This is a genomic window from uncultured Pseudoramibacter sp., assembly GCF_903789625.1.
Lineage (GTDB): Bacteria > Bacillota > Clostridia > Eubacteriales > Eubacteriaceae > Pseudoramibacter > Pseudoramibacter fermentans.
Genome location: NZ_CAIFFF010000005.1, coordinates 57,672 through 113,211, shown reverse-complemented (window position 1 = coordinate 113,211; position 55,540 = coordinate 57,672). Strand labels below are relative to the sequence as shown.

Below are 55,540 nucleotides of genomic sequence, written 5' to 3'. Positions count from 1 at the left end.
CCAATTTTGTTCGACCGCTTCTTTTTCATACCATTCGCGGGCATCTGAATCATCTACCTGAAGGAGAATACGGTAATGGCTCCAGGAGAGAATACGAGATTGTTGCCACACTGTGGCAACAATCTCTGGATACATCTCGAAGAAACGGATATATCTATAGATTGATCCACGATCAAAACCTTTTCCATATAGTTTTGTCAGCTCCTTTGACAAGTCCGCGACAATCTGTTTTCCATATCGCTCCTGCCCATCACCAGTCATAAACTCTTCAGAAATTCTCTTTCCAAGCAGCCAGTTACGTTCTACCAAAAGAACGTTGACAGCCTGATATGCTCTCTTTTGAGCTGCATCAATAATTTGTCTGGAATCTTTCAGCAGATCATCGGTTTTGGTATATGATAAGAGATCTAATTTTTCCATCTAACCACTCCATGTCTTTAGCGCTGCTTCATATCTGTTTTCAATCTGTTTCACAGCACCAGAATATTTTGTTCAATTCGCTCTCGTTAGTAAAGCCACCGTCTCGACGTGCGGCGTCTGGGGAAACATATCGACGCACTGCACGGTCTCGACGGTGTACCCGGCGCGTCTTTATCGTTCAAGCAAAAAACGGTACAATGGCATCACTTCAATCTTCACGCCATGGTGTTGAATCATTTTTTCTTCGCCAAGTGTAACGATACATAAGCGCTTCGCTTCAGGAAAAGCATCTGCGAGTTTCAGAAGATTGTTGACCTCCCTGTCGTATGCTGCAGTTTCCAAAATGCTGTATGCCACTTGAATAGCGGTGGCCTCTTCCGGCACATAAAAATCAATATCAATACTTGTCTTCTCAGATTTCAGATAATAAAATGCTTCTCTGCATGACCGTTTTAAGGCTACCGCCACAATATTTTCCAGGAGCGCTGTATCTTTATTAATCAGAAAAAGATTCAACAGCCCATTGTCCTCAAAATAATACTTGGGTGTGCTTTCTCTCTCAGTAAACTTTGCAAAATAATTTCCCAATGAAAAAAGTAAATACGCCTGCTTTGCATATTCGATGTAGGAAATAATAGAATCCTTGCTGATCTTGACACCTATTCCATTGACCACGCGATAAAGCTTCGAATAAGATATTTCGCTGCAGACCGTTTCAGCAATTTTTTTCATAAGAATGCGAAGACCGGTAACTTTCCGAATGTCGTTCCTAAGCGCAATATCGCCGAGCAATACCTTCTGATAAACATTTTCGACATACACTCTCTTGTCAATAAAATCAAGAGATTCGGGAAAACCGCCGTCATGCATCAATTCCTCGGAGGCCTTCTTCAATCTTCCAATTCCTTTTGACGTATACAATGCCTCATCGTTGTACGGGATCCGTCTCGCTGTCAGGTATTCTTTAAAGTTATAGGGCATAATCACCTTTGATAAATAGCGTCCGCCCAAGCGCGCTTCCATCTCAGAGCTCAACATTTTCGAATTGCTGCCCGTGATATAAACGTGTTCCTTTGCATCCGCCATCCTTCTAGCAAAACGCTCCCAGCCATCGACATTCTGCACCTCGTCCAAGAAAAAATAAGGTGTCTTATCGCTTAACTCACTGGACACTTCGACCAGGTCAGAAAAATCCGCCAGCCCAAATTCGACCAAACGCTCATCCTCAAAGTTGACATAGACGATCTGATTCCAATCTGCACCATCCGCAATAAGCTTTTGCACAATGGAAAAAAGCAGTGTAGACTTGCCCGAACGGCGCAATCCAGTGAGAATATAATTGGCATTCGGTTCGAACGTGTACGCGCGCTCGTTGATCACAGCGCTGCGTATAATCGCATGCTGCTCATATATCACCTGTTTTATAACCTCGTGATTCACTTTATCCCTCCGTCGATTATATTATACGAATATTCTCTATTTTTGTCGATTATAATCGACAAGACTCCGGAATTTAGCCAGTATCCTTACCATTCAGTAAAATTCATGCATCATCTATCCTTTAATATTGACAAAAAGCGATTCCTGAGCATCAGAAATGGCCTAAAGCTTTAAACCCGCGACATCAATACCACCGTCTCAACGTGCGGTGTCTGCGGGAACATATCGACGCACTGCACAGTCTCAACGGTGTACCCGGCGCGGACGAAAAAGGGCAGATCCCGGGCGAGGGAGCTGGCCTTGCAGGAGACGTAGACGAAGACCGGCGGTGCAAAGGAGAGCACATCCCCCATGGCCTTCGGCTGAATGCCTTCCCGGGGCGGATCGAGGACGATGACGTCCGGCTTTTCCTCGAGCTTGCCCACCTCGGTCTTGACGTCCCCGGCGATAAACTGGCAGTTGGTCAGGCCGTTGGCCGCGGCGTTGGCCTTGGCTGCCTCGACCGCTTCAGGAATCAGCTCGATGCCGACAACTTGTTCGGCGAGAGGCGAGAGAATCTGGCCGATGGTCCCGACGCCACAGTACAGGTCGAATAGCACGGGCTTTTGCGCTGTACCGGCCGTTCCCTTCCGGACGGCGTCGCGCACCGCGGTGTAGAGCACCTCGGCGCCCCGGGTGTTGGTCTGGAGAAAGGAGAAGGGTGTGATCTCGAAATCGACGTCGAGAATCCGGTCGTGGATGATGCCGCCGCCGTAAAGCAGGCGCATCGATTCCGCCTTGGCCACGTCGGCGACGCTGTCGTCAAGGCTGTGGATCACCGTCACGATCTGGCCTTCCAGCTGTAAACCCAAAAGGGTCTGCAGATAACCGGCCTCGTCGATGTCACCCTGGGTCGAGGTGATCAGGTTGACCATGATCTCGCCGGTGGCCGTCCCCCGGCGCACGACGAGATAGCGCAGAATCCCCTCGTGGCTGCGCTTGTGATAATAGGACGTGTCCGCAAAGAAATCCCGGGTTGCCGCGACGATGCCCCCGAAATCCGGGTGGGCCAGCGCGCAGGCGTCGGCATTTAAAATATTGTAAAAATGCCCCTTCTGGTGAAAGCCCAGGGTCAGCGGACCGCCAGGCTCGCTGTCGCCGAAGGAGAATTCCATTTTGTTCCGATACCCGAAAACGTCGGGGCTTTCGACGGGCGGCAGGTGTTCAAAGCCGTCGATCCCGGCCTGGGCGAGCAGATTCATCACCCAGCCGTCCTTGACGGCGAGCTGAGCCTCCGCCGGCATCGTCTGGTAGCTGCACCCGCCGCATCGGCCGAACACCGGGCATCTCGGCGCGAGGCTGTCCGGCGCCTCCGAGACCACCTCCAGCGTCTGGCCCTCCGCCTTGCCGTGGCGCTTCTTTTTGATCCTGACCTTCAGCACCTGGCCGGTCACCGCACCCTTGACCGCGCACGGGATCATATCGTCGCCGTTGGGAATGTCCCCGACGCCTTTTCCCGGATACACCATCCGATCGATTTTCAATTCGACGATGTCGCCTTTTTTCATCGCATATCTCCTTTAATTTCGCATCATTTTACCTGTCATTATATCAGGAATGCCACGTCAATTAACATCCAAATCGGCGGAATTGTGATAAAATGTAAATATAACTTTTGTTTATCCACATTTTATTGACGCGAGGTCACTATGCACGCTTATACACCCGACTACAGCCAGGACGACGCCTGGCTTTTAAAACCGAATCAGCCCGTATCCGCCGTCGACGTATTTTACATCATCCCGACGGAATTTCACCACGGCGGCGAGCCGCCGGTCTGCGAAATGGATCATCCCCAGGTCCGCGCCTGCGCCATGCGCCATCTCCAGCACAAGGCCTCGGCCTTTTTCCCGGTGGGCAACGTCTACGCGCCGATGTACCGCCAGGCCAACGTCGACTGTCTAGTGGGCGCCGCGAAGAGCCCGCAGCTGCGTCAGACGATGGTCAACGGTCCCATCGCCTCGATTGTCGCCGCCTTTGACTACTACATGACCCACCTCAACGGCGGCCGCCCGTTCATCCTCGCCGGCCATTCTCAGGGGGCGCTGATGGCGAAAATACTCCTCGGCTCGGTATTCGTCCGCCATCCCGAATACCACGACCAGCTGATCGCCGCCTACCTGATCGGCTTCAGCATCAGTAACGACGAGCTCGCCCGGGATCCCCACCTCAAATTGGCGGAGGGCCCCGACGACACCGACGTGATCCTCTCTTACAACACCGAGGCGCCGGGCGTCACGGCCCGGAACATCACGCTGATCCCCGGCAGCCCCTGCATCAACCCGATCACCTGGCGCCGGGACAGCGCGCCCGCTTCGGCCGAACAGAGCCGCGGCGGCCATTTCGCCCTTTGGGATAAAGACGGGCGACTCTGCGGCGTTGAAGACCGCCCGCACTACGCCGACGCGGCTGTCGATCCCGAGCGCGGGGTCATCGTCTGCCGCACGGCCGACCCTGACGAATTCCGCGTTGTCGGCGACGAGGCCGGCTATTTTCCGGAGGGCGTGCTGCACACCGGCGATATCCCGCTGTACTACTACGACCTGCGGGCCAACGCGCTGAATCGGGCCGCGGCGTGGATGGGCGCTCACCGCTTGTCGGCCCAGTGACGCGGCGATTGACCGCCTAAGCGCTGTAAAATTGCGTTGATGGGCAAATTATTGCCTTTATTCCGCAATGAAATCGTGTTATATTCTTAATAGATTATTCCGCGCGAAAATCCATCTATGAAACGAGGCAGATTCATGGCTGATATTAATCAAATTACACAAAACCACGACAGCGACGCGTTGAAAACCAACGACGGGAAGCTGAGAATCATTCAGGAAACCGTCCCTGGCAAACAGGTCACGCTGGCACACATCATCGCCGGTCCGGAAGCGATCGTTTACCAGAAGCTGGGGCTCAACCCGGCCGTCGACTACTCTCAGGCCGCCATCGGCATTTTGAGTATGACGCCCTACGAAATCGCGATCATCGCGGGGGACCTCGCCTGCAAGACCGCCCACGTCGACATCGGCTTCATCGACCGTTTCAGCGGCACGCTGATTTTCACCGGCCGCATTTCCGACGTCACTTCTGCGGTCAAAGCGATCCTCAATTACCTGAAGACAAAGCTTGGCTTCACGATCTGCGACATCACGAAGACCTGATTTCAGACAATAAAAAAACTTCCCGCATTTGGGAAGTTTTTTTGTGCTTAAAAATCTTTCGATTATTCAGCTGGAGCAATGGCGCCCATCGGGCACTGATCTGCGCAAGAACCGCAATCGATGCAGGTATCTTCGTCGATCACATACGGTGTGCCTTCAGAAATTGCTTCAACCGGGCACTGATCTGCGCATGCGCCGCAGCCAATGCAGTCATCAGAAATATGATATGCCATGATACGTCTCCTTTCAGCTCTTTCTTTGATACAATTTTATTATACTCTTTGGGCGTTTTAAATCAAGTTCTTTTCGATTTTTTTATCATACAAAAAATCAGTTTTCACTTTGGCCGCCGCCCTCGCGTTTCGGCGCGCTCTGGGATTCGCGGCTCTTGTCGCCGCCCTTGGCCCTGCTGCCCTGGCGGTTGTTGTGCTTGCGGCCGGCGCGGTGGCGGCGCTTCCGATGGCGGGGCTCCTTGCTGCCGTCGCCCTTGGATGCGGTCTTGTCTTCGCCGCCGCGGCTCTGGGCCTTCCCGTTTTTGGACGTTTTGCTCTTGGTGTGCTTTCTGTGGGATTTACCGCGGGACGACGCGTTCCCTTCGCCCTTCGCCTCGCCTGAGGCTTCGCCGTTTTCGCCCTTCTGGTGTTCCTTGCGGCGTTCTTCCTTTTCCTGCTGCTGGCGGCGGTTGTTGGCCAGCACGTGCTTATCGCCGGATTTCACCACCTCGTCGATGCCAAAGGACTTGATTTCCGTTTCATCGTCGTCGGTCTGCATTTTGACGATGACCTTTTCCTCGAGGACGTTGAGCCGGTAGACCTGGCCCTCTCCTTCCGGCGTCGTCACCCAATTGCCCACTCTCGGCATTTTGCGGGTCACCTCGTGGTAGAACGGATCTTCGTAGGTCAGGCAGCAGAGCAGCCGCCCGCAGACGCCGGAGATTTTCGTCGAATTTAACGACAAGCCCTGTTCCTTGGCCATCTTGATCGAGACCGGGCGGAACTCGCTCATCCAGCTCGAGCAGCAGGTGGTCCGGCCGCAGATGCCCAGGGTGTGGAACATCTTGGTTTCGTCCCGGACCCCGATCTGCCGCAGCTCGATGCGCAGGTGGAAGGTCGAGGCCAGATCCCGGACGAGCTGTCTGAAATCCAGACGGCCGTCCGCCGTGAAGTAGAAAATCGCCTTCCGGTGGTCAAAGGTGAATTCCACGTCAACCAGATGCATGTCCAGATGGTGGGCGTGGGCCCGTTCCTCAAAGACCTGGCACGCCTGTTTTTCCTTATCCAGCAGCTGGGCGTGGGTCCGCTCGTCCTTTTCGGTCGCCAGGCGCTTCACCGGCTTGAGGGCACGCTTGAAGGTCGCCTCGTCGATGTCCCGGGGGCCGATGACCACTTCGCCGTACTCGATGCCCTGGGCGGTCTCGACGACGACGTGATCGTGGAGGGCAATGTCCAGCTCGCCGACCTTAAAGTAATAAATCTTTGCAGCGGGGCGGAACCGCACCCCGACTATCTTAATTTTCATTGGCATTCTCCTGTATTTCAGCAATCCGAAGCAGCGCCGCCTCCCATTGGAGGCGCGGGTTCGCGTTGGTGTCCAGCCGCCTGCGCAGCTCCGCGGCGGCCCCGGCCATCGCGGTCAGCGCGGCGGCGTCCGACTGGGCCGCGATCTGTGACGCGGCGCCGCCCGAGGGCTGGCCGGCCTTCTGCGCGGCCGCGTCCACAAGGGTTCGGGTGAGCCAATCGGCGGCTTCGAGACTTTTGTGTTTATCCTTGCCAGCTTTTTCGGCAAAGTCGAAAATCGGCATGGGGTTGTGTCTCAGTATATCATAAATCACCGGGAGCAATGCGGTTTTTATCGACTCGCCCTCGTCAGACAGCGTCACGGCCAAGGCCTGTCCCGGCAGGCCGCCCGCGGCGGGCAGCACGTCCTCCTGCTGCTCCGGCGTCAGGTCGATGTCGTGGGCCGCCAGCACCTCGAGGATTTCCCGGTCGGTCAGCGGCTCCAGCGGCAGCTGCTGACAGCGGGAGCGGATCGTCGGCAGGAGCTTTCGCGGGTTGTCCGCGGTCAAAATAAAGACGTTGCCCGGCTCCGGCTCCTCTAAGGATTTGAGCAGGGCGTTCTGCGCGTCCGGCGTCATCCGCTCCGCATCCTCGATCAGGCAGACCCGGCCGCCCCCCTCGAGGGGGCGGTTGCCCATCGCCGAAATCAGCGTGCGGACCTGATCGATCTTGATGGCGCCGTTCTCCGGCGGGGTGATGACCAGGTAATCGGGATGGGTGCCCGATTCGAAATGCCGGCAGGACGGGCAGAAACCGCAGGGCCGGTTGTCCGGCGCCGCGGTGCAGAGCACGGCCTTGGCGAAGCCCCGGGCAAGGCTGCCCTTGCCGATGCCCGCGGGCCCGGTGAACAAATAGGCGTGGCTGACCTGTTCGGTGGCCACGGCCCGGCTCAACAGCTGCCGCGCCCGGCTTTGTCCGACAATTCCTTCAAACATCCTGCTCTCCTTTACTGGTTGTGATTTAACGGGGTTGCGTTAACACCTGAATCTGATCGTTCTCGACGCCGAGCACCGGCACGCCCTGGCGGACCAGCGTCTCGAGGGCCGACACCATGTCCGGGCTCAGCGCGTCCCCAGGCAGCACCGCCGGCACGCCCGGCGGGTAGGGAATCAGCATCTGGCCGGCGATCTGCCCAGCCGCCTGCGTCATCGGGCAGGGCTTTTTCGGCAGATCCGACGCGCGCCAGAAGGGCACGCGCTGGTTAAACCGCCCGGCAGACAGAGCGGCAAGCTGAACCGGCGGTTTGGCACGCACCGGCGCCGGCCCGTCGACCCGGGCCATCGCCTCAACCAAATTGCCCAGGTCCTCGGCGGTGGTGCCGATGCCGGTCATCGCCAGCAGCATCTCCGGCGTTTCGATCTCGAAATACAGGCCGTAGCGCTGCCGCAGGGTTTCGGCGATTTCGAGGCCCGACCCGTCCCGAACGGCGAAGACCCACTTGCTCTTGTCGTAGACTTCGGCCGGGCCGTCGTAGAGCAAAAGGTTGCGCCCCGGGTCGGCAAAGCGCGCGGCCGCCCAGTCGTGGGCCTCGGCGACGGCGTCGAACACCGCGCCGCTTTTTTCCGCGCCCTCGGCCACCGCGGCCTCGATGCCGGCCATCAGCAAATAGCTCGGGCTCGAGGACTCGATCTGGCTCAGCCAGTCGGAAATGCGCCGGCTGTCAATCCGGCCGCTGCCGATCAGCAGCACCGAGCCCATCGTCGGCGCGCCGAGAATCTTATGGGTGCTCGAGACGACGACGTCGGCGCCGCAGTCGATGGCGGAACGGGGCCCGCCGTTCCAAAAGGCCAGATGGGCGCCATGGGCCTCGTCGACAATCAGCCATTTGCCCCGGCGGTGCAGGGCCTCGGCGATGGCCGCCGTATCGCTGACCGTGCCGTAATAGGTCGGGCTCGTCAAAATCATCCCGCAGATTTCCGGGTCCCTGGCGAGGGCGGTTTCGACCGCTGCGGCGCTGACCGATTTCGGAAACCACGGCAGGCGCTCGAAATCCGGATCGATGAAATGGCCGGAAAGCCGGCCGATGTGCATCGCCGCAAACACCGAGCGGTGGGCGTTGGTCGGAATCAGCACCTTCCCCTCAGGGCCCGCGCCGGCCAGCAGCGCAGCGAGAATGCCCGCCGTCGTGCCGCCGACGAGTAGCCGGCTGTCTCTGGCGCGGTAAAGGGACGCGATCACCCGCTGGCTCTCGGCGATGACGCCCTGGGGATCGTGGAGGTTGTCGGCGCCGGGAATCTCGGTGATGTCCGCGGCGAAAACCTTCTGCCCCCGGCCCTTGTGACCGGGCATGTGGAAGCGCAGCCGGTCCCGGCCGGCGTTGTCCCGGAGCATGTCTCCAATCGGCGTGCGGCTCATGCGTCCGCCTCCGATTTCGATTTCAAGGCGTCGAGCACCGCCGCTGTGATTTCGTCCCCGATGTCGTCAACCGCGCGCAGCTGTCCGTCCCCATCCAGGCAGTTCACGATCCGCCAATGGCGGGCCTTGGCGAGGGCCCGGGCGCAGGCCGCCGAACGCTTCAGATAATCGGTATCCCGCTCGTGAATGTCCTTTTCGGCTTCTCCGGTGATCTTGTTGGCCCGGTCCGCCATCAGCTGCTCGCTGACGGCCTCCGGCATATCGAGAAAGAACACAAGGTCGGGCCGCGGCAGGCCGAGGAGCCGGTATTCGTAATCCTCGAGCCAATGGACGAAGGCGTCCCGTTCGGCCGCGTCCGCGATCTTCCCGGCCTGATGCACGAGGTTCGACGTGGTGTAGCGGTCGGCGATGACGACGCCGCCCTTGGCGAGGAAGGGGCCGGTTTCCTCCTGATAAGAGGCGTAGCGGTCCGCCGCAAAAAACGTCGACGCGACGTAGGGGCTGACGGCGTCGGGATCCTCTCCGAAATCCCCGGCCAAATAATGCCGGGCCATCGCCGACGAGTCCTTGTCGTACCTCGGGTAGGACACCCGAAGCACCGGCACCTGCCGCGCGGTGAGGGTCCGGGCCAGCCGCTCGGACTGGGTCTGTTTGCCTGTGCCGTCGATGCCCTCTATCACGATCAGCCTGCCGTTTCGTTCTGTTTTCATGGTGCCGCCCTTCCTCCTGCAATTTTCTCTATTATAACAAAAAAGACAGCAGGGTTGGTGCTGTCTGTGCAAAACCGTTAAAAACTGAAGTGATGGGATTCGATGATGTCCAGCTGGTGGACCAGCTGCTTTTCCATGAGCTCCTCGGTCGTGCCTTTAACGAAAATCTCGACAATGTCCGGGTCAAAAAACGTCCCGGAATAACGCTTCAGCGCGTCGAGGCTTTCCTTGATGGTGCGCTGGTACATCAGGCCGCCGGCGTTTTCCCTGAGCCGCGTGTAGACATTGGCCACCGCGCACACCCGAGCCAGCAGCGGAATGTCGCAGCCTGACAGGCCGTCGGGGTAGCCGCTTCCATCGAAGCATTCGTGATGGTAGAGCACGATTTCCTCGGCCGCGGTGCAGAACATCCGCGCGTCGGGCTCGATATCGGCGATCTGCTGAAACACGCCCGTCCCGTAATCGACATGGGCCATCATCAAAAGATCCTGATCCTTCGTGTACAGCGTGTGTCCTTCTGTCAGATCCGGATCGAGAAAGGCCTTGCCGATGTCGTGGTAGTCAAAGGGAGACAGGTGGTGCCACATCAGCTTAGGCTCTAAGTCCTCCCTGCCCATCAGCCTGAGAATGACGCGCATGTACTGCCCCGTCGCCATGTTGTGATAGGCCTCTCTGCGGGGCAGCCGCATCATCACTTTTTTCAACATGAGCTCGCCCTTTGATGCCGTCATGCGGGTTCCCCCTTTCTTTTTATTTCTATTCCTTATGTGTGCCTTATGTAGGCATCTCTTGACTATATTATATTATACAATACCGGCTCTAAAACCGACGTAGAAAATTTTACACAATATGAATAAATCTGTGATATAATGGCCATCAAAAATGACGAGGAGGCAAAAATGGCAAAGAAAAAGCACAAAAAAGACCCACAAAAAACCAATGTCATGCGGATCCTCGAACAGGCGCATCTGACCTACGATCCCAAATACTACGACACGTCGGACGGCCAGCTCGACGGGGTGTCCGTGGCTGAAAAAATGGGCGAAAACCCGGACGAAGTCTTCAAGACGCTGGTCTGCCGCGGGCATTCCGGCGACTTCAAGGTGTTCGTCGTGCCCGTCGCCGAGGAGCTGGACCTGAAAAAGGCCGCCCGGGCCGCCGGCGAAAAATCCGTCGAAATGATCCACCAGAAAGAGCTTCTGCCCAACACCGGCTACATCCACGGGGGCTGTTCACCAGTCGGCATGAAGAAGCTTTACGCCACGGTGATCGACGCGTCCGCCGAAGCGCTGGACCGCATCTACGTGTCCGGCGGCAAAATCGGCACCCAGGTCGGCGTCAACCCGAAGGCGCTGGCTGAATTCATCGGCGCGGCCTTCGCCGACATTACCCGCTGATCCCCTCAATTCTGTCAATAAAGGAGATTCCATGAGCAAACCTTCCCTTTCCTCCGGCCGTCCCCACACCGACGCGTATTACAGCACGCTGGACGCGATCATCCGGGACATCAACCACAAACTGCCCGACGAAGACATTCACGACGGCGAAACCCTCGAGCGGCTCCTCGACGACGTGCTGATGCACTTCAAGTACGAGAGCTTTTAACCGCCGATTCGCACCCATTAAAAAACGCATTCCCGAAGCATTTTCGAGAATGCGTTTTTTTATTTCTGCTCGTCGTCGCAGAGGGTGTAGCTGTCCGCCTCGATCGGCGGGATTTGGGTCAAATCGTAAGGGGTTTCCTGGTACATGAAGTTCAGCCAGTTGGTGTAGAGGCAATTGGACGTCGCGCGCCACAGCAGCATCGGCTCCTTCGTCGGATCGTCGTCGGGGTAGTAGTTCACTGGCAGGTCCGGGTGTTCCCCGCGGGACACGTCCCGCTTGTACTCGGCGTCCAGCTCCATTCGGTCGTATTCCGAATGCCCGGTGATGAAAATCTGCCGGGACGAGTAGGCGAGGATCACCGTCGGCCCGACCTCGTCACCCTCGGCACAGACGTAGAGCTCCGGATTGTCGGCCACGGCCTTTTCGTCGATGCCGGTGTAGCGGGAATGGGGCATGTAAAAATAGTCGTCCATGCCGCGCATCAGCATCTTCTTCCGGTGCACCACCCGGTGGCGGTAGACCCCCGAGAGCTTCTTCGGCAGCATGTATTTGTTGATCCCATGGTGGTAGTACAGCCCAGCCTGGGCCCCCCAGCACAAATGCATCGTCGTGAACACGTGGGTCTTGGACCATTCGAAGATGGCTTCCATTTCCGGCCAGTATTGGACCTCTTCAAAATCCATTTTTTCAATCGGGGCCCCGGTGATGATCAGCCCGTCGAAATACTGATCCTTCAAATCCGAAAAGGTTTCGTAGAATTTATTGAGATGGGAGGCCTTCGTGTGCTTCGCTTCCCAGGTTTCGGTCTTCATCAGCGTGATCTGCGTCTGGATCGGAAAGTTGGACAGCACCCGCAGCAGGTCCAGCTCGGTTGCTTCCTTCAGCGGCATCAGATTCAGGATACAGATGCTTAAGGGCCGAATCTCCTGGGTGTGCGCCCGGCGTTCGTCCATCACAAAAATGTTTTCCCCTTCGAGAATCTTTTTCGCCGGCAAATCATTTTGAACTAAAATCGGCAAATGCGCTCCCTCCTTTTCTTGTATTTTTCGCCGTTTGCGTCATGTCTTTATCCTACCACAAATTTAAAGGCGGTGGCGATTATTTTAAGTTTAAGCATTCACGATTAGAATAAGAATCGTTCCGGGACAGCTCGGAATCCAGAATGAGAGGTTCAATTTGAAATTATTTCAGCCGAAACAAAAAACAAAACGCAAACGAAAGCCGCTGACGAAGCGGGGCCGGCGCATCCGCGCCGGACTCATCGTCCTCGCGGTGATCGTCGGGCTTGTGGCCTTCTGGCAGTTCGGCTCGCTGGAATACATCCTCGACAACAGCGCCCTTCAGGGCAAGCGCACCACGCGCCACGTCCGCCAGTACCGCGCGACGATCCATAAATTCACGACGCGCAGCGGCATCGCCGATTTCGACCCGGTCATCGAGGCGATCATGATGCAGGAAACCAAGGGCTACGGCACCGACCCGATGCAGGCCAGCGAGTCGCCGATGAACACCTATTACAGCAACGCCCCCAACGCCATCCAGGACCCGAAATACTCGATCAAGGTCGGCGTCGAGCACTTTGCCGACTGCCTGAAGGCGGCGGACTGCTCCTCCCCGTCCCAGCGGTCGAAGCTGAAGCTGGCCCTCCAGGGTTACAACTTCGGCAACAACTACATCCAATGGGCGCAGAAAAATTACGGCGGCTACTCTGAGGCCAACGCCAAAATCTTCAGCGCGCGGATGAAAGCCAAGCTCGGGTGGAACGCCTACGGCGACCCGGCCTACGCCAAGAAGGTCATGGCCTATTACGACTACAACCGCACGGCGGCCTCCGCTAAATTTTTCCAAAAAATAGAGGACCTCGGCTTGTAAAAGCTGAGATCCTCTATTTTTTTATTTGTTTATTTTCTAAATTCTTCTAAATTCTTCTAAATTCTTGACCGCGTTTATTCCGCAGGCGAGGCGAGGCCGGCTTCGTCGGTGAGCTCCCCTTCGTTTTGGTATTTCGCGAGGAAGTTCATGAATTCGTCGCCGGTGATGGTTTCCTTGTCGTACAAATACATCGCCAGCTCGTCGAGGACCTTGCGGTTGGCCTGGAGCAGGTCGACGGCCTTCTTGTGGGACGCCTTGACCAGATCGACGACCTTTTCGTCGATGACCTTCTGGGTATCCGCCGAGCAGGCCAGCGAGGTGTCGCCGCCGAGGTAGGCGTTTTCGACGGTTTCCAGTGCCACCATGTCGAAGGTGTCGCTCATCCCGTAGCGGGTGATCATCGCCCGGGCCATCCGGGTCGCCTGTTCGATGTCGTTGGAGGCGCCGGTCGAAACCGAGCCGATGGCCACTTCTTCCGCGGCGCGCCCGCCGGTGAGGGTGACGATCTTTTCGGTGAGCTCTTCCTTGGACATCAGGTTCTTTTCCCCTTCTTCCACCTGCATGGTGTAGCCGAGAGCCCCCGAAGTTCTCGGGATGATCGTGATTTTCTGAACCGGTGCCGACTGGGTCTGGAGCGCCGCCACCAGGGCGTGGCCCGTTTCGTGGTAGGCGACGATCTTCTTTTCCTTCGGCGAGAGGATCGCGTTCTTCTTCTGGTAGCCGGCGATAACCACTTCGACGCTTTCTTCAAGGTCGGCCTGGTTCACCGCCTGGCGGTGTCCGCGGACTGCGCGCAGCGCCGCTTCGTTGATGATGTTGGCCAGCTCTGCCCCGGAGGCGCCGACGGCCATCCGCGCGATGGCGTTGTAGTCGATGCCCGGCATCGTGCGGATCTTCTTCGCGTGGACCTGGAGAATGGCTTCCCGGCCCTTGAGGTCCGGCAGGTTGACCGGCACGCGGCGGTCGAAACGGCCCGGACGGGTCAGCGCCGGATCCAGGGATTCCGGACGGTTCGTCGCCGCCAGAATGACGACGCCGTTGTTTTCTTCGAAGCCGTCCATTTCGGTGAGCAGCTGGTTCAGAGTCTGTTCCCGTTCGTCGTTGGAGCCGGAGAACTTGCCGCCGGCACGCTTCTGGCCGATGGCGTCAATTTCGTCGATAAAGACGATACACGGCGCCTTTTCCTTGGCCTGGCGGAACAGGTCGCGGACCTTCGAGGCCCCCATCCCGACGAACATTTCGACGAATTCCGACCCGGAGATCGAGAAGAACGGGACGTTGGCTTCGCCGGCGACCGCCTTGGCGAGCATCGTTTTCCCGGTGCCCGGAGGGCCCACGAGGAGCACGCCCTTGGGCATCGTCGCGCCGATGGCCGCGTATTTCTTCGAATTGTGCAGGTAGTCGACGATTTCGGACAGGTTTTCCTTGGCTTCGTCTTCGCCGGCCACGTCGGAGAAGTGAATCCCCGCTTCAGACGGCACGTAGACCTTGGCGTTGCTCTTGCCGAGGCCGAAGCTCATCGAATTGGAGCCGCCGCCCATCTGGTTGATCATTCGGCGGTTGAGCCAGCGGCCCAGCAGGATGAAGATCACGATCGGCACGACCCAGTTGAGCAAGAAGGACACGATCGGGTTGCTGGTCGAGCTGACGTTCTGTCTGAAGTTGGCGCCGGCCTTGTAGAGCCGTTCCGTCAACTGCGGATCGTCCACCTTGGTGGTCTTATAGGTCTGGGTCTTGTCCTTATTGGTGAAAATAATCTGTTGATCTTGAATTTCGACATCGCCGATGTTTTTCTTCTCTGTCATCGACATGAATGTATTGTAATTGACAGTCTTCGTCTGCCGCTGATTGAGCAGCGGCGCTGCCAGCACGTTGAACGCGATGATCGCGATCAGCACGAGCAGGTAGTAGAAGATCATCGGGCGTCTGGGTGATTTGACCTCTTTCATTTGATACCCCTTTTTTTCCTTTCTTGATGTTGAACTGTGTTTTGTCGTATTGACGCGCCTATTATAGCAATTCCCATCTTGGGTTATGCTTAAAAAAGGTAAACAAGTTGCGCCATTTTCCACCAATTGATAAAATTATTACAGTACAAACGATATCTATTACGAAAAGAGGGACATTTATGGCGAAACAGCTTTACTTTGAATGCAGCTCCGGCATTTCCGGAGACATGACCGTCGGCGCGATGCTCGATCTCGGCGCCGACCGCGCCGTGCTGATGCAGGCGCTGGACAGCCTGCCGCTTTCCGGCTACACCATCGAAATCGGCCGCCGAGCCGTCTCCGGCATCGACGCCTGCGATTTCGACGTGGTGCTCGACGCGCCGCTGGACAATCACGATCACGATATGGCCTATCTCTACGGCAGCGGTCATCACGACCACGGCCATCATCATCATGATCATGACCACGATCACAGCCATGACCACGGCGATCACGATCACCATCACGGCCACGTGCACCGCACCCTGGCTGAGGTCAAACAGATTCTGGCCGGCGGCACCATGACCGACGGCGCCCGGGCGCTGGCTGAAACCATCTTCGACCACCTGGCCGCGGCCGAAGCCAAGGCCCACGGCTCCGACATCGACCACGTCCACTTTCACGAAGTCGGCGCCGTCGATTCCATCGTCGACATCACCGCGGCGGCGGTCTGCTTCGACAATTTGAAGACCCAGCTCGGCTTTACCGACGTCGTCATCCCATTCATCAACGAGGGCGGCGGCCACGTGCGCTGCGCCCACGGCCGGATGCCGGTGCCGGTGCCGGCGGTGGTCAACCTCGCCGAAGCCCACGGCCTGCCGCTGCGCCTGGCCGGACTCCAGGGCGAACGCATCACCCCGACGGGTGCGGCCATCGCCGCCACGGTGATGACGACCAAGACCCTGCCCCAGCCCTTCACGATCCTGAAAACCGGGGTCGGCGCCGGCAAGCGCGCCTACACCGACGCGGCCAATCTCCTGCGCCTCTTCCTGATCGAACCGGAAGGCGGTGCCCGCCCTTTTGATTCGGCCTCCGATGCGCAACACGTCGTCCAGCTCGAAGCCAACCTCGACGACTGCACCGGAGAGATTCTCGGCCGAATCGTCACGAAGCTGATAAACGCCGGCGCCCTCGACGCCACGGTCACGCCGGTGGTCATGAAGAAGAACCGCCCGGGGGCGGTGCTCACCGTGCTCTGCCGACAGACAGATCAGCCGCCCCTTGAAGCGCTGATTTTCGCCGAAACGACGACCATCGGCATCCGGTCCTTCCCGGTGTCCCGCTCGGTGCTCCCCCGCACCATCGAAACCGTCGACACGCCCTGGGGCTTGGCGAAGGTCAAGGTGACGACCCGCGGCGGCAAACGCCGGGGCGTCCCGGAATTTGACACGGTGGACCAGCTGGCTCAGGCCGCCGGCGTGCCCTTCCCCGACGCCTACGCCGCGGTGCTGTCGGCCTGGCAGGCACAGTCATGAGCGGCGCCTACAGCCGGGTCTTCATCACCGGCGACATTCACGGCTCCATCGACATCCAGAAAATCGAGCTGCTGATCGACCAGCAGGGCGGCGCCCTGTCCGCCGACCCGGGCAAAAAGCTGATGCTCGTCTGCGGCGATTTCGGCGCGGTATTCGAGACCAAGCCCGACGACTGGGAGCGCTCGGTCCGGGCGATGTACCGGGCCCTCTACGAGCAGTACGGCCTGCAGTTCGCGACCTGCCTCGGCAACCACGAAAATTACGACCGCATCTACCACGAGCTGGGCACATTCGACTGGTGCGGCGACAAGGTCTACACGATGGACGGGCGGCACGGGCCCCTCTACCTGCAGAACGGCGGCTACTACACGATTCCCGCTTCCCAGGGGGATTTCACGGTGCTGGCCATGGGCGGCGCGCCCAGCGCGGACCGCAAGACGCGGCTTCCCGGCAAGAGCTGGTGGCCCGAGGAGATCCCCGACAAGGCGATGCTGAAGCGGGCCCTGAGCAATCTGGACGCCCACGACCGCCACGCCGACTACATCGTCACCCACACCCTGCCCTACAAGCTGCAGAAGGCCATTTTCGTCAAGCCCTTCTCGCCCCGGGGCGTCCGCAAACCGACCGTCGCGAAGATGCTCCAGAAAATCGCCGACCGGGCCACCTGGCGTCAGTGGTTCGCCGGCCACCACCACAAGGACCTGACCCTGAAGCCTTACAAAACGACCCTGTTGTACAACACGATTCTAGAGCTCAAGGTCTAAATCATTGCCAACAAAAAAGAGCGGCGCTTCTCTCAAGCCTAAAAAAATTTGAGAGAAAGCGGTCCGCTCTTTTTAGTTTCTCGGAATCTTGCCCTCGGCCATACGGTGGCTGATATGCTGGAGGGCTTCCTGGAAGATGTCGAGGACGTGCTTGTCGTCGAGGGAGTAGTAGATGTTGCGGCCGTCCCGGCGGGTGCGCACCTGGCCGTTGTCCCGGAGGATACGCAGCTGGTGGGACACCGAGGACTGGCTCATACCCAGGATGTCGACCAAATCGGTCACGCACCGCTCCTGCTGGGACAGGGCGTACAAAATTCTCAGCCGGGTTTCGTCCCCGAGCACCTTGTAGAATTTCGCCATTTCCCGAACGTAGACCTCCGCCATCTGCGCCGTTTCGCCTGTTTGGGTCTTGTCTGTCATGTAATCACCTGATTGTTCTTAAATTTTTATGTGTTTTTACGTGTGTTTTCTGTTTTGTTCTGTACATTTTCCTGTTTTTTGGGTACAATAAAGAAATGCTAAAGGTTTATACCGAATCACCCGATGTAAAGGAGACGCTGAATGAAACTGAAGATCGTGATTATCGTACTCGTCGCAGTGATGCTGATCTCCGGATGTTTTCTGGCCTGGTCGCTGGGCAGCCACAACCCGTCCGCTTACACAACCGATTCCAATAATCCCGTCGCTCAGTTCGAATGGTTCACCCATTCTGTGAACCACAGCGGCAATGTGCAGCACCAGCAACGCACCGTCATCGAAAAATAATTGGACCCTTTATTTAATCCCGGATCAATGTGATCCGGGGTTTTTCTTTATATTGGCCGCAGAGCCACGCCGCGTACCGCCGGCTGTCGAAGCCGGGAATCGCGAACAGGGCGAGGTCGTCGGGCAGGTCCGGGCCGGAGGGCCGTTCGCCGTCGATCTGGATCTCGACCATCGGCAGATTGAAGCCGCGGCCGGTCCACTTCATCACGGCCTCCCGCTTGGCCCACGCCTCGGCGAAGACGCGGCTGCGCCGCCGAATCGGCATCTGCTCCAGAGCGGCCGCCTCAACGTCGCCAAACATCCGTCTGGCCACACTGAGGACCCGTCTATCGGTGCGGACCCGCTCGAGGTCGACGCCGATGGGCCGGTCCGCAAAGGCGCAGATCACCCAATCCCCGGAGTCGGCGCCGTTGAAATACAGCGGCGCGCCGCCGGTCTGGGCGATTTCCGGCTTGCCAAATTGTCCAATTTCAATGGGCGCGCTGCACTTGTACACGGTCTCCAGCAGGTAGGCCGCGTAAGCCCGCACGCCGTGACGCATGCGTTTTCTTTCTGTCCTGTATACTTGAATGTCCATTTTTGTTTTACGCTTTTTTCTTCACGCTCCGTGACACACCGCCCGTCCCGGGCAGCCGGCACAGCCGCCCGCCGCACAGCCGCAGCTGCGGGGCAGCGCGTCAAAATCAATCCACTGCCGCCATTCTTCCGCGCTCGGGTGACGCCCGGCGCATTTCACCTCGCCGTCGATGACCAGCGCCGGCACTGCCTCAACCGTCAGCCCCTCGGGGACACTCAGCGCGTCCCAGCGGGCGACGTCGATGCCGGCCCTGCCGAGGCGCTCGAGCAGCAGCGTCAGCCGGGCCTCTTCAATTGGATCAAGCGCTTCGTCTAAGGCGTCGATCCAGACGATAGTCCGGATCATGCCTTGGCGTCCGGCCGGTGGTACACCTGGATGCCTTCGAGGCCCCAGACCTTTTCAGAGAAGCCGCCGGGTTTGGTGTTGGCCTGAATCTTTTCCATCGTGTTCATCCGGGCGTCGATGACGTCCAGATAGTGCAGCATTTCCGCTTCGGCGAACATCGGCTTCGTCGGCGAGCCGAATTCGGGTTCGTAGTGGTGGGACAGCACCATGTGCTTGAGCTGGAGCACCAGCTCGGGATCGGTGCCGAGCTTCTTGCCATATTCGTCGATGGCGACGACGCCGGTGATGATGTGGCCGAGCAGTTTGCCCTCTTTAGAGTAATCCGACACCGACCCGTTCGCATCCGAAAGCATCTCGACGGATTTCCCGAGGTCGTGGAGCATGACGCCGGCGTAGAGCAGCTCGGCGTCGAGGAAGGGGTAGAGCGGCGCCAGAGCCTTGGCGTCCCGGAGCATCGACCAGGTGTGGTAGAGCAGCCCGCCCTTGTAGGCGTGGTGCATCCGCTTGGCCGCCGGGAAGTACATCAGCGCGTCCCGCTTGTCCTGGATCATCGTCCCGACCAGCAGCTTCATGTCCTTGTTTTGAAAGCTGTTGATCGTGTCGATCAAGTCGTTGTACATCCCCTGGATGTCGGCCGGGGCGGATTCGACAAAGTCGTTGATGTCGACGTCGTCCCCTTCGTTGGTCAGCCGCATCCGGTTGACGATGATCTGCAAATTGTTGTTGTATTCCTGAACCTTGGCCTTGACCTTGACCAAATTGCCTTCGGTAAACTCGTCCTCGTCGACGGGCTTGACGTCCCACATTTTGGCGTTCATGCCGTTGAAGTCGCGGTCGGTCAGCGTCATGTTGAAGTAGCGGCTCCCGTTGGCCGAGGTTTTAACGGTTTGGGATTTGATGAACAAATACCCCAGCAGGCTGTCGCCCTTTTTCACTTTAGATAAATCGATATTCTGCATAGTCTCTCTTTCTAATCAATCAGCCTTCGATGACCTTGATCCAGACCTGTCGGGTCCGCGGGCCGTCGAATTCCGTGAAGTACACGTCCTGCCACGTGCCCAGCACCAGCGCGCCGTCTTCGACGAGAATCGTCTGGGAGACGCCGAACAGCGACGATTTGAGGTGGGCCGCCGAGTTGCCTTCCAGATGGCGGTAGCCGTCCTCCCAGGGCACGATTTTGTTTATTTCCCGGGAAATATCCAGGCACACGTTGGGGTCGGTGTTTTCGTTGACCGTCACCGCCGCGGTGGTGTGGGGAATCCAGACGACGGCGATCCCGTCGGTCACGCCCGAGTCTCTGACGGCCTCAGCGACGGTGTTGGTGATGTCGAGCATCTGGGTGTGGGCCGTCGTGCGGACGGTTTTCTTTACGATTTTCATTTTTTATCTCCTCTCGCTTTGCGGATGACCGCCCGGCTGCCGTGGCTGTCGTCGACGATGTCGACGGGGCGGATGTGCTGGACGAATTTCGAGAATTTGGAATAGCCCTTGTCCTTCCAGCTGAATCCCGGGAAGTTGGTATGGACGAGGTTGCCGAGGTAGCCCAGCTCGATGCCGTTTCGGCCGGCGCTCTTCACCTTCCCGACGATGTAGGCCGTCACCTGACGCTCTGAGACGCCCCCTTCGGCGAGGGCGACGGTCTGGGAGCGGCCGGTCTTGTTCACGGTGAACCGGCTGGATTCCTCTAAAAATTTAGACAGCAGCGAGTAGCCGTAGTCCCGGACGTCGAAATCCGGGTATTTGTTGTTGAGCCGGCTGCCCACCTCGCCGAGGCCGGTGGCCTTGCCCTTATTGGCGTTCTCGGTGATGATGTTGGCGATGGTGTTCTCGACGGCCTTCCGCGCGGTGTGGGGCTCGGCCTTGTCGGCGCTGTGGCCCGACCTCGCCGCCGGCTCGTCGATTTCCTGTTCGTAGGTGTCCAGGATGTTTTCGAGGCTGATGAATTTGGTGCAGGCGTTTCTAAAGGAGCGGGGGGTTTTGTCCTCGCCCATGCCGATGACCCGCATTCCCGATTCCCGGAGGCGGCTGGCCAGCCGGGTGAAGTCGGAATCGCTGGACACGATGCAGAACCCGTCGACCATACCGCCGTACAGGATGTCCATCGCGTCGATGATCAGGGCGGAGTCGGTGGCGTTCTTCCCGGTGACGTTGGCGAACTGCTGAATCGGCGTGATGGATTTGGAGAGGAGCTCGTCGCGCCATTTGGCCGCGCCCGGGCTCGTCCAGTCGCCGTAGATCCGCTTGTAGGTCGCGACACCGTAATTGGCCATTTCGTTCAAAATGCCTTCGATGTATTTGGCTGAAATGTTGTCGCCGTCGATGAGGATCGCGAAGCGCAGATCCTCGGCGCCCATTTCTTCGTAATGCCTGATGTCCATGGGTCTCCTTTCTGTTTTTTCTTTTTAGTCATGGTTTTTCTGAATTTTAAAGATGTTTCTATTTTACCATATCTTTTTAAATTTTCCGCAATTTCTGTTATAGCTGTTTATTAAGGATTCTTTTTTATAATGAGATCAAAAAACAGGAGGGTTTTACGATGAAACTTTATCCAGCTGCGATTTCGCAAATTGTGAAGGAAACCTCAGACACCTACAGTTTTATCCTCGAGATTCCGGACGGCTACACCTGGACGGCGGGCCAGCACGCGCTGTGGCGCTTTCAGGATTACACCGTTAGTCCCGACGAAAAGCCCGGACGGGTGTTCACGATCGCGTCCGCGCCGACAGACGGCTTTTTGATGTTCACGACGCGCATCGCTGAACCCCATTCCGACTTCAAGGATATTCTGCTCAACCGCGTCAAGCCCGGGGACGTGATGCTCGTCGCCAATCCCCTTGGCAGCTACACCTTCCACGACACGACAGACCGCGCCCTGGTCATCGCCGGGGGCATCGGCATCACGCCGATCCGCTCCCTCTTGAAAGACATGGCTGCCCGCCATGACACGTCCAAAAAAGTGACGGTGCTCTACTCCGACGACCGCGGCGAATTCGCCTACGGCCCGTTCTGGGACGAAGTCCGAAGCACGCTGCCCAACGTTGACCTGCAGCTGATCTCGAACCGGGACGATTTCACCGGCGGGGTCGACACCTACGCGAAGGCCAACGGCAGCGACGCCGAATACCTGATCGCCGGCTCGCCGGGCATGAACAAGGCCTTTGCCGACACGCTGACGGGCCTCGGTGTCGCGGCGGACCGCATCGTCACCGACGATTTCAGAGGGTATTGATACCGGCCAACAGCACAGGGATGAGGGGGCAGCCGCCCCCTCGTTTGCGTTTATTCGGTGTTTTATATACAATACAAGGACAAGGCCCGTTCGGGGCCATAACCTAAAATTGATCCACATTTAAGGAGAACGGTATGAAAAAGAATCCAGTAAAAGTGATTGGCGGCATTGCCCTCGGCGCCGGCGCGGCGATTGGCGCGGGCGTTGGGTTTTTCAAGGGCATGCACAAGGCGATCCAAAGCGACGCCAAAACGATGCCGCTGTTCGGGCTGATCTGCCCGATGGAAGAGGAAATGGCGCCCTTCCGCGAAGCGATGGACATCCGCGAGACCTCGGTCATCTCGGGCTTGACCTTCACCGAGGGCACCCTCTGCGGCCAGTCGGTGGTCCTCGTGCAGTGCGGGGTCGGGAAGGTGAACGCCGCGGTCTGTGCCCAGGCGCTGTGCTCCCATTTCCCGATTGACGCGCTGATCAACGTCGGCGTCGCCGGGACGACGGCTGAAGATATCCACCAGGGGGATCTGGTGGTCTCTACCGACGCGGTGCAGCACGATTTCGACGTGACGGTCCGCGGGTTTGCCCCGGGGGAAATTCCGGATCTGCCGGAGTGGGATTTCAAGGCGGCGACGTCGCTGATCGATTTGGCGTCGCGGGCTTACGAAGCCTGCCGGGACGAAATGGACGGCGCGGGATTCAGCGTCGGGCGCATTGCCAGCGGCGACCAGTTTATCGCCGGCGGTCCCCGGGCGGACGCGATCCAGAATACCTTTAAGCCGGCCGCGGTGGAAATGGAAGGGGCGGCCATTGCGCAGGCGGCCGCGCTGAACGATGTACCTTTTGTCATCATCCGCGCGATTTCCGACAACGCCGACAAGGATGCGCCGACGCTGACCTACGACGAATTCCTGCCGATGGCCATCCGCCACAGTTTTGTGCTGGTATGCCAGATGCTCGCGATGGCGGAGTAATAATCTGAACAATCAAACACAAAAATATGACACCCTTATTTGACAATAAAGGTGTCATTTTTTGTTTAAAATACAATTATTCACAGGTATTTTCTGTAAAATTTCTTCAACTCTTCCCACAAAAAAACATTTAAGCCGCACTCTAAAAAATGACACTGCCGAAATCTGTGGAAAAGTGGACATCAATGGGGATAAATCCGGCGGCGCTTCCGGCTTTTGGCTGAACGTTTTTTCTGTGCGGCGCCCTTAGCCTGATTAGACTTCGCACCCTTGGCCTTTCTGCCGCTGCTTTTGCGATGATGGCGGGACGGTCGGCCTTGATCTTTGGCGGCAGCCGTTTTGCGCGCCTTGCCCTTTTTAGCCTGAGCCTTGGGCTTCCGCACCGAGTAGCCGAAGCGGCCGAGGCAGTCGCCGAGGACGAAATAGCCGCCGTGGGAATAGGCGATCAGATGGGCCCGGTCCAGATCGAAGCGGCCGCGCTCATCCAGATACTGCGGGTCCACGTCGGTGGACACCACCTCGGCGACAAACATATCGTGGGAGCCAAGCTCCAGCACCTGGGTCACCCTGCACTCGAGACACACCGGGCTCTCAGCGACGCCCGGCGCCGCAACTTTCCGCGACGGGCTGGGATGGATGTGCATCGCCGCGAACTTGTCCACATCCCGGCCCGATTTCACGCCGCAGTAATCCGCCGCCCGGGCCAGGCGCTCTGTCGTCAGCGAAATGACGAACTCGCCGGAGCGGCTGATCAGCGCGTGGGTGTAGCGCGACTTCCGTATGGACACCGACACCATCACCGGGTCCGAGCACACGGTTCCCGCCCAGGCGGCGGTCATCACGTTGGGCCGGCCCTCTGCGTCCACCGCGCTCACCAACACCGCCGGAATCGGGTAAAGCAGATTCGCCGGCTTCCAATATTCCCTTGCCATCGTCAGGCCTCCTTCAGCATATTTTTCGTTTACAGATTGATTTTGTCCTATCATAACGAAAAAAAAGGACGGCTGCAAGCCGTCCCAATACAATAAACCGTGGTCTCTCTCTGATTTTCCTTACAGGGCCCGATGGGCATTTCTGGCGATGACGTCCAGCTGTTGTTCGCGGGTCAGGTCGATGAATTTGACCGCGTAGCCGCTGACGCGGATCGTAAAGTTCGCGTATTCCGGTTTTTCCGGATGTGCCATCGCGTCCTTAAGCTTGTCAAGTCCGAAGACGTTGACGTTCAAATGATGGGCGCCCTGGCTGAAGTAGCCGTCGAGCACGTTGACCATCTTGCCGTTGCGTTCGCCGTCGTCGTGGCCCAAAGCGTCCGGATGGATGGTCTGGGTGTTGGAGATGCCGTCGAGGGCGTACTTGTACGGCACCTTGGCAACCGAGTTCAGCGACGCCAGCAGGCCGTTTTCTTCAGCGCCGTAAGCCGGGTTGGCCCCAGGTGCGAAGGGGGTGAAGGCGGGGCGGCCGTCCGGCAGCGCGCCAGTGGCCTTGCCGTACACGACGTTGGAGGTGATGGTCAGAATCGATGTCGTCGGTTCGGAGTTGCGGTAGGTGTGATGCTTCTTGATCTTGTCTAAGAAGGCGTGGAGGAGCTTGACCGCGATGTCGTCCGCTCTCGGGTCGTCGTTGCCGTAGCGCGGGAAGTCCCCTTCGATCTTGAAGTCCTTGGTGACGCCGTAGTCGTCGCGGATCGCGGTGACCTTCGCGTATTTGATCGCCGACAGGGAGTCGACCACGTGGGAGAAGCCCGCGATGCCGGTGGCGAAGGTGCGGCGCACATCGGTGTCGATCAGCGCCATTTCTTCCGCTTCGTAGTAATACTTATCGTGCATGTACTGGATCAGGTTCAGGATATTGACGTACAGCCCGGCCAGCCAGTCGAGCATCTGGTCGTATTTGTGGGCCACTTCGTCGTAGTCGAGCACATCTGAAGTGATCGGCGCGTATTCCGGGCCGACCTGCATCGGCGAGCCGTCCTTGTTCTTGAATTTTTCGTCCTTGCCGCCGTTGATCGCGTAGAGCAGGGCCTTCGCCAGGTTGGCGCGGGCGCCGAAGAACTGCATTTCCTTCCCAGTCTGGGTCGCGGAGACGCAGCAGCAGATGCTGTAGTCGTCGCCCCAGAAGGGTTTCATCACGTCGTCGTTTTCGTACTGGATCGCCGAAGTTTTGATCGAAATCTTGGAAGCGTAATGCTTGAAGGCTTCCGGCAGGCGCGGGGAGTAGAGCACGGTCAGGTTCGGTTCCGGTGCCGGCCCCATGTTTTCCAGGGTGTGGAGGAAACGGAAGTCGTTCTTCGTGACCATCGAGCGGCCGTCGAGACCGGTGCCGGCCATTTCCAGCGTCGCCCAAACCGGGTCGCCGGAGAAGAGTTCGTTGTAGCTCGGGATCCGCGCGAATTTGACCATTCTGAACTTCATGACCAAGTGGTCGATGAGTTCCTGGGCTTCCTTTTCGGTCAAGGTGCCTTCTTTTAAGTCGCGGTCGATGTAGATGTCGAGGAAGGTGGAGATGCGGCCGACGGACATCGCCGCGCCGTTCTGGGTCTTGATCGCGCCGAGGTAGCCGAAGTACAGCCACTGGACCGCTTCGTGGGCGTTGACAGCCGGCTTCGAGATGTCGCAGCCGTAGATCTGAGCCATAGCCTTCAGGCCCTTGAGGGCGTTGATCTGGTCGGTAATTTCTTCGCGGAGGCGGACCACATCGTCGGTCATCGTGCCGTCACCGCAGTTGAGCTTGTCTGCTTCCTTCTTTTCGATCAAATAGTCCACGCCGTACAGCGCCACGCGGCGGTAGTCGCCGACGATTCGGCCCCGGCCGTAGGTATCCGGCAGCCCGGTGACGATGTGGGCGTGGCGGGCGCGCCGCATTTCCGGGGTGTAGGCGTCAAAGACCGCCTGGTTGTGGGTCTTGTGATATTCGTTGAAGATCTGATCGTATTTCGGATTGATCTGATAGCCGTAGGTTTCCGCGGCTTCCTTGGCCATTTTGTAGCCGCCGTAGGGCATGAAGGCCCGTTTCAGCGGTTTGTCCGTCTGGAGGCCGACGATTTTTTCAAGAGCCTTGGTGTCCTTGCCGATGTAGCCCGGGCCGTAAGCCGTCAGCCCAGAGACCACTTCCGTTTCGCAGTCGAGCACGCCGCCCTTGGCCCGTTCTTCCTTCTGCAGGGCCTGAACCTGATTCCAGAGTTCGGTCGTCGCGTCAGTCGGCCCTTCCAGGAAAGATTCGTCGCCGTCGTAGGGGGTGTAGTTCTTCTGAATGAAATCCCGAACGTCGATGTCTTCTTTCCACAGGTCGCCGTTAAAATTACGCCATGCGTTTGCCATTGTCATTCTCCTTTATACTAAAATCCTACAAAACCAAAACCATTTATTTTTATCTTTAATATTGTCATCGGCGGCGGGGCCGCCGGCTTTTAAGCCTGTGTTTTCCCGGGGACGAGGATCGCCTCAGCCGCCTGCACCTGTTCCGGCGTCGGCGGGTCGATCCCCTCGAGGGAGTAGGTCAGCCCGAGGGCTTCCCATTTGTAAGCGCCCATCGTGTGGTAGGGGAGCACCTCGACCTTTTCGACGGTGTTTAAGCTGTCGATGAAGGCCCGCTCCGCCTTGAGCCCTTCGGGGTCGTCGGTGATGCCGGGCACCAGCACCTGCCGAATCCACAGCGGCACGTCCATGTCCGAAACGGTCCTGAGCATCTGGTGGATGTTGGCGTTGGGCACGCCGGTGAGCCATTTGTGGTGGTTCGGGTCCATCGTCTTGATGTCGGCAATCACCAGATCGGTCAGCCCCATCAATTCGACGAACTTGTCGTACCAGGGGCCGTGATCGGTAAAGGGCTGGCCCGCCGTGTCGATGGCGGTGTGGATGCCCTCCGCCTTGGCCAGCTTGAACAGCGCCAGCAGAAAATCGATCTGCAGCAGCGGTTCGCCGCCCGAGACGGTGATGCCGCCACCGCCGCCCCAATAGGGCCGGTAGCGCTTGGCCTGGGCGATCAAATCCTCCGGCGTGCGCAGCGTCCCAGCGCTGCAGTCCCAGGTGTCGGCGTTGTGACAGAAGCGGCACCGCATCGCACAGCCCTGCACGAAAATCACAAACCGAATCCCCGGCCCGTCCACTGACCCAAAGGTCTCAATGGAATGAATCCTGCCTTGTACTGATGCCATGTCACCGCCTCCTTCATCGTGTGTATCAAAAGCCATCTAAAAAAATAAGTGCCTGTCTGAAAGACAAGCACTCGTTTGGGTGTCTCATCTTTAAGACACCCATAATGTAACACCTTCTCGGGCTCCGTTCTTTGATTCAAATCAAATAAAAAGCGAAATTTTATTTTTTTGTGAAAAATTTTTTAGGCCGCGCCGGATTTTCATCGATTTTCAATTTGATCGGCCGCCGTCATTCGCTGTCGACGTAGGCGGACAGCGCCTGCCGATCCAGCACCCGGAGCTTCCCGCGGCCAATCCGTTTGATATAGCCGTCCCGCTCCAGCTGGGTCAGATGGCGGCTGACGGTCTCGACCCGGAGGTTCACCGACGAGGCGATATCCTCGAGCTTGAGCTCCACGTCCCGGTCGAGGCAGCGGGCGTCCCGGTAGAGCAGGAACTGGGCGATGCGCCGGCGGGGATCCCGAATCGACAGGATGATGACCTTTTTTTCGGCCTCGTCGAGCTCGGTGGAGAGCATCTCGATCAAATGGATCACCGTCTCGGGATGGCGCTCGAGCACCTCGGTCAGCGCGTCCCGGGGGATTTCGCAGAGGGTCACCGGCTCGAGGCAGATCACGTCGTAATGGTAGATGTGATCCTTCAAGAAAATGCCGTGCCAAATGGCCTGGCCATCGTGGAGGACGTCGAGAATGTGTTCCTCCCCTGAGGCGTCTGTACTGGCAATCTTGACCTTGCCGCGCTGAATAATCAGCACCGAATCGATGGGATCGCCTTCCCGGACCAGCGCAGTGCCCCGGGCGTGAACGGAATGGACCGCCCGGGCAACGAGCTGACCCTGAATCGCCATTGGCAGCCGCTCAAACAGACGGATATGGGAAATGCAGAAATGACGCTGGTCGGTGTATGAACATTGACATTTATGGACAGACATGTCGGCCTCCTTTCGATGAACAGAATAAACAGCACAATAAAAGCACAAATAAAAAACAGACCTCGGGAATCAATCCTCGAGATCTGTTAAATCATAGTCGCGGTTTAGGCTTCCGCCAAGCTGGGAGAGAGCAGGTGGGTGATCATGCCCATCGCCAATTTCAGCTTCTTGCAGTCATCAGTGCTCAGACCTTCGATCTGGGAGCTGACCCGGCTGTCCATCATCGAAGAAAGTTCTTCGACAACGCGCTGGCCTTTGTCGGTCAGCCGCAGGGAATAGGCCCGGCCGTCCTCTTCGCAGGGTTCCTTGGACACGAGGCCCTTTTTGCGGAAACGCTTGATAATCCGGCTCATGTAGCCCTGATCGACGTACATCGCGTCGGCCAGTTCGTTCAGCCGGCATCCGTCCCGCTTCTTGAGCTCGAACAGCGTCCGGCATTCGGTGATCGAAAATCCCGAATCCAGGTAGCCGTCGTTGAGCATCCCCATGTACACCGTGTAGAATTCGTTGAAATCGCAAATTTCGTGAACGGTGTCACTGAAAACTTCCGCGTTTAAATCTGCCGTCTCTAGAGGATCCGGCACGTCCTGTGCTTCACATTTCATAAATTGATTAAGTCCTTTCTGTTTGTATAAATGAGTTTAAGTTTTATAAAACAATTGGTAACCGTCTATGTTTATATCACAAATACTTGACCGGGTCAAACTTCCAAGCCATATTTAACAAACCATGGGACTTAACCTATTTCAGCTTTACCGATACTTAAGTTTCCGCCAAATAATCCGCTGTGGTCATCAGCTCGCACTGGAGGGGCGCCAAGCCGGAGAGCACCAGCTCCGCCGCCGCCTCCTTCGGCCGGTCCAGCCCCGAGACCGCATCGGTCAGGTAGAGCACGTGGCAGCCGAGGTCGATGGCCGCGCAGGCGGTCCACAGCACGCAGCACTCCGCGACCACGCCGGTGAGGACGACGCGGCCGCCCCGGTCCCGGGCCCGCAGAGCCGCCGCCCGAACCTCCGGACAGTCCAGGGCGTTGTAGGTCGATTTGGGGCAGTAGGGGTGGGTGTCAGCCAGGGGCGCGATGGCGTCGGCCAGGGCGTTGAGCCACGGGTCGGCGTTGATCGCCGCGTACTTCTCGTTGTAATGCCGCCAATCCCCTTCGGGGGCCGCCGGCGGCAGAAAGGCCGTCACCATCAGAGGCACGCCCTCGCGGTCCGCCGCCTCAGCGACGCGCAGCGTCCGCGCGGCCGCGCCATCGAAATCCCGGCAGGCCCACGCTTGGCCCTCGCGGTAGACGTTCTGCATGTCGATGACGAGAATCAGATCTTCTTTTTTCATCGTCCCGTTCCTCTAAAAATCCGACGGAATCAGTCCAAGGCGCACCATCGCCTTGGCGATGCCGTCGTCGTCGATATCGTCGGTCACAAGGTCGGCTCGGGCCTTGGCTGCGGGGACGCCGTTGCCCATGACCACACTGGTCCCGGCGGTGTCGAACATCTCGAGATCGTTGGGGCCGTCGCCGAAGGCGATGGTGTCCGACCGGTCCGCACCGACGGCCGCGATGAGCTCGTCGATGGCGGTGCCCTTGTCGACGCCGATCCGGGTGATTTCGCCGGCGCTCGCGTCGCCCGGTTCCAGGCTGCTGGCGGTCACGCGGAGGTTCACCGGCGCGAGCCAGGCTTCGAATGCGTCCCGGGTGAAGGGCGCCCCGGTGTAGACGACCATGTCGGCGTCGGGATAATGGTCGGCGTAAAGCCCCCGGGCCACGTCGACTTTGACCTTGCCGATGGCCCGGGAAATGACGTCGTAAACCGATTCGCTTTCACCCACCTGAAACAAGCGGTAGCGCCGGAAGGATTCCAGCGCGTTGGGGGAGAGGATGCCGATGTGGGCCATCTGAATCAGCATCGGCACGTTGCCGCGGTTCAGCATCGCCATGACCCGCTGCATCCGCTCGGCGCCGAAGACGTGGCAGCCGATTTCCCGTCCGTCCGCGATCACGTGGGAGCCGGAACCGAAAATGTAGCCGTCGAAGCCGAAATCCATCAAAAAGGGGTAGACCTCCGCCTCGCTGCGCCCGGTGCAGAGCACCAGCTTGTGGCCGGCGTGCTGGGCCGCCCTCAGCGCCCGCGCCGCGGAGTCGGGCAGCACCTTGTGAAAATTGACCAGGGTGCCGTCCACATCAAAAAATAAAAGTTTCGTGTGTTCTGTTTTCATGGGTCTATCTTAGCCGATATGCCGCAGGATTTCAAAAAATTTTAGATAAACAAAAAACAGCGCCGAAGCGCTGTTAAAAAATCGTCATTTGCCGTCTTAACTGTAGACGACAACCCGCGTATTTGTTGGGATGTTGTCGTAAATCCATTTGGCGTTGTTGAGCGCGAGCCGCACGCAGCCGTGAGAGACCCCTCTGCCCAGCGTGCCGTCTTTAACTCTCGACGGCGTACTTGCTGGATAGTACAGCACAGAGTGGAAGAGATAATTGCCGCTGAACTGCGTTGCGTACCAGCACCGGTAGGAGCTGCTGCCGAAGTACCTTTCCTTGATGCCAACGGTGAACACGCCCTTTTTCGTCGGCGTTCTAGCCGCACCGTCACCGCAGATGTAGCGCTGGATGCGCGTCCAATGGTTTTGATACCCTTTGTAAATCGAAACGAGGTGGCGGGAACAGTCGACGAGAATCGCGTAGCCGGTGCTGCTGGAATAGCCCTGCGCCTTTCGGTCCATCGCGTCCAATTGCCGGTACATCTGCACGCTGTAGTCGATCGCCGCGTAATCCGTACCGGTCGTCTTGGCCAGCACAAATTTCTGCGCCTTCGAATTATTGAAGCTGTACAACTGAATGTTGGTGCCGTTGCCGGTTTTGCCGCCAGCCGCGTCCAAAACCCGGCTGCTGTTAGCGTTGATGAAGGAAAAGCTGCCGTCCGCGTTTTGATGGACGATCCATTTCTGCGCCATCGTGCCGTTGTCGCGGTACTGCTGCACATTGGTGCCGTTCGCCGTTTTGGCGCCGGCTGCATCGAGCACGTGGCGGGATTTTTCATTTCGAATTTTGACAAACCCATTGCCGAGATTCACAATCGTAAATTTCTGCGCACAGGTGCTATTGGATCTGTAAAGCTCGAGATTGGCCTGCATTTTCCGAGAGCCGCCCGTGATATCCAAAACCGCTGACTGATTGGCCGCATTTTTGAAGATGAATTCGCCTGTAATGGGATTGTAGGCGACGGCCTTCAGATAAAATTTCTGCGCATCCGAGCCATTGGCCGCGTAAACCCAAAGGTTAGCGCCGTCGGCCGTTTTGCCGCCGCTGACGTCCAGCACATTGGCGCCGTTGTTGCCCGCTGCAAAATAGCAGGTACCGTCACCGGTGTGCCGCAACACCCAGCGCTGCGCCGCCGTGTTGTTGTTGAAATACTGGCGCACATTGGTGCCGGATTTTTTTGACCCGCCCGCGATATCCAGCGTCATGCCGGAGTTTAACGAGGTGATCCGGTAGGTCCCGCCGGTTTTGGTGATGATAAATTTCTGCGCGTCCGTACCGTTGTTTTTGTACAGCTGCAGATTGGCGCCGGAGCCCATCGAGCCGCCGGCAATATCGAGCACCTTCTGGTCGTCCAGCTTCGAGACGATCGTGTAGACACCGTCCTTAACCGAGATGTTCGCGGCCGATTTCAAGAAATTAAATTTCTGGGCCTTCGTGCCGTTTTTGCTGTACAGCCAGACATTGGTGCCGTTTTTCATACTGCCGTACTGCACGTCAATCACCTTGCCGTTCTTTTTAGACAGGATGTAGTAGGCGCCGTCTCCAGCGGGAAGAATTTCCCATTTCTGAGCGTCCGTGCCGTTTTGGTCGTACTGCCAGATATTCGTACCATCAGCATCAGCGCCACCGCAGATATCGACAACCTTGCCGGAGCCCTTATTGACAATCAGGTAATAGCCCCCATCTTCGTCGTCGGACGCCACCCATTTGACGTCGAACTTCTGTGCGTTGGACCCATTGGCGTCGTAAAGCTGAATATTGGCCTTGCTCTGTTTACTGCCGCCCGAAACGTCGAGCACCTTGAAGCCGTTTTGATGCGACGCGATGACGTAGGTGCCGTCTTCGACCGTCTTGACGTATTTCGGCGCTGCTGGCTGTGTGGCAGGTGCAGTCTGATCCTGCTGTGCGGGTTTCGATGTGTCCCCAGTTTCCGCAGCCTGCGTTTTTTCTGCCGGCTGCGTCGATGATGCCACATCCGTTGATTTTGCCGAATCCGAAGAGGTGTCCCCTTGGGTCACACTTTCAGCATTCTGCGCGGCAGCCTCGGTACTGGCCTGATTCGCCCCAGTGGTGTTAGGGACGGTCTCTGTAACAGCCGCCGCAGGCGTCTGCGCGTTCACCGCGCTGTCGTCCGCTTCCGCCGCCAGCGCTGCCTGCGGTCTCATCAGAAAAACAGCGCCTGCAATGAGAAATACCGCGAAAAGCCATTTCCATTGCCTGAATTTCATAATCCGCTCCTCTCATCAATGATTTCGCCTATTTAGCATGCTTTCTAAATTTTATAAAAAGATACTTAAAAACGTTTACGGTTATTTTACCCTAAAAGAAATCAATTGTATACATAAAAAATGGCAAAAATAAAAACAGCGCCGAAGCGCTGTTTTAAGTGCAATGCTTAAATCTTAGTAATTCAAAGCCTGAATTCTGAAGTAGCTCTGCGGATGTGCGCAGACCGGGCAGACTTCCGGTGCCTTCGGGCCGACCACGATGTGGCCGCAGTTGCCGCACTGCCAAATCTGATCGCCGTCTCTTGAGAACACGACACCGTCGTTGATGTTCTTGAGCAGTTTTTTGTAGCGTTCTTCGTGGTGTTTTTCGATGTCCGCCACCATCCGGAACAGGCGGGCGATATCGTCAAAGCCTTCTTCTTCTGCTTCTTTTGCCATTCTCGGGTACATTTCGGTCCATTCGTAAGCTTCGCCGTCTGCTGCAGACTGCAGGTTGTCCGGAGTGTCGCCGACGCCGTAGAGGATCTTGTACCACATTTTGGCGTGTTCTTTTTCGTTGTTCGCGGTTTCGGTGAACAGTTCAGAAATCTGAACGTAGCCGTCGCTCTTCGCTTTGCTTGCGAAATAGGTGTATTTATTACGTGCCTGGGATTCACCCGCAAAGGCATCCTGTAAATTCTTTTCGGTTTTTGTGCCCTTTAATTCTTCAGCTCTGCATCTTAAAAAATCTGCCATTTAAAAAACCTCCTTTGATGATTCAAATGTGATTGATGAATATGCTCTCCTTCTCTCAATTGAGAACAGCTCTATCTTATCGCAATCCGGGAATCTCGTCAATGTTAATTAGAACCATTCTAAAAAAGAATTCATCTCATTTTAAGCAATTTTTATGATTTGAACGCACCCGTTTCATTTAACGAACCGCGGATACCTCGACCTCAACCTGTTCGTCGGCACTGCCAGCTTTGGCGCCGGCGCGGTGCACCGTCAGCGTCGTCCTGCTGCCCGGCGTCATATCGGCCAATACCGCCGCCATTTCCCGCGGGTTGTTCACAGACTTGCCCTCTACCGAGGTGATGACGTCGCCCACTGCGACGCCTGCCTTTTCTGCGCCCGATCCCGGCGCTATCGTCAGCACCGCGACACCATTGTCGAAGGACGCGGTCTTCCCGGTGCGCAGCTTGAATTGATCGGCGCTTTCGCCGGTGATCCCAATGGTGCGGGGTTCGTAAGTCCCGGTCATGATCACCTGATCGAGCACCGTCGCGAGGGAATAGGCCGGCAGCGCGTAAGTGCCTGCCGCGTCCGTCTTCACGGTCATCCCGACGATCTGCCCATCGCTGTCGCAGATCGGCGTGCCCGCTGCGCTGTCCCCGTCGATCTGAATCAAATCCCGGACCGCGTAGCCGCTGCCGTCGGACGCGAGGACGTTGGCGTCAGGATTGAGAATCGACGCCTTTTTCGTCGCGTAGGTGTGGCCGCTGCGCCCGAGCTGCATCACCACTTCACCCTTGTAGAACTGGTCCTCGTCGGACAGCACAGCCGGTTTAAAGTGGCCCCCGGAGACCTTGATCAGCGCCAGATCCAAATCGGCGTCCAACCAGATCACCTTCGCAGCGTAGGTCTTCTTTTTCTTATCGGTGACCTGAACCGCGCCGGTCGTGGTGATCAGGTGCGCCGCGGTCATGATCATCCCGTCTGTGGTCACCGCAAAGCCCGTGCCGGACGAAGAGCCGGAGGTCACGTTGAGGACGGCCCCGTTTAAAGTGCTGGCCGCCTGATCCAGACGCGCTGCACCCGCCGCTTCAGCCGCCTCTTCAGAAACGGCGATGCTTTTCATCCCCTGATGGCAGTAAATCGTGAACAGCACGATGACCAGCGCCAGTCCGACAATCACCGTATCCATCATGAACCACCAGGAGCGGCTGTGATTTCCAAATCTGGACTGGCGGCTGTCCGCCTCTTCTTTTTCCGGAAGGCTGGTCGTTTTTTCATTGATCTCGGGAAAAAGATCATTTTGAAATGCCGGAGTGGAGTGGATGGATTCTTCGATATCTTTTCGCTGCTTCGTCATTTCAAAACTCCTTGTGTTTTTTCTTAAACTGATCATCCCAAATCGAAGACGCTGGAGCGCTCGTGACGTCTGGCCACGGCGACCCGGGTATCCTTTTCTGAGATGCCTGCCTGTTTAAAGAAATTTTGTGTCGTCTGGTAGGCGAGAATCGGCAGATTGTTTTCGTGGCTCAAATGGGCCAGCACGATCTGCTTCACGCCGCTTTCCGCGAGATCGACCGCCATTTCGCCGGCGGTATCGTTGGACAAATGTCCCAGCTTACTGGCGATGCGGTGCTTCAGCGCGTAAGGGTAGGGCCCGGTTTCGAGCATCCCAGCGTCGTGGTTGCTCTCGAGCACCACCAGATCCCGTCCGGCCAGCGCCTGCGCGATTTCCGGCGAGACGATGCCGGTGTCGGTGGCAATGCCGACAGTGTGGGCGCCGCTGTCAAAGGTGAAGCCCACCGGGTCGGCCGCGTCGTGGGAAATGCCGAAGGTGTCGACGCCCAAATCGCCAATGGCAAAGGGGACGCCGGTCACGAACATGCGGATATTGTGCCCGGCGATTTTGCCGATATCCGGCGCCATCGCTTCCCAGGTGGCCGCGTTGGCGTAAATCGGCAGATCGTACCGGCGGGACAACACCCCAGCGCCGTGAATGTGGTCGCGGTGCTCGTGCGTGATCAAAATGCCGTCGATCTGCGCGGGCAGCTCATCGATGGACATCAAGCCCTGTTCGATCTTCTTCCCGGACAGGCCGGCGTCGACGAGAAGCCGGGTCGCGCCGTGGGAAACAAACAGGCAATTGCCCGACGACCCGCTGTACAGACTACAAAATTTCATAATTTAATGCCTCTAACGTTTTTTATCTTAATCGGTAATCCTTAAAATGACTCTAAAAAACAAAAGCCCCAGAATGGGGCGTAAAGTATTGCTTAAGATTAGTCGTCTAAATGACTTTTCACGGTAACCCGTTCGATGTGGGCGCCGAGATTTCTGAAATTTTCCTCGAGATTTTCGTAACCCCGATCGATGAATTTCAGGCCCGTAATTTCCGAACGGCCCTTGGCCACAAGGGCGGCGATGACCATCGCGGCGCCGGCGCGCAGATCGGTTGCGGCAATTTTGGTGCCCGACAGCTCCGGCACGCCTTCAATCATGGCCGTCCGGCCGTTGATCGAGATGTGCGCCCCCATTTTTCTGAGCTCGTCCACGTATTTGAACCGATTTTCGAAAATGCTTTCGTGGAGGCGGCTGTTGCCCTCCGCGATGGACATCAAAACCGCCATCGGCTGCTGAAGGTCAGTCGGGAAGCCCGGGTAGGGCAGGGTCTTCACGTGACAGCGTTTCAGGCGGCCCTGGTGGCTGACCTGGAGGCAATCGCCGTTGACGTTCACGACGTCCGCGCCCATTTCCTTGAGTTTCGCGGTGACACTTTCCATGTGCTTTGGAATGACGCCCTTGACGAGGACATTGCCGTTGGTGGCCGCTGCGGCCATCATGTAGGTCCCGGCTGTAATCTGGTCGGGCACCACCGAATAGGAGCAGGCGTGGAGCTCCTGCACGCCGTGGATGCGGAGGGTGTCCGTACCGGCGCCCTTGATGTTGGCGCCCATTTTATTGAGGAAGTTCGCCACGTCGACGATGTGTGGTTCCTTCGCGGCGTTTTCGATGACTGTGCGGCCTTCGGCGAAAACCGCCGCCAGCATCACGTTGATCGTCGCCCCCACCGACACGACGTCCATGTAAATATCCGCCGCGTGGAGATGATCGGCGTGCATTTTGACGCAGCCGTGTTCGATGACCACGTCGGCGCCGAGGGCTTCAAAACCCTTGATGTGCTGGTCAATGGGGCGGTCGCCGATGTTGCAGCCGCCGGGCAGCGGGACAATCGCGTTGCCGTAGCGGCCCAGCAGCGTGCCGAGCAGATAGTAAGACGCGCGCATTTCGCCGATTTCGTCCTGATAAGGGGCACAGTCGTAGGACAGCTCATCTCGGGAATCGATGGTGAGCACGTCGTCCTGCCAGTCGACCTTCGCGCCGATTCGGCTTAAAATGTCGACCATTTTGCGGACGTCGTCAATTCTCGGGACGTTGTCGATCGTCACGACGTTGCGGCTCAACAGTGCCGCAGGAATCAGCCCCAGCACCGCGTTTTTCGCGCCGGTGATCTGGACTTCGCCTTTTAACGGATAACCGCCTTCAATGATAAATTTATCCATCGTATCCAATCCTCTCAAATTTATATCCTTTATGGAATCTCTCACTATATCGCAAAAAAGCGGGTAATTCAAACCCGCTCCCTTTGTTTAAAACTAAAATACAACAATCTGTACAGCGATGTGCTTCACATTCGCTTTTTTCCCATTTTAAACTTCTGATATTATATCATAATGTTTCAAATTATCAACTTTTTTGAACGGATTTCTTTTTGTTTAAGCTGTGATATAATAGTCAAGAAATTAAGGATGGGCGGAGGAAAACGGAAAATGGATAAGCGGCACTCAACGAAGTTTGTCTTCGACAGCGGCAACGAAAATTACGGCATCACGCCGGTGGAGAACGCCTTCATCAACATTTACATGCCTCCGGCCAACGGCGACTACGTCAAGGTGTACCTCTACGGCCTCAAGCACTGCTTCTCAAGCGCGTCGATGCCCATTGACAACGAGCTGTTGTCCGAGGAGCTGCAGATCACAGAAGGGGACGTGCGCAAGGCCTGGGACTACTGGCAGGATCAGGGGATTCTCTCGGTCCGCTACAACGACAGCGGCCGGGCCGAGGTGCATTATTTCAGCATTCCGGCGCGCATCCTGGACAACTACCCGCAGCCCGACGCGCCGGCCAACGCCGAGGACACCGCGCCGAAAAACGAACAGGAAGCCAAAATCCAAGAGATGTTCAAAATCATCGAGAAGATGTTCAGCGCCACCCTGTCGGTCTCGACGATGCAGCAGCTTTCAGAATATTTGACAGATTACCATTTTGAACCCGAAACCGTCATCCTGCTGGCCGAATACTCGCTGAAAAACATCACCTCTAAAGGGGATCATTTCACCCAGAGTCAGGCGGTCCGCTACATGAACAAGGTCGCCGACAGCTGGCAGGACGCCGGCGTCATCACCCCAGAGGACGCCGACGTGTACATCGCCGAATCCCGAACCCGCCAGAGGCTGTATTACGGCGTGCTTAAAGCCATCGGACAGAACCGCAGCCCGATGCAGACAGAGCGGGAAACCATCGACAAATGGTTCGACACCTATCATTTTAAGCCGGAAATTGTCAAAGAGGCGCTCCGCCGGACGACCAAGCCCAGCGTGAACTACGTGGACGGCATTCTGACCCGTTGGCACGACGCCGGCATGACGACCCTCGACGCTGTCCGCCAGGAGGCCGAGGATTTCCGCAAAAACGCCGGCGCCAAAGGGCCAGCTCAGCCGGCAGCCGCCGACGCGGACACCCGCCAGCGCGAGGATTTAATCGACGCCCTCGCCGACCAGGATACACAAGCTTTATGGAGTCTGATTGATGAACAAGAAGAACTTAAATCCAGAGACGATCATTGAGGATTTCCTCAACAGCCGAAAACGCCACCTCTATTTTGAAAACAAGCGCATCGCGGACATTTACGACCGGGTGCCGGCACTCAAGGCTATAGAAAATGAACGCAACGCAGCTGGCGCCAGGCAGGTGCAGGCGCGGCTGGCCGGCGATCCCGACGCCGTGCCCAATTATCACAAGAAGCTCGCCGAGCTGAATACGCGCCGCGCTGAAATCATGAAGGCGCACCACCTCACCGCCGCAGACTTCGAGATTCACTACCTCTGTCCCGACTGCCACGACACGGGGTACAGAGGGCGGGCGGTCTGCCACTGCCTGAAGCAGGCCCTGACCGACGCGGCCTTTTCCCGCTTCGATTTAAGTCCCCGGGCCCGGCTTGAAAATTTCGATACTTTCGAGCTCAAGTACTACGCGGACGACAAGCCCGAACACGGACCGAGCCCGAGACGCTACATGGCGGCGATGAAACAGCTGATGATGAATTACTGCGCCGATTTCGACGCTCAGCACGACAATTATCTCTTTTACGGCGCGCCGGGGCTCGGCAAAACCTTTTTATCCAACTGCGTGGCCAACGCCTTAATCGAAAAGGGGAAAAACGTGATCTACATCACCGCCGAGCACCTGATCAATCTGGTCCGCGAAGCGGTGCGGGATGGCAATGACCGCACCTTATCCGACAGCCTGTCCGACTGCGACCTGCTAATCATCGACGATCTCGGCGCCGAGTACCAGACGGCCTTTTCCGACGACCAGCTCTTTCAGATCATCAACGATCGGATTTTAGGAGACGGCCCGATGCTGATTTCCTCGAATCTGTCGCCGAAGCAGATTCAAACCCGGTACAACACTCGGCTCGCGTCCCGAATGATCGGCCACTTCAAGGCGCTGCACTTCGTCGGCACCGATATCCGCATGATCAAGAAGGGCATGGCCCATCAATAAAGGCGCTGTAAAAATTTCGTAATTTTCTTGTCATTTCCGCTTGACAATGTGAGTCAGTATCGCTTATAATGATATGCGTATTTGACACAGGGGTATCGCCAAGCGGTAAGGCAATGGACTCTGACTCCATCACGCGCAGGTTCGAATCCTGCTACCCCCGCCATTGATCAAAACATCCTAAACCGGGTGTGATTAAACAGACGCATCAGCGTCTGTTTTTTTATTTGATTTGAAACATCCCTTCTTATTTTAATTAATTGACTTTCTTTGATTGTATATATCATTTTATTTAACTATTTATTTCATTTACATTTTTTTGCAGAATTTTATCGTATTTTTCACTTAATTGTTGTCTTTAATCTAATTAAATGTTGAAATCGCTTGCCATTTCATTATAAATTGTATATTATTTAAATTAGACATATAGTTTTTTCCTGAGGAGGAAAGAAAATGAGTGAACATTACATCAGTTATTTTAAACCCCCATTTGGATTGCTGCTTTTGGAATCCACAGAAGATGTGCTGCTGCGGGTCCAATGGGTAAAAAATCAGGATATTCCCGAAACGGAAACCCGTCCGATTCTGGACGAAACGAAAAAACAACTCCAGGAATATTTCGACGGCAAACGGGAAACCTTCGATTTATCCTTTAACGCGCGGGGGACGGCTTTTCAGAAAAAGGTGTGGAAGGTGCTTCGCCAAATTCCCTACGGGGAAATCAAATCCTACAAGGATATCGCCGAAGCGATCAACAATCCAACCGCGCCGAGAGCCGTGGGACGGGCGAACAACAAGAACCCGCTGAACATCATCATCCCGTGTCATCGGGTCATCGCGACCAGCGGCCTTTTAACCGGGTACGCCGGCGGCGTCGAGATCAAGCGCAAGCTTTTGGCATTGGAACGGCACTACCTGCGCAATTTCGCGGCACGAGATAACTAAATTCACTTAAATTATTTTTAAACTTTTCGTCGTAAGATACCTGTATTGATTTAAAAAACAAGGAGGTCGCATTATGGCCATTAATTTTGGAGAAGAATTCAAAAAAATCATTTTAGCCGGTGTCGGCGCGGCGGCGGTGACCGCTGAAAAAGCCGAACAGGTTGTGAACTACTGTGTAGAAAAGGGCGAATTGACCGTCGAACAGGGGAAGGTCGTCAACGAAGAACTGAAGCACAGCGTCAAGCAGAAGGTAGACGCCACCAAAGAAAAATTCAAGAAAAAGACGAGCTTGGACGACGTGCTGAAGGCCGTCGACAACATGTCCGACGAAGAATTGGAAGCGCTGAAGGAAAAATTGGCGAAGGCCGAAGCGGATGACGCGGACGTGGAAGAAGCGGACACCAAAACAGAATAAGCAACGGTAATGCGCAACGAAAAAAAACTGCCGAGGGGCTACCGCCGCAGACGCGTGCGGGAGATCCTCGGCATTTTATCTAAGTACAACATAAGAGAGGGAATTACCCCCGAAAAATTCCGGGCCATTGTCGAAGAACTTGGCCCGGTTTTTGTTAAAGTCGGCCAAATTCTGTCCATGCGCCAGGACGTGCTGCCCGAGGCCTATTGTCAAGAGCTGGCCAAACTGCGCACCGACGTGGCCCCGCTGCCCTTTAAAACCATCGCGGACGTTTTGGAATCGGCGTACCACCAGCCGCTGCGGCGGATCTTCGCCCGCATCGACCACGAGCCCCTTGGCTCCGCATCCATCGCCCAGGTGCACCGCGCCGTGCTGCTGGACGGCACCCCGGTCGTCGTCAAAGTGCAGCGGCCAGGCGTTCAGGAAACGATGAAAATCGACCTGTCGATCCTCAACCAGCTGACGACGCTGCTGCAGCGCACCGGCGTCACCGGCGACGTCATCGACTTCAAAATGGTGCTCTCCGAGGTGGCGGCGACCGCCCGCCAGGAAATGGATTTTATGAACGAGGGGCACAACGCCGAAATTTTCGCCCACAACAATTCCGATATACGCTACGTCGACTGTCCGACCATTTTCAAGCACTACACCACGTCCAACGTGCTGATGATGTCCTACATGGGCGGCATCGATATCGACGAAACCGACCGCCTCGTCGAGGAGGGCTACGATCTTCAGGAAATCGCGGTCAAGCTCGTCGAAAATTACATCAAGCAGATTGTCGACGACGCCTTCTTCCAGGCCGATCCCCATCCGGGGAACATCCGCATTCACGACGGCAAAATCGGCTGGATCGATCTCGGAATGATGGGCACCTTGAGCCGCAGGGACTGCGAGCTGTTCCGCGAAGCCATCTCCGCCGTCGCGGCCAAGGACATCAGCGCGATCAAAACCGTCGTCCTCAGCCTGGGCGACCATACAGGCAAGATCGACCACACCCGCCTCTACGCCGATCTGTCCGATTTGATGGACGAGTACGGCAGCGTCAACATCGGCGAAATGAGCCTGTCGGAATTTCTCCAGGATCTGCTCCACATCTGCAACGTCAACCACATCCAAATGCCCCAGGGAATTACGATGCTGGTGCGCGGCGTCATGACCATCGAAAGCGTCGTCGCCAAGCTGGATCCGAGCGCCAGCATCGTCAGCGTCATGCAGCAGCACATCCTCGAGCCGAGCCTTCAGGATCTCGACCTGAAGGTAACGGCGAAAAAGCTGACCCGCAGCCTCATCAGCGCCGGCACCCACACGCTGGAGCTGCCGGAGAATTTAAACAATCTCTCCAAAGAGGCGCTGAAAGGGCACTCCAAATTCAATCTGGAAATCGTCGGCAGCGAAGAGCCGATCAAGCAGCTGGGCAAAATGGTCAACCGGCTCGTGCTGGCCGTCATCACCGCGGCGCTGCTGCTCGCGTCGAGCTTTCTCGCGATCACCGACATGAAGCCACAGATCCTTGGCATTCCGGCGCTGGCCTTCTTCGGCTACCTCGGCGCCCTGATTCTCGGCGGCGGCACCCTCTACAGCGTGTACCGCAGCTGGCGGAAAAAGAAAAAGCGGCGGCCCTTTTTCTTCCCGAAGTAAAGCGTGTAAATCTCAACGCAGCCGCGTTCAACCCGATGGAAAGCCATCGGGTTTTTTTAATGCGGCGGCCTTTTCCGGCGCTTGGGCTCGAAATTAATCAGCACGATACCGGACAAAACCAGTACCATTCCCAAAATTTTTGCGATCGTAAAGGACTCGTGAAACACCAAAAGACCCACAAGCACTGCCGTAATCGGCTCGGACGACGCCAAGACCGACGCCCGCCCCGCCTCGAGGCCCATCAATCCCCGGGTGTAGAAGAAAAAAGGCAGGGTCGTGCTGATGAAAGCGATGCCGAGGGCGGCACCGACACCGGCCGGACACATCAGTCTCGGCCAATCGGCGAGGATGCCAGACAGCGGCACCGCGCCGGCACTGGCAAAGACGAAGGTGTAAAAGGTCGAAACGGCCGGCGAATAGCCCCGCAGGCCGATCAGCTTCCCGAAAATCGAGTACAGGGCGTAGCCGACCGCCGCGCCCATCCCAAACAGGACGCCGGTGACTGGAATGGCCGACAGGCCGTTGAAGGCACCGGTCACCAAAACGAGCCCGGTGAATGTCAGAACGAGAACGGCGGCCTTTTGTTTCGTCCACTTTTCGTGAAAGAGGAGAGCGGAAAAAATCATTACAAAGACCGGCGCCGTGTAGAGGAGCAGTGCCGGCATCGCGGCGCCGCCGAAAACCTCGAGCGCCTTGAAATACGAATAGGAAAAAAAGAGCACGCTGCCGAGCCCAGACGCGGCAAACAACGGCAGATCCCGCGCGCGGACGCGAAGCTGCCTCGGATCCCGCGCGAGCAGAAAGACGCACAAAATGATGGCGGTGATCGTCGTTCGAATCGCCACGCATTCCATCGCTGTGATCCCCAGGGCGTTGAGCTGCCGCACGAAAATCGAAATCACACCCCATAAACATCCTGCCAGGATCACCATCGCCGCATTTTTCATCTTGCCCTTCCGCATCCCACTGCTACCGCCTTTTCTAAAAGAGTTTATTTTATTATTTTATGCGATGAATGGGGAATTAAAAAGCCGTAAAACAGCAAAAATCATCCAAAACCCGTCTTTCACCTTGTTCTTTCACTTCATTTATTGCAGCAAAAAAGCGGCCTGCTGCAGCAGACCGCTCCAATACGTTTAATCCCCTTAAAACAATTGTTTAAACTTTTCAATATTCGCCTGAATGTCGCCTTTGAACAGGCAGGAGCCGGAGACGATGGTGTCGGCGCCGGCTTCGAGGATTTCCGGCAGGGTGTCGAAATTGACCCCGCCGTCCACTTCCAGACGGATGTCCCGGCTGGAGGCGTCGATCATACCGCGGATGGCCTTGAGCCGTTCGGTGGTTTCCGGAATGTAGGACTGACCGCCGAATCCCGGGTGAACCCCCATGACCAGCACCATATCGACGCGGTCGAGGTAAGGCTTCACCGCGTCCACCGGCGTTTCCGGAGAGATGACCACTGCCGGATGGCAACCGAGCTTTTCGATCAAATCGAGGCAGGCGTCGGTGTCGTCGTCGCATTCGACGTGGACGGTAATCGTGTCGGCGCCGGCCTTCGCGAAGCGTTCGATGTAGTCCAGCGGGTGGGTGATCATCAAATGGACGTCAAAGGGCAGATCGACAGATTTTCTGATCTGCGCCACCTGATCCGGCCCCATGGTGATGTTCGGCACAAAATGGCCGTCCATGATGTCCACGTGCAGCCAGTCAGTGCCGGCCGCTTCCGCTTCCTTCAAATGTTCGCCTAAGCGGGTGAAATCCGCGCTGAGCATCGAAATGGAAATAAGTGTTTGCATGGTTCGTGTTCCTTTTTGATTTATTTTTCGCTGTCAGACAGCATGTTGACCTGTTCTTCCGACGCACCCTTGTTTTCGGATTGGGTGTCGTCTGCCGCGTCGTCGTCATCGTCTGCGGGCTCTTCGTTCTGCACCTTGCAGATCGTCGCGATGCGTTCGTCGCCCTTCAGGCGCATCAGGCGCGTACCCTGAGTCGAGCGGCCGATCTGGGTGATGTCGTCGGTCTTGAGCTTGATCACGACGCCTTCGTTGTTGATCATCATGATTTCGCCGCCGTCTTCGATGACGTTGAAGCCGACGAGCTTGCCCGTCTTCTTTGAGCACTTGTAGGTCTGTACGCCCTTGCCGCCGCGGTTCTGAATGCGGTATTCATCGCCGGAGGTGCGCTTGCCGTAGCCCTTTTCGGCGACGCAGAGCACCTTGCAGTCTTCGGACAGGATGTCCATACCGACCACCGTGTCGTCAGGCCGCAGCGCGATGCCGCGGACGCCCATCGAGGTGCGCCCGGTGGGGCGGACGTCCTTGACGTGGAAGCGGATCGCGTACCCTTCGTGGGTGCCCATCACCACGTCTTCGGTGTCGTCGGCGATGCGCACGTTAATGAGCTCGTCGCCTTCCTTGAGCTTGATGCCGTTGATGCCGTTTTTCCGGCTCGACGAGTAGTCGGACAGCGGCGTCTTCTTGATCAGCCCCATCTTCGTGGCCATCGTCAGGTATTTGTTCGGTTCTTCAAAATCCTTGATCTGAATCATCGTCGTGATGTTTTCATCGCTGTCCAGGTCGAGGATGTTGACGATCGCCGTCCCTCTGGCGGTGCGGCCGCCTTCGGGGATTTCGTAGGCCTTCAGATTATAGTACTTGCCCTTGTTCGTGAAGAAGAGCAGATCGTCGTGGGACGAGCAGGTGAATAAGTGCTCGATAAAATCGTTTTCCCGGGTCGAGAGCGCCGAGATGCCCTTGCCGCCGCGCCGCTGTGAGCGGTAGGTGTCGGCCGGGATGCGCTTGACGTAGCCGATGTGGGTCATCGTGACCACGACTTCTTCTTCCTTGATCAGGTCTTCCATGTCGAAATCGTCGATATCGACGTCGAAGGAGGTGCGGCGCGCGTCGCCGTACTGTTCCTTGAGTTCGACCAGCTGATCCTTGATGATGCCAAGGACGAGACTTTCGTCGGCGAGAATTGCCCGGTATTCGGCGATCTTCTTCGTCAATGCCGCGTATTCTTCTTCGATCTTTTCACGTTCGAGACCGGTCAGGCGCTGCAGACGCATGTCCAAAATGGCCTGGGCCTGGATATCGGTCAGCGTGAAATTGTCCATCAAGCGGGCCTTCGCGATTTTCGCGTCGTGGGATTCGCGGATGATTTTAATGACCGCGTCGATGTTGTCGAGGGCGATCCGGTAGCCTTCCAAAATGTGGGCTCGGGCTTCGGCCTTCTTCAGGTCGAATTTCGTCCGGCGGACCACCACTTCCTTCTGGTGTTCGACGTAATAGTAGAGGATCTGCTTCAGGTTCAAAACCTTCGGCTGACCGTCCACAAGCGCCAGCATGATCACACCGTAAGTGTCCTGGAGCTGGGTGTGCTTGTACAGCTGGTTCAAGATGATCGTCGCGTTGGTGTCCCGCTTCAAATCGATGACGATGCGGATGCCGTGCTTCAGGTCCGTTTCGTCGCGGATGTCCGTGATGCCTTCGACGGTCTTGTCCTTGACGAGCTCAGCGATTTTCTGAATCAGCTTCGCCTTGTTGACCATGTAGGGCAGCTCGGAAACGATGATCTGCTGCTTGCCCCGCTTGGTCTGCTGAATGTCGACCTTGGAGCGGACCTTGATGCGGCCGCGGCCGGTGCTGTAGGCGTCGCGGATGCCGCTCTTGCCAAGGATGACCCCGGCGGTCGGGAAGTCCGGCCCCTTGATCGTCTGCATCAGCTCGTCGACGGTGATGTCCGGGTTGTCGATGTAGGCGATGGTCCCGTCACAGATTTCGCCGAGGTTGTGAGGCGGAATGTTCGTCGCCATCCCGACGGCGATCCCCTGAGAGCCGTTGGCCAAAAGGTGAGGGAAACGCGCCGGCAGCACCGACGGTTCCTGTTCCGAGCCGTCGAAGTTGTCGATGAAGTCGACGGTGTCCTTGTTGATGTCCCGGAGCATTTCGACGCCGACCTTGGTCATCTTCGCTTCGGTGTAACGCATGGCGGCGGCACCGTCGCCGTCGATGGAGCCGAAGTTCCCTTGGCCGTTAACCGTCAGGTAGCGGGTAGAGAAATCCTGGGCCATGCGGACCATCGCGTCGTAAACCGAGGAGTCGCCGTGGGGGTGGTATTTCCCCAAAACTTCCCCGACGATACGCGCCGATTTTCTGAAGGGCTTGTCCGGCGTCATGCCCATTTGGTACATCGCGTAAAGGATGCGGCGGTGGACCGGCTTGAGGCCGTCTCTGACGTCAGGAAGGGCCCGCCCGATGATGACGCTCATCGCGTAATCGATGTAGCAGTTCTTCATTTCGTCTTCGATTTTGACGTCTCGCAGGTTCTTCGCCACTGGTGTCATTTGATTGTTTTCGTTATTGTCCATACTCTATCTTTTCTATCCTTGCTTAAATATCCAAATTCTTGACTTTCTTCGCGTTGCGTTCGATGAATTCCTTTCGCGGCTGGACCTTGTCGCCCATCAGCATCGTAAAGATTTCATCGGCGTAGGTCGCGTCTTCGATGCCGACCCGCAGCATCGTGCGCGTTTCGGGGTTCATCGTCGTTTCCCAAAGCTGTTCCGCGTCCATTTCACCGAGTCCTTTATAGCGCTGAAGGGTGATGCGGCTGCGGTCGCGGCCTTCGAGACGGCGGTCGAGATCGGCGTCGTCGTAGGCGTACTCGACGTGCTTGCCCCAGCTGACCTTGTACAGCGGCGGCTGAGCGATGTAGACGTAGCCGTTTTCGATGAGCCCGCGCATGTAGCGGTAGAAGAAGGTGAGCAGCAGCGTGCGGATGTGGGCGCCGTCGACGTCGGCATCGGTCATGATGACGATTTTGTGGTAGCGCGCCTTGTTGATGTCGAAATCTTCGCCGATGCCCGTGCCGAAGGCGGTGATCATCCCGCGGATCGTGTCGGAGTTGAGCATCCGGTCGAGGCGCGCCTTTTCGACGTTGAGGATTTTCCCACGCAGCGGCAGAATCGCCTGGATTTCGGAGTTCCGGCCGACCTTTGCGGAGCCGCCGGCGGAGTCCCCTTCGACGAGGAAGATTTCGGATTTCGACGGATCCTTTTCGCGGCAGTCCGCCAGCTTGCCCGGCAGGGACGTGCTTTCCAGTGCGCTCTTGCGCCGGGTCATTTCCCGGGCGCGCTTCGCCGCCATTCTGGCGTGGGACGCCGAGATGTTTTTCTGCACAATGGCTTCGGCGATTTTCGGATTTTCTTCGAGGAAGGCGTCGAGCTCGCTGCTGACGATGGTTTCGACGATGCCCTTCACTTCCGGGTTGCCGAGCTTGGTCTTCGTCTGGCCTTCGAACTGCGGTTCCAAAAGCTTGACGCTGATGATCGCGGTTAAGCCTTCGCGGATGTCATCGCCGGAGAGGTTCTTGTCGTTCTGCTTTAGGAAGTTGGCCTTCCGGGCGTAGTTGTTGATCGTCCGGGTCAGCGCGCTCTTGAAGCCGTTGAGGTGGGTGCCCCCCTCAGGGGTAAAGATGTTGTTCGCGTAGGCGTAGATGTTTTCCTGATAGCCGCGGGTGTACTGAAAGGCGATTTCCACCTCGTAGTTTTCCATCGACTTTTCGTAGTAGGTGATCTGGTCGTAGAGCACTTCCTTGTTGCGATTCATGTACTCGATGTAGGACTTGATCCCGCCTTCGTAGTGGTATTCGTGACTCTGTTCCTGGCCTGGGCGTTCGTCGGTCAATGTAATCGAAACGCCTTTGTTCAAGAAGGCCAGCTCGCGCAGACGGTGTTCGAGGACGTCGTAGTCGTATTCCGTTTCGTCAAAGATGTCGGCGTCCGGCTTGAAGCTGATCTTCGTGCCGGTGCGGTTCGTATTGCCGATGACCTCGAGCTCCGAGGTCTTGTTGCCGTGTTCGAAGGTCTGGCGGTAAATTTTCTTGTTCTGTTTGACTTCAACCGTCAGCCATTCGGACAGCGCGTTGACGACCGAGACGCCGACGCCATGGAGCCCACCTGAAACCTTGTAGCCTCCGCCGCCGAATTTCCCGCCGGCGTGAAGCACGGTCAGTGCCAGCTCGACGCCGGTTTTGCCTTCCTTGTGGTTGATGCCGGTCGGGATGCCGCGGCCGTCGTCGGTGACGGTGATGATGTCGCCGTCGCCAATGGTGACGACGATTTTATCGCAATAGCCCGCCAGCGCTTCGTCGATCGAGTTGTCGACGACTTCGTAGACCAAATGGTGAAGGCCCTGCTTGCCGGTGCTGCCGATGTACATCCCCGGCCGTCTCTTAACGGCTTCCAGTCCTTCCAAAACCTGGATTTGGTCCGCGCCGTATTCATGTGTTGTCGTTGTCGTTTCAGACATAGTCCCTCCTGTAATGTAAATCTTAAATCGCGATGTTCGCGAGTGGCTGCTTCATTTATTGTGAAATTTGATGGCCGTTCTGCACGGTCACAATGCGCTTCATCTCTTCCGGATAGCGGTCTGCAAACCGGCTGTCGGTACAGGTGATCAGCGCCTGGGTCTGACCGAGGATCTCGAGGATTTTCTCCTGACGCCGGTCGTCCAGCTCCGACAAAATGTCGTCGAGGAGCACGATGGGCCGGTCGCCGGTCATCTTTTGGTAAATGTCGATCTGTGAAAGCTTCAGCGCGATGGCCGCGGTGCGCTGCTGCCCCTGGGACGCAAACTTCCGCGCCTCCATCCCGTCGATCGCGATCAGCAGATCGTCGACGTGGGGGCCGCAGACCGTCGAGCCCTTGGCAATATCCTCGTTTCGGCCAGCCTTCAATTTTTCGGCAAATCGCTTTTGAATCACGGCCTGATCCGCCGCTTCGGCGATCAAATTGCTCGAATAGCTCAGGCTCAGCTGCTCTCTGTGATCGGATAGGGAAGCGTGGAGCGCCTTGGCCGTCTCGTTGAGCCGTTTCAAATAGGCCAGGCGGTAGACGACGAGCTTGGCGCCGTTTTCGACGAGCTGCTCGTCCCAGCCCTCTAAAAGCACCGCCATCGACGGTGAGCGCCTGATCTCCTTGAGCAGGGCGTTTCGCTGGGACAGCGCCTTTTTGTAATTTTTGAGCACCGGCAGATAACCGGGCAGGTAGCCGCTGATTTCCTCGTCGATGAATTGACGGCGGCGCGCCGGACCGGCCTTGACGATGCGCAGATCGTCGGGCTCGAAGAGAATGGTGTGCAGCAGCTTGTGCACGTCCCGCTGGCGCCGGCTCGAATGGCCGTCCACGACCCACGTCTTGTGGCCGTCCTTGACCTGAAGGGCGAGCCGATGGTGAATGCCCTTGGTTTCGGCCTCCGCCTCGACCGCGAAGCCGTTGAGACCCGCATCGTGCTGCATCATCAGATCGGCGGTGTGATTCGTCCGGTGGGAATAGCCGCGGGAGAGCAGAAACAAGCCCTCGAGCATGTTGGTCTTGCCCTGGGCATTGGCGCCGGTGATCACGTTGATGCGCGGCGACAGCTCAAAGGTTTCGTCCCGGTAGTTGCGGAAATGGCGAAGCGTCAGCCGCTTGACGATCATGGCGTGTCTTCGGCCGTGACCTCAAGGGCCTCGCCGAGTCCTTCCACTTCGACTCGATCCCCTGGGTAGATTTTCTTGCCCCGGGCTGTGACGACCTCGCCGTTGACCGTGACCATTTCGTCTAAAATCATCGCCTTCGCGACGGAACCGCTCTCGGCGACACCGGCGAATTTCAACAGCTGGTCCAATTTAATGAATTTGGAATAAATCTGAATGGTTTTCATCTTAAACTTCTTTTTTATCCTTAATTTCAAGATTTATAACTTGCACCCTTTTTTTCTTAGAAAAATTTTTTATCGGGCTGAAAAATGCTTTTTTCGCTCTCAAATCGTCATAAAAAGGGCTGGGCCTTATTATATCAAATAAAAAGAGAATTTGCACGCGCTTTCAAAGGCTTTCATGCAAATTCTCTCGGTTTTTTCAGTTTATCTTTTTCGGATTTTAATTCAAAGTTAATTGAACCGCTTTTCTATAATTGTAAGCCCTTTGGCTTTACATATCGTCGGACACGCGGACTGGCAGAATCAGCGTGATGAAGCTTTCGTCGTCGCCGACGATCAGCGCCGGCCCGACGGGATTGGTCAGGCGGATCGTGATGGTGTCTTCAGAGATGGCGCGCAGGGCGTCGATGATAAATTTCGAGTTGAAGGCGATGCGCAGGTCGTCCCCGGTTTTCTGAATCGAGATGACTTCGTGCACTTCGCCGATGTCCGCGTTGGAGGTCAGCGTCAGCTCGTCGATGCCGATGTCCAGCTTGATTAAATTGTTTTTGCCTTCCCGAGCGAGCAGCGCGGCGCGTTCGGTACTGTCGAGCAGTTCCTTGCGGCTCAGCGTGATTTCCGTATTGGTATCCTTCGGAATGATGTGCTGGTAGTTGATGAATTCCCCTTCGAGCAGGCGGGAGGTGAACTGCGTGTCGCCAATCGTGAAGAAAATCTGCGATTTTGACAGGTTCACCTGGATGTCGTCGTCGACGCCGGAAAGCATTTTTTCAAGCTCGGTCATGCTCTTGCCCGGCACAATGATCGAGACTGGCTGGTTGATCGGTTGGGAGAGCTTGCCGCGGCGCAGCGCCAGCCGATAGCCGTCGAGGGCTACGACTGTGATGCGGTCGTCCTCCAGCTCGAGCTTCAGGCCCGTGAGCACCGGAATGTTTTCCTTCAGGGCAACGGAGAAAATCGTCCCGCGGATCAGGTCGTAGAGGGTTTCGGCCTTGATCGAGAAGGTGTAATCGTCGATGATTTCCGGGAAGGCCGGGAAGTCTTCCGGCGACATACCCTTGATCGTGTAGGTCGAAAGCTGACACGTCATTTTTAACGTGTCCTTGCCGGCGCTTTCAAAGTAGATGTCATCTCCTGAAAGTCTGCGGACCAAGTCCGAAAGAAAGTTGGACTGCAGAATGATGGCGCCGTCTTGTTCGATGTGGGCGGGCAGTGTCGTTTTGACACTGATTTCCAGATTGGTGGAGGTCAGCACGATTTTTTGATCGGTCGCTTCCATTAATACGCCTTCGAGAATCGGCATCGTGGTTTTGCGGGCGACGCCCTTGGATGCGATCGCCAGGGCGTGGACGAGATCGGCTTTAGAACAATCGAATTTCATAGTGTGCTCCTTGTTTGGGTTGCATTGTATAAATATTAATTTATTTTAGTAATAATAATGATAGAACCTGTTTAAGCTGTGGATAACTGAATTTTCCTCAGAATGACGCCGGATGACGTCAATCAAATCTGTGTGTCCACATGTGTAAAGGCTGTGGAAAACTGTCTTCAGCTTGGGGATTATTCGCCTTTGATTTCGCTTTGGATCCGCAGCACCAGATTTTTGAAGTCGGTGTTTTTTTCGATATTTTCGCTGATTTTCTGGCAGCCGTGAATGACCGTCGAGTGGTCGCGTCCGCCGAAAGCTTCGCCGATGGCGGGCAGAGACATCGACGTCATTTCCCGACACAGGTACATGGCGACCTGGCGCGGCGTCGTGACGGCCTTCGTCCGTTTCTTGCTGTTCATGTCTTCGACGGTGGTGTTGAAGTACTTGGCGGTGATTTCCTTGATGTAGTCGGCGTTGATTTCGTGCTGCTTTGAGACGAACAGATCGGCCAGGGATTCCTTCGCGAAATCGAGGGAAATCTTTTCGCCGTGCAGCTTGGAGTAGGCGACGACGGTGGTCAGCGCGCCTTCCAGTTCACGGATGTTGGAATGGATGTTGTTGGCGATAAAGCTGAGGACGTCGTCTGGAATTTCTTCTTTATAAGTTTCGGCCTTTTTTCTCAAAATCGCCATTCGGGTTTCAAAATTCGGCGCGGAAATATCGGTGATCAGGCCCATTTCGAATCGGCTGCGCAGCCGTTCGGCCAGTTTCGGAATTTCCCGCGGCGGCCGGTCTGAACTGATGACGATCTGCTTGTCTTCGTCGTGCAGCGCGTTAAAGGTATGGAAGAATTCTTCCTGGGTTCCTTCCTTGCCGGACAAAAATTGAATATCGTCGATGAGCAGGATATCGACATTGCGGTAGCGGTTTCTAAAGGACGTGTTGCTCTTGTTTTGGATCGCGTCGATGAATTCGTTGGTAAAGGTTTCGCAGGACACGTACACCACTTTCTTTTCCGGGGTGTAGGTCATGATGTAATTGCCGATGGCCTGCATCAAGTGGGTTTTGCCGAGACCGACGCCGCCGTAGATAAACAGCGGGTTGTACTGTTCCGACGGGGCTTCTGCGACGGCGACGCAGGCCGCGTGGGCGAAGCGGTTGTTTTCGCCGATGACGAAGCGTTCAAAGGTGTACTTTGGATTGATGCCGGAGCTGTTGTTAATCGGCGGTGTCTCCACCGGTTTGGATTTATTCGGCTTGTCGGATTCGACACTGTCTTCCAATTCGTCGATTTCGCTTTCATCAAATATAAAGCAGGCTTCAATATTTTTTTTGTTCATCGCAAAGGACAGGGCGTTGCTGATCAAGTCCTTGTGCCGGTTTTCGAGAACCGATTTGTTAAATTTACTGGAATTTGGGACCTGAAGATAAAATTTATTGCCGCGGATAGCCACAGGTTTGAGGGGTTCAAACCAGGTGGTGAAGCTGACAAATGGCATTTCCTCTTCAATGGAGCTGAGCGCTTTTTCCCATATTTCGTTTATAGATTCTTCCACATTTTTCTCCGTTTTTCGATATGAGGTTGTGGATAAGCGAGAGACGGCAATCACTTTTAACACGCTGTGGATAAAATTTCCCCCAGTGTACCGTGTTGATTATTTAGAATTATGACGGTTTTTCCACACTTATCCTCAGAATTATCCACAATTATCATAAAATTGTGGATAATTCACTGTGTAAACTGTTGATAATGTGCATACATTATAGCAAAATCCCATTGTGCATTCAAGCTTTCCACAGTTCAGCAGGCGTCAAATTTTAAACAAATCACTTGACAGAGCCGGACCGGTCATAATATAATCTTCAGGTAATATGGGAATTTTTAATTTGGTCTTTTTGTATTCAATTTATCTAATGTAGAGAAATAGAGAGGAGCATGAAATGAAACAGACATTTCAGCCTAAAAACAGACAGAGAAAGAAAGAACACGGATTCAGAAAAAGAATGTCCACGAAGAATGGACGCCTTGTATTAAAAAGAAGAAGACAAAAGGGTCGTTCTAAATTATCTGCATAAATACTGCTGACCGTTTCACAGACGGTCTTTTTTATAATTTGATTTGGAGTTGAGAGTTGTGAAAATGACTTCTCTGAAAAATTCGAAGAATTTTGATCGCGTCTTTCACGACGGACAGCGATTCGGCAATCGGCATTTTCAATTTTATTATTTGAAAAATCGGAAAAGTACCAATCGTCTGGGTATTATTGTTAGCAAGAAAGTGTCGAAGCGCGCCGTTGTCCGCAATAAAGTCAAGAGAAGAATCAGAGCTTCTTATCAGAATGAGCTGGAAAGGATCCAGCAGGGGTACGATCTGATCATCGTCGCGAAAAAGCGGTGTGCAGAGGATCCCTACCGCGATCTCGACCGTTCGTTAAAACATTTGTTTTACAAAACAAAGCTGGAAAAATCATGACGAAATTGTTGAATTTTCTGAGCCGTGGGCTTCAGAAGATTTGCTTGATTCTGATCCGGGGATATCAGCGGGTTATTTCGCCGCTGTTTCCGAGGCACTGCCGGTTTTATCCGACCTGTTCGGCCTACTGCTACGAGGCCATTGCCAAGTACGGGCCCTTCAAGGGCGGGCTGCTCGGGCTCAAACGGATTCTGAGATGCCATCCCTTTAATCCGGGAGGATACGACCCGGTGCCTTAACGGTCATCACCAATTCAAAATCAAACACTCCAGGGAGAAAATATTACTCAATGCATTTTTTATATCAAGGATTCGGCTGGGTCTTGTACCAGATCTTCCGACTCGTCGGGGATTATGGGTACGCCGTAATTTTGTTCACCGTCATTGTCAAGACCATCATTCTGCCGCTTAACATCAAGCAGACAAACTCGATGAAGGAAATGCAGGCCATTACACCTGAGGTTCAAAAACTTCAGAAAAAATACAAGAACAATCCTGAAAAGCTGAATATGGAGACCATGAAGCTCTACAAGCTCTACAAGGTCAATCCAATGTCCGGCTGCCTGCCTTTGCTGATTCAGCTGCCGATCATCTGGGGTCTTTTCGGCGCACTGCAGAATCCTCAGAAATACGTCTTTACGTCCGGCAATTTGTCAGCGCTGCATCAATCCTTTTACTGGATTCCAAATCTGGGGAAACCCGATCCGTACTACATCCTGCCGATCGTCGTTGTGGTGGTCACATTCCTGACCCAGAAGTTCACGACGGATTATTCCACGGCAGATCCGGCGACGGCGACTTCTCAAAAAGTGATGATGATCATCATGCCACTGATGATTGGCTGGTTCGCACTTAAGATGCCAGCTGGGGTCAGCTTGTACTGGGTGGCGCAGAGCGTCTACACCTTCATCCAGCAGTTCATCGTGATGCGCAGACCGGTTAAGCTTGTGCCGATCGAAGAAGCAGAACGCCGCGTCAAGGAACAGGAAGAAAAGGATAAGCGTGAAAAACGCGACAAGCTGAAGGCTTCGGCTGAAATCCGCCAGCAGGCGATGAACGCGCAATTCGGCAGATCCACCCAGAAATCCAGCAAGATGAACAGACCCAAGACGAAGCCGGCTTCCAAGCGCCGCGTGGTGACGAAGATTCCCCACAGTGACGAAAGAACCAAAAAGCCGGACAAGTCAAATTGATGGAGCATAGTGAATGAGTCAAACAATTACTGAAAAAGGAAAAACGATAGACGAAGCGGTTCAGAAGGCCCTTGAAACGCTGTCGGCTGAAAGAGATCAGGTCGACATCAAGGTTGTTCAGGAACCAGAAAGCGGTTTTATCGGTATTTTCGGGAAAAAGGAAGCCATCGTCGAAGCGACGCTGAAGGAAACCTTCGATCCGGAGGTTCAGGCGGAAGCTTATGTGGAAGATGAATCCGAAAAGATTCAGGCGATGGCGTCGACATTCTTGTCCGACATGTTCAATGCGATGGATTTGGATGTGAAAATTGACACCGCCTACGAAACCGAAGACGATGTCTTAAAAGTCGAATTGTCCGGCGACAAGATGGGGCTGCTGATTGGCCGCAGGGGACAGACCCTCGACGCCATT

57 protein-coding genes (2 of these 57 only partly in view) are annotated in these 55,540 nt (G+C 56.2%); 20 read left to right on the top strand and 37 right to left on the bottom strand.

The annotated features are described in order from the left end of the window. The 3 genes from QZX60_RS04690 to rlmD form a co-directional block, all read right to left on the bottom strand. Positions 1 to 420: the 5' portion of a YhcG family protein gene (locus tag QZX60_RS04690; RefSeq protein WP_295361889.1), read on the bottom strand. Its footprint begins 648 nt before the window's first position; 420 of the gene's 1,068 nt are visible here — the first part of the coding sequence; it begins with the start codon at positions 418 to 420; the stop codon falls past the left edge of the window. Positions 421 to 591: 171 nt separating this feature from the next. Further along, entirely contained in the window at positions 592 to 1,860 is a 1,269-nt protein-coding gene (locus QZX60_RS04685) for an ATP-binding protein (protein WP_295361888.1), read from the bottom strand. Between the two features lie 170 nt (positions 1,861 to 2,030). Beyond that, positions 2,031 to 3,407 carry a 23S rRNA (uracil(1939)-C(5))-methyltransferase RlmD gene (gene rlmD / locus QZX60_RS04680; protein WP_295361886.1) on the bottom strand — a complete coding sequence of 459 codons (1,377 nt, stop codon included), beginning with the start codon at positions 3,405 to 3,407 and terminating at the stop codon, positions 2,031 to 2,033. Positions 3,408 to 3,548: 141 nt separating this feature from the next. On the opposite strand from rlmD, the gene QZX60_RS04675 reads away from it, so the two are divergent. Beyond that, positions 3,549 to 4,508 carry a DUF3089 domain-containing protein gene (locus QZX60_RS04675; protein ID WP_295361884.1) on the top strand — a complete coding sequence of 320 codons (960 nt, stop codon included), beginning with the start codon at positions 3,549 to 3,551 and terminating at the stop codon, positions 4,506 to 4,508. Positions 4,509 to 4,643: 135 nt separating this feature from the next. Then, a complete protein-coding gene (locus tag QZX60_RS04670; protein WP_295361882.1) occupies positions 4,644 to 5,051 on the top strand; it encodes a BMC domain-containing protein in 408 nt (135 codons plus the stop codon). A 62-nt stretch (positions 5,052 to 5,113) separates the two neighbouring features. Here QZX60_RS04670 and QZX60_RS04665 read toward each other — a convergent pair whose 3' ends face one another. From QZX60_RS04665 to QZX60_RS04640, 6 genes are all read right to left on the bottom strand, one after another. Further along, positions 5,114 to 5,284, bottom strand: a complete 171-nt coding sequence (locus tag QZX60_RS04665) for a DUF362 domain-containing protein (protein ID WP_154576366.1) — start codon at positions 5,282 to 5,284, stop codon at positions 5,114 to 5,116. 97 nt (positions 5,285 to 5,381) lie between these two features. After that, complete coding sequence (gene ricT, locus QZX60_RS04660) at positions 5,382 to 6,569, bottom strand: regulatory iron-sulfur-containing complex subunit RicT (protein WP_295361880.1); 1,188 nt, start codon at positions 6,567 to 6,569, stop codon at positions 5,382 to 5,384. Beyond that, the gene (gene holB / locus QZX60_RS04655; protein WP_295361878.1) at positions 6,559 to 7,542 is read right to left on the bottom strand and encodes a DNA polymerase III subunit delta'; all 984 of its coding nucleotides are present in this window, start codon (positions 7,540 to 7,542) and stop codon (positions 6,559 to 6,561) included. Before holB ends, ricT begins: the two co-directional genes overlap by 11 nt. Before the next feature lie 25 nt (positions 7,543 to 7,567). After that, positions 7,568 to 8,962, bottom strand: coding sequence for an aminotransferase class I/II-fold pyridoxal phosphate-dependent enzyme (locus QZX60_RS04650; protein ID WP_295361877.1), 1,395 nt, complete (start codon positions 8,960 to 8,962; stop codon positions 7,568 to 7,570). After that, entirely contained in the window at positions 8,959 to 9,672 is a 714-nt protein-coding gene (locus QZX60_RS04645; RefSeq protein ID WP_295361875.1) for a thymidylate kinase, read from the bottom strand. The genes QZX60_RS04650 and QZX60_RS04645 overlap by 4 nt, the downstream gene beginning before the upstream one ends. 77 nt (positions 9,673 to 9,749) lie before the next feature. Continuing rightward, on the bottom strand, positions 9,750 to 10,403 hold the full coding sequence (locus QZX60_RS04640) for an HD-GYP domain-containing protein (protein ID WP_295361873.1): 654 nt from the start codon (positions 10,401 to 10,403) through the stop codon (positions 9,750 to 9,752). A gap of 168 nt (positions 10,404 to 10,571) precedes the next feature. Between QZX60_RS04640 and ybaK the strand changes: the two genes are divergently transcribed. After that, positions 10,572 to 11,069, top strand: coding sequence for a Cys-tRNA(Pro) deacylase (ybaK, locus tag QZX60_RS04635; protein ID WP_295361871.1), 498 nt, complete (start codon positions 10,572 to 10,574; stop codon positions 11,067 to 11,069). 31 nt (positions 11,070 to 11,100) lie between these two features. Then, positions 11,101 to 11,277: a hypothetical protein gene (locus QZX60_RS04630; protein WP_295361869.1), complete on the top strand. Its 177-nt coding sequence runs from the start codon at positions 11,101 to 11,103 to the stop codon at positions 11,275 to 11,277. A 59-nt stretch (positions 11,278 to 11,336) separates the two neighbouring features. Here the strand turns inward: QZX60_RS04630 and metA are convergent, their stop codons facing one another. Further along, positions 11,337 to 12,296 carry a homoserine O-succinyltransferase gene (gene metA / locus QZX60_RS04625; protein WP_295361866.1) on the bottom strand — a complete coding sequence of 320 codons (960 nt, stop codon included), beginning with the start codon at positions 12,294 to 12,296 and terminating at the stop codon, positions 11,337 to 11,339. Between the two features lie 157 nt (positions 12,297 to 12,453). Between metA and QZX60_RS04620 the strand changes: the two genes are divergently transcribed. Next, positions 12,454 to 13,149 (top strand): lysozyme family protein, encoded by a 696-nt coding sequence (locus QZX60_RS04620; RefSeq protein WP_295361865.1) that lies wholly within the window; start codon positions 12,454 to 12,456, stop codon positions 13,147 to 13,149. A 74-nt stretch (positions 13,150 to 13,223) separates the two neighbouring features. Here the strand turns inward: QZX60_RS04620 and ftsH are convergent, their stop codons facing one another. Beyond that, a complete protein-coding gene (gene ftsH, locus QZX60_RS04615) occupies positions 13,224 to 15,098 on the bottom strand; it encodes an ATP-dependent zinc metalloprotease FtsH (protein WP_295361863.1) in 1,875 nt (624 codons plus the stop codon). 179 nt (positions 15,099 to 15,277) lie between these two features. Between ftsH and larC the strand changes: the two genes are divergently transcribed. Together larC and QZX60_RS04605 are read left to right on the top strand one after the other, a co-directional pair. Further along, complete coding sequence (gene larC, locus QZX60_RS04610) at positions 15,278 to 16,612, top strand: nickel pincer cofactor biosynthesis protein LarC (protein WP_295361861.1); 1,335 nt, start codon at positions 15,278 to 15,280, stop codon at positions 16,610 to 16,612. Continuing rightward, complete coding sequence (locus QZX60_RS04605; RefSeq protein ID WP_295361858.1) at positions 16,609 to 17,376, top strand: metallophosphoesterase; 768 nt, start codon at positions 16,609 to 16,611, stop codon at positions 17,374 to 17,376. The genes larC and QZX60_RS04605 overlap by 4 nt, the downstream gene beginning before the upstream one ends. A 72-nt stretch (positions 17,377 to 17,448) precedes the next feature. Here QZX60_RS04605 and QZX60_RS04600 read toward each other — a convergent pair whose 3' ends face one another. Then, on the bottom strand, positions 17,449 to 17,796 hold the full coding sequence (locus QZX60_RS04600) for a metalloregulator ArsR/SmtB family transcription factor (protein ID WP_295361857.1): 348 nt from the start codon (positions 17,794 to 17,796) through the stop codon (positions 17,449 to 17,451). 141 nt (positions 17,797 to 17,937) lie between these two features. Here QZX60_RS04600 and QZX60_RS04595 point away from each other — a divergent pair, with 141 nt between their 5' ends. Then, the gene (locus QZX60_RS04595) at positions 17,938 to 18,141 is read left to right on the top strand and encodes a hypothetical protein (protein ID WP_295361856.1); all 204 of its coding nucleotides are present in this window, start codon (positions 17,938 to 17,940) and stop codon (positions 18,139 to 18,141) included. Positions 18,142 to 18,154: 13 nt separating this feature from the next. On the opposite strand, the gene QZX60_RS04590 is transcribed toward QZX60_RS04595, so the two are convergent. The 5 genes from QZX60_RS04590 to QZX60_RS04570 are packed head-to-tail and all read right to left on the bottom strand — an operon-like array spanning position 18,155 to position 21,441. Continuing rightward, positions 18,155 to 18,718, bottom strand: coding sequence for a 4'-phosphopantetheinyl transferase superfamily protein (locus tag QZX60_RS04590; protein WP_295361854.1), 564 nt, complete (start codon positions 18,716 to 18,718; stop codon positions 18,155 to 18,157). A gap of 21 nt (positions 18,719 to 18,739) precedes the next feature. Beyond that, positions 18,740 to 19,063, bottom strand: coding sequence for a thioredoxin family protein (locus QZX60_RS04585; protein ID WP_295361852.1), 324 nt, complete (start codon positions 19,061 to 19,063; stop codon positions 18,740 to 18,742). After that, complete coding sequence (locus tag QZX60_RS04580; RefSeq protein ID WP_295361850.1) at positions 19,060 to 20,022, bottom strand: 3'-5' exoribonuclease YhaM family protein; 963 nt, start codon at positions 20,020 to 20,022, stop codon at positions 19,060 to 19,062. The genes QZX60_RS04585 and QZX60_RS04580 overlap by 4 nt, the downstream gene beginning before the upstream one ends. 19 nt (positions 20,023 to 20,041) lie before the next feature. Beyond that, positions 20,042 to 20,443 carry a secondary thiamine-phosphate synthase enzyme YjbQ gene (locus tag QZX60_RS04575; RefSeq protein ID WP_295361848.1) on the bottom strand — a complete coding sequence of 134 codons (402 nt, stop codon included), beginning with the start codon at positions 20,441 to 20,443 and terminating at the stop codon, positions 20,042 to 20,044. Then, complete coding sequence (locus tag QZX60_RS04570; RefSeq protein ID WP_295361847.1) at positions 20,440 to 21,441, bottom strand: NYN domain-containing protein; 1,002 nt, start codon at positions 21,439 to 21,441, stop codon at positions 20,440 to 20,442. The genes QZX60_RS04575 and QZX60_RS04570 overlap by 4 nt, the downstream gene beginning before the upstream one ends. Positions 21,442 to 21,599: 158 nt before the next feature. Between QZX60_RS04570 and QZX60_RS04565 the strand changes: the two genes are divergently transcribed. Then, positions 21,600 to 22,292, top strand: coding sequence for a ferredoxin--NADP reductase (locus QZX60_RS04565; protein ID WP_295361846.1), 693 nt, complete (start codon positions 21,600 to 21,602; stop codon positions 22,290 to 22,292). 134 nt (positions 22,293 to 22,426) lie between these two features. Beyond that, on the top strand, positions 22,427 to 23,260 hold the full coding sequence (locus QZX60_RS04560) for a 5'-methylthioadenosine/adenosylhomocysteine nucleosidase (protein ID WP_295361844.1): 834 nt from the start codon (positions 22,427 to 22,429) through the stop codon (positions 23,258 to 23,260). Positions 23,261 to 23,442: 182 nt separating this feature from the next. Here the strand turns inward: QZX60_RS04560 and QZX60_RS04555 are convergent, their stop codons facing one another. The 12 genes from QZX60_RS04555 to QZX60_RS04500 form a co-directional block, all read right to left on the bottom strand. Then, entirely contained in the window at positions 23,443 to 24,192 is a 750-nt protein-coding gene (locus QZX60_RS04555) for a flavin reductase family protein (protein WP_295361842.1), read from the bottom strand. Between the two features lie 120 nt (positions 24,193 to 24,312). Next, positions 24,313 to 26,577 carry a formate C-acetyltransferase gene (gene pflB, locus QZX60_RS04550; RefSeq protein WP_295361840.1) on the bottom strand — a complete coding sequence of 755 codons (2,265 nt, stop codon included), beginning with the start codon at positions 26,575 to 26,577 and terminating at the stop codon, positions 24,313 to 24,315. 89 nt (positions 26,578 to 26,666) lie between these two features. Beyond that, positions 26,667 to 27,413 (bottom strand): pyruvate formate-lyase-activating protein, encoded by a 747-nt coding sequence (gene pflA / locus QZX60_RS04545; RefSeq protein WP_295361839.1) that lies wholly within the window; start codon positions 27,411 to 27,413, stop codon positions 26,667 to 26,669. 229 nt (positions 27,414 to 27,642) lie between these two features. Then, positions 27,643 to 28,344 carry a Crp/Fnr family transcriptional regulator gene (locus QZX60_RS04540; RefSeq protein ID WP_295361837.1) on the bottom strand — a complete coding sequence of 234 codons (702 nt, stop codon included), beginning with the start codon at positions 28,342 to 28,344 and terminating at the stop codon, positions 27,643 to 27,645. A 104-nt stretch (positions 28,345 to 28,448) separates the two neighbouring features. After that, positions 28,449 to 28,949 carry a MarR family winged helix-turn-helix transcriptional regulator gene (locus QZX60_RS04535; RefSeq protein ID WP_295361835.1) on the bottom strand — a complete coding sequence of 167 codons (501 nt, stop codon included), beginning with the start codon at positions 28,947 to 28,949 and terminating at the stop codon, positions 28,449 to 28,451. 157 nt (positions 28,950 to 29,106) lie between these two features. Continuing rightward, positions 29,107 to 29,679: a cysteine hydrolase family protein gene (locus tag QZX60_RS04530; protein WP_295361834.1), complete on the bottom strand. Its 573-nt coding sequence runs from the start codon at positions 29,677 to 29,679 to the stop codon at positions 29,107 to 29,109. 12 nt (positions 29,680 to 29,691) lie between these two features. Then, a complete protein-coding gene (locus QZX60_RS04525; protein ID WP_295361832.1) occupies positions 29,692 to 30,558 on the bottom strand; it encodes an HAD hydrolase family protein in 867 nt (288 codons plus the stop codon). A 96-nt stretch (positions 30,559 to 30,654) separates the two neighbouring features. Continuing rightward, on the bottom strand, positions 30,655 to 32,835 hold the full coding sequence (locus QZX60_RS04520) for an RICIN domain-containing protein (RefSeq protein WP_295361831.1): 2,181 nt from the start codon (positions 32,833 to 32,835) through the stop codon (positions 30,655 to 30,657). A 174-nt stretch (positions 32,836 to 33,009) separates the two neighbouring features. Then, positions 33,010 to 33,570, bottom strand: a complete 561-nt coding sequence (gene rbr / locus QZX60_RS04515; protein ID WP_295361829.1) for a rubrerythrin — start codon at positions 33,568 to 33,570, stop codon at positions 33,010 to 33,012. Between the two features lie 178 nt (positions 33,571 to 33,748). Further along, positions 33,749 to 34,909 (bottom strand): S1C family serine protease, encoded by a 1,161-nt coding sequence (locus tag QZX60_RS04510; protein ID WP_295361827.1) that lies wholly within the window; start codon positions 34,907 to 34,909, stop codon positions 33,749 to 33,751. A 32-nt stretch (positions 34,910 to 34,941) separates the two neighbouring features. Further along, positions 34,942 to 35,730, bottom strand: a complete 789-nt coding sequence (locus QZX60_RS04505; protein WP_295361825.1) for an MBL fold metallo-hydrolase — start codon at positions 35,728 to 35,730, stop codon at positions 34,942 to 34,944. Between the two features lie 98 nt (positions 35,731 to 35,828). Continuing rightward, positions 35,829 to 37,109 (bottom strand): UDP-N-acetylglucosamine 1-carboxyvinyltransferase, encoded by a 1,281-nt coding sequence (locus QZX60_RS04500; RefSeq protein ID WP_295361823.1) that lies wholly within the window; start codon positions 37,107 to 37,109, stop codon positions 35,829 to 35,831. Positions 37,110 to 37,376: 267 nt separating this feature from the next. Here QZX60_RS04500 and QZX60_RS04495 point away from each other — a divergent pair, with 267 nt between their 5' ends. From QZX60_RS04495 to QZX60_RS04475, 5 genes are all read left to right on the top strand, one after another. Next, complete coding sequence (locus QZX60_RS04495; protein ID WP_295361822.1) at positions 37,377 to 38,453, top strand: DnaD domain protein; 1,077 nt, start codon at positions 37,377 to 37,379, stop codon at positions 38,451 to 38,453. Next, positions 38,416 to 39,393: an ATP-binding protein gene (locus QZX60_RS04490; RefSeq protein ID WP_295361820.1), complete on the top strand. Its 978-nt coding sequence runs from the start codon at positions 38,416 to 38,418 to the stop codon at positions 39,391 to 39,393. The genes QZX60_RS04495 and QZX60_RS04490 overlap by 38 nt, the downstream gene beginning before the upstream one ends. A 450-nt stretch (positions 39,394 to 39,843) precedes the next feature. After that, a complete protein-coding gene (locus QZX60_RS04485) occupies positions 39,844 to 40,335 on the top strand; it encodes a methylated-DNA--[protein]-cysteine S-methyltransferase (RefSeq protein WP_295361818.1) in 492 nt (163 codons plus the stop codon). Positions 40,336 to 40,408: 73 nt separating this feature from the next. After that, complete coding sequence (locus tag QZX60_RS04480) at positions 40,409 to 40,750, top strand: hypothetical protein (RefSeq protein WP_295361817.1); 342 nt, start codon at positions 40,409 to 40,411, stop codon at positions 40,748 to 40,750. Between the two features lie 9 nt (positions 40,751 to 40,759). After that, the gene (locus QZX60_RS04475) at positions 40,760 to 42,391 is read left to right on the top strand and encodes an AarF/ABC1/UbiB kinase family protein (RefSeq protein WP_295361815.1); all 1,632 of its coding nucleotides are present in this window, start codon (positions 40,760 to 40,762) and stop codon (positions 42,389 to 42,391) included. Positions 42,392 to 42,447: 56 nt separating this feature from the next. Here the strand turns inward: QZX60_RS04475 and QZX60_RS04470 are convergent, their stop codons facing one another. From QZX60_RS04470 to dnaA, 8 genes are all read right to left on the bottom strand, one after another. Beyond that, complete coding sequence (locus tag QZX60_RS04470) at positions 42,448 to 43,353, bottom strand: DMT family transporter (RefSeq protein WP_295361813.1); 906 nt, start codon at positions 43,351 to 43,353, stop codon at positions 42,448 to 42,450. A gap of 183 nt (positions 43,354 to 43,536) precedes the next feature. Further along, a complete protein-coding gene (gene rpe, locus QZX60_RS04465; RefSeq protein ID WP_295361812.1) occupies positions 43,537 to 44,187 on the bottom strand; it encodes a ribulose-phosphate 3-epimerase in 651 nt (216 codons plus the stop codon). A 20-nt stretch (positions 44,188 to 44,207) separates the two neighbouring features. Beyond that, entirely contained in the window at positions 44,208 to 46,736 is a 2,529-nt protein-coding gene (gene gyrA, locus QZX60_RS04460) for a DNA gyrase subunit A (protein ID WP_295361922.1), read from the bottom strand. Positions 46,737 to 46,782: 46 nt separating this feature from the next. Continuing rightward, entirely contained in the window at positions 46,783 to 48,702 is a 1,920-nt protein-coding gene (gyrB, locus tag QZX60_RS04455) for a DNA topoisomerase (ATP-hydrolyzing) subunit B (protein WP_295361810.1), read from the bottom strand. Positions 48,703 to 48,757: 55 nt separating this feature from the next. Beyond that, the gene (recF, locus tag QZX60_RS04450; protein ID WP_295361808.1) at positions 48,758 to 49,873 is read right to left on the bottom strand and encodes a DNA replication/repair protein RecF; all 1,116 of its coding nucleotides are present in this window, start codon (positions 49,871 to 49,873) and stop codon (positions 48,758 to 48,760) included. Beyond that, positions 49,870 to 50,097: an RNA-binding S4 domain-containing protein gene (locus tag QZX60_RS04445; protein ID WP_295361806.1), complete on the bottom strand. Its 228-nt coding sequence runs from the start codon at positions 50,095 to 50,097 to the stop codon at positions 49,870 to 49,872. The genes recF and QZX60_RS04445 overlap by 4 nt, the downstream gene beginning before the upstream one ends. A gap of 268 nt (positions 50,098 to 50,365) precedes the next feature. Next, positions 50,366 to 51,475, bottom strand: coding sequence for a DNA polymerase III subunit beta (gene dnaN / locus QZX60_RS04440; protein ID WP_295361803.1), 1,110 nt, complete (start codon positions 51,473 to 51,475; stop codon positions 50,366 to 50,368). A gap of 179 nt (positions 51,476 to 51,654) precedes the next feature. After that, complete coding sequence (gene dnaA, locus QZX60_RS04435) at positions 51,655 to 53,019, bottom strand: chromosomal replication initiator protein DnaA (RefSeq protein WP_295361801.1); 1,365 nt, start codon at positions 53,017 to 53,019, stop codon at positions 51,655 to 51,657. 385 nt (positions 53,020 to 53,404) lie between these two features. Between dnaA and rpmH the strand changes: the two genes are divergently transcribed. The 5 genes from rpmH to jag all read left to right on the top strand — a co-directional run. After that, the gene (rpmH, locus tag QZX60_RS04430; RefSeq protein WP_154576411.1) at positions 53,405 to 53,539 is read left to right on the top strand and encodes a 50S ribosomal protein L34; all 135 of its coding nucleotides are present in this window, start codon (positions 53,405 to 53,407) and stop codon (positions 53,537 to 53,539) included. Between the two features lie 64 nt (positions 53,540 to 53,603). Further along, a complete protein-coding gene (gene rnpA / locus QZX60_RS04425; RefSeq protein ID WP_295361799.1) occupies positions 53,604 to 53,936 on the top strand; it encodes a ribonuclease P protein component in 333 nt (110 codons plus the stop codon). Further along, positions 53,933 to 54,175 (top strand): membrane protein insertion efficiency factor YidD, encoded by a 243-nt coding sequence (gene yidD, locus QZX60_RS04420; RefSeq protein ID WP_295361797.1) that lies wholly within the window; start codon positions 53,933 to 53,935, stop codon positions 54,173 to 54,175. The genes rnpA and yidD overlap by 4 nt, the downstream gene beginning before the upstream one ends. 50 nt (positions 54,176 to 54,225) lie before the next feature. Then, positions 54,226 to 55,128 (top strand): membrane protein insertase YidC, encoded by a 903-nt coding sequence (gene yidC, locus QZX60_RS04415; RefSeq protein WP_295361795.1) that lies wholly within the window; start codon positions 54,226 to 54,228, stop codon positions 55,126 to 55,128. A gap of 13 nt (positions 55,129 to 55,141) precedes the next feature. Then, positions 55,142 to 55,540 carry the 5' portion of an RNA-binding cell elongation regulator Jag/EloR gene (gene jag, locus QZX60_RS04410; RefSeq protein WP_295361793.1) on the top strand. It continues 294 nt past the right edge of the window, so 399 of the gene's 693 nt are visible here — the first part of the coding sequence; it begins with the start codon at positions 55,142 to 55,144; its stop codon lies off the right edge, out of view.

What these genes read in the sequence shown, in the direction of transcription:
- larC (WP_295361861.1), top strand. Translation starts at nt 15,278, where the DNA reads ATGGCGAAACAGCTTTACTTTGAATGCAGCTCCGGCATTTCCGGAGAC.
- gyrA (WP_295361922.1), bottom strand. Translation starts at nt 46,736, where the DNA reads ATGACACCAGTGGCGAAGAACCTGCGAGACGTCAAAATCGAAGACGAA.
- dnaN (WP_295361803.1), bottom strand. Translation starts at nt 51,475, where the DNA reads ATGAAATTCGATTGTTCTAAAGCCGATCTCGTCCACGCCCTGGCGATC.
- yidC (WP_295361795.1), top strand. Translation starts at nt 54,226, where the DNA reads ATGCATTTTTTATATCAAGGATTCGGCTGGGTCTTGTACCAGATCTTC.
- QZX60_RS04500 (WP_295361823.1), bottom strand. Translation starts at nt 37,109, where the DNA reads ATGGATAAATTTATCATTGAAGGCGGTTATCCGTTAAAAGGCGAAGTC.
- holB (WP_295361878.1), bottom strand. Translation starts at nt 7,542, where the DNA reads ATGTTTGAAGGAATTGTCGGACAAAGCCGGGCGCGGCAGCTGTTGAGC.
- QZX60_RS04640 (WP_295361873.1), bottom strand. Translation starts at nt 10,403, where the DNA reads ATGACGGCATCAAAGGGCGAGCTCATGTTGAAAAAAGTGATGATGCGG.
- QZX60_RS04600 (WP_295361857.1), bottom strand. Translation starts at nt 17,796, where the DNA reads ATGACAGACAAGACCCAAACAGGCGAAACGGCGCAGATGGCGGAGGTC.
- QZX60_RS04590 (WP_295361854.1), bottom strand. Translation starts at nt 18,718, where the DNA reads ATGGACATTCAAGTATACAGGACAGAAAGAAAACGCATGCGTCACGGC.
- QZX60_RS04480 (WP_295361817.1), top strand. Translation starts at nt 40,409, where the DNA reads ATGGCCATTAATTTTGGAGAAGAATTCAAAAAAATCATTTTAGCCGGT.
- QZX60_RS04540 (WP_295361837.1), bottom strand. Translation starts at nt 28,344, where the DNA reads ATGTCTGTCCATAAATGTCAATGTTCATACACCGACCAGCGTCATTTC.
- rbr (WP_295361829.1), bottom strand. Translation starts at nt 33,570, where the DNA reads ATGGCAGATTTTTTAAGATGCAGAGCTGAAGAATTAAAGGGCACAAAA.
- QZX60_RS04475 (WP_295361815.1), top strand. Translation starts at nt 40,760, where the DNA reads ATGCGCAACGAAAAAAAACTGCCGAGGGGCTACCGCCGCAGACGCGTG.
- ftsH (WP_295361863.1), bottom strand. Translation starts at nt 15,098, where the DNA reads ATGAAAGAGGTCAAATCACCCAGACGCCCGATGATCTTCTACTACCTG.
- QZX60_RS04630 (WP_295361869.1), top strand. Translation starts at nt 11,101, where the DNA reads ATGAGCAAACCTTCCCTTTCCTCCGGCCGTCCCCACACCGACGCGTAT.
- rpe (WP_295361812.1), bottom strand. Translation starts at nt 44,187, where the DNA reads ATGCAAACACTTATTTCCATTTCGATGCTCAGCGCGGATTTCACCCGC.
- QZX60_RS04490 (WP_295361820.1), top strand. Translation starts at nt 38,416, where the DNA reads ATGAACAAGAAGAACTTAAATCCAGAGACGATCATTGAGGATTTCCTC.
- pflB (WP_295361840.1), bottom strand. Translation starts at nt 26,577, where the DNA reads ATGGCAAACGCATGGCGTAATTTTAACGGCGACCTGTGGAAAGAAGAC.
- recF (WP_295361808.1), bottom strand. Translation starts at nt 49,873, where the DNA reads ATGATCGTCAAGCGGCTGACGCTTCGCCATTTCCGCAACTACCGGGAC.
- QZX60_RS04575 (WP_295361848.1), bottom strand. Translation starts at nt 20,443, where the DNA reads ATGAAAATCGTAAAGAAAACCGTCCGCACGACGGCCCACACCCAGATG.
- QZX60_RS04675 (WP_295361884.1), top strand. Translation starts at nt 3,549, where the DNA reads ATGCACGCTTATACACCCGACTACAGCCAGGACGACGCCTGGCTTTTA.
- QZX60_RS04570 (WP_295361847.1), bottom strand. Translation starts at nt 21,441, where the DNA reads ATGGACATCAGGCATTACGAAGAAATGGGCGCCGAGGATCTGCGCTTC.
- rnpA (WP_295361799.1), top strand. Translation starts at nt 53,604, where the DNA reads ATGACTTCTCTGAAAAATTCGAAGAATTTTGATCGCGTCTTTCACGAC.
- QZX60_RS04520 (WP_295361831.1), bottom strand. Translation starts at nt 32,835, where the DNA reads ATGAAATTCAGGCAATGGAAATGGCTTTTCGCGGTATTTCTCATTGCA.
- QZX60_RS04555 (WP_295361842.1), bottom strand. Translation starts at nt 24,192, where the DNA reads ATGGCAAGGGAATATTGGAAGCCGGCGAATCTGCTTTACCCGATTCCG.
- ricT (WP_295361880.1), bottom strand. Translation starts at nt 6,569, where the DNA reads ATGAAAATTAAGATAGTCGGGGTGCGGTTCCGCCCCGCTGCAAAGATT.
- QZX60_RS04650 (WP_295361877.1), bottom strand. Translation starts at nt 8,962, where the DNA reads ATGAGCCGCACGCCGATTGGAGACATGCTCCGGGACAACGCCGGCCGG.
- QZX60_RS04485 (WP_295361818.1), top strand. Translation starts at nt 39,844, where the DNA reads ATGAGTGAACATTACATCAGTTATTTTAAACCCCCATTTGGATTGCTG.
- gyrB (WP_295361810.1), bottom strand. Translation starts at nt 48,702, where the DNA reads ATGTCTGAAACGACAACGACAACACATGAATACGGCGCGGACCAAATC.
- ybaK (WP_295361871.1), top strand. Translation starts at nt 10,572, where the DNA reads ATGGCAAAGAAAAAGCACAAAAAAGACCCACAAAAAACCAATGTCATG.
- QZX60_RS04560 (WP_295361844.1), top strand. Translation starts at nt 22,427, where the DNA reads ATGAAAAAGAATCCAGTAAAAGTGATTGGCGGCATTGCCCTCGGCGCC.
- QZX60_RS04670 (WP_295361882.1), top strand. Translation starts at nt 4,644, where the DNA reads ATGGCTGATATTAATCAAATTACACAAAACCACGACAGCGACGCGTTG.
- QZX60_RS04505 (WP_295361825.1), bottom strand. Translation starts at nt 35,730, where the DNA reads ATGAAATTTTGTAGTCTGTACAGCGGGTCGTCGGGCAATTGCCTGTTT.
- QZX60_RS04495 (WP_295361822.1), top strand. Translation starts at nt 37,377, where the DNA reads ATGGATAAGCGGCACTCAACGAAGTTTGTCTTCGACAGCGGCAACGAA.
- QZX60_RS04565 (WP_295361846.1), top strand. Translation starts at nt 21,600, where the DNA reads ATGAAACTTTATCCAGCTGCGATTTCGCAAATTGTGAAGGAAACCTCA.
- QZX60_RS04595 (WP_295361856.1), top strand. Translation starts at nt 17,938, where the DNA reads ATGAAACTGAAGATCGTGATTATCGTACTCGTCGCAGTGATGCTGATC.
- QZX60_RS04645 (WP_295361875.1), bottom strand. Translation starts at nt 9,672, where the DNA reads ATGAAAACAGAACGAAACGGCAGGCTGATCGTGATAGAGGGCATCGAC.
- yidD (WP_295361797.1), top strand. Translation starts at nt 53,933, where the DNA reads ATGACGAAATTGTTGAATTTTCTGAGCCGTGGGCTTCAGAAGATTTGC.
- QZX60_RS04525 (WP_295361832.1), bottom strand. Translation starts at nt 30,558, where the DNA reads ATGAAAACAGAACACACGAAACTTTTATTTTTTGATGTGGACGGCACC.
- QZX60_RS04605 (WP_295361858.1), top strand. Translation starts at nt 16,609, where the DNA reads ATGAGCGGCGCCTACAGCCGGGTCTTCATCACCGGCGACATTCACGGC.
- QZX60_RS04585 (WP_295361852.1), bottom strand. Translation starts at nt 19,063, where the DNA reads ATGATCCGGACTATCGTCTGGATCGACGCCTTAGACGAAGCGCTTGAT.
- pflA (WP_295361839.1), bottom strand. Translation starts at nt 27,413, where the DNA reads ATGGCATCAGTACAAGGCAGGATTCATTCCATTGAGACCTTTGGGTCA.
- QZX60_RS04535 (WP_295361835.1), bottom strand. Translation starts at nt 28,949, where the DNA reads ATGAAATGTGAAGCACAGGACGTGCCGGATCCTCTAGAGACGGCAGAT.
- QZX60_RS04510 (WP_295361827.1), bottom strand. Translation starts at nt 34,909, where the DNA reads ATGACGAAGCAGCGAAAAGATATCGAAGAATCCATCCACTCCACTCCG.
- rlmD (WP_295361886.1), bottom strand. Translation starts at nt 3,407, where the DNA reads ATGAAAAAAGGCGACATCGTCGAATTGAAAATCGATCGGATGGTGTAT.
- QZX60_RS04530 (WP_295361834.1), bottom strand. Translation starts at nt 29,679, where the DNA reads ATGAAAAAAGAAGATCTGATTCTCGTCATCGACATGCAGAACGTCTAC.
- QZX60_RS04470 (WP_295361813.1), bottom strand. Translation starts at nt 43,353, where the DNA reads ATGCGGAAGGGCAAGATGAAAAATGCGGCGATGGTGATCCTGGCAGGA.
- QZX60_RS04445 (WP_295361806.1), bottom strand. Translation starts at nt 50,097, where the DNA reads ATGAAAACCATTCAGATTTATTCCAAATTCATTAAATTGGACCAGCTG.
- rpmH (WP_154576411.1), top strand. Translation starts at nt 53,405, where the DNA reads ATGAAACAGACATTTCAGCCTAAAAACAGACAGAGAAAGAAAGAACAC.
- QZX60_RS04665 (WP_154576366.1), bottom strand. Translation starts at nt 5,284, where the DNA reads ATGGCATATCATATTTCTGATGACTGCATTGGCTGCGGCGCATGCGCA.
- QZX60_RS04580 (WP_295361850.1), bottom strand. Translation starts at nt 20,022, where the DNA reads ATGCAGAATATCGATTTATCTAAAGTGAAAAAGGGCGACAGCCTGCTG.